This window comes from Treponema sp. JC4, from assembly GCF_000260795.1.
Taxonomy (GTDB): Bacteria; Spirochaetota; Spirochaetia; order Treponematales; family Treponemataceae; genus Treponema_D.
On the sequence record NZ_AJGU01000011.1, the window covers coordinates 1 to 57,671 of the forward strand.

Here is a 57,671-nt window from a genome sequence, read left to right on the forward strand (position 1 = left end):
TTCGGATTTTTGAGGGGAATGGTTACAAAATCTTCGGTTTCTTCGTTGCGGGTTTCGTCGGAAAGAACGCCTGAAAGGAAGGTGAAGCCGTTTAAGTTTTTTAAGAGGTTTAATTCTGTGGCGCGGTCGGCAACGGTAATGGGCTGGTCCAGGTTATAGTTTTTGATTATATCATCTGAGAAAAAGGATTTTACGTCGTCAGTATCAAAGGTAACAAAGTGATAGGGAAGCAGGTCTTCCAGAGAAATCCATTCATTCCTGGAAAGAGGATGATTTTTGTGGATGTAAACAAAGGCGCTGCATTCTGTAAGGTGAGTAAAAGTCAGACTGTTTTGTGCCAAACTCCTTGTAATTTCTTCCCGGTTTTTGTCACTCAGGTAAAGGATTCCTATGTCGCTTTTTCCTGTGGCAACGTCGTCTATTACGCTCAGGGCCCGCATTTCTCTAAAGGAAAAATCGTACTGGCTGCGGGTGAATTTATTTACGACTTCTATAAAGGCAATTCTAGCAAATTCGTAATAGAGGGCAGATACCGAAAAGCTTTTCTTTACGGCGCTCGTGTATTTTTTTACAAGGTTTTCATAGTTCTGAAAAAGAGCTTTGGCATCCGAAAGAAAGTCGCTTCCTTTTTCGGTCAGGCTTGTTCCCCGCGAGGTTCGTCTGAAAATTGCAAAACCAAGTTCTGCTTCCAGGTCATGAACGCTGCTTGTAAGGGAGGGCTGAGAAATAAAAAGTTTTTCGGATGCCTTGTTAAAGGAGCCGCAGTCTGCGACTCCCAAACAATAGCGAATCTGCTGAATTGTCATTATATAATAGAAGAAATTAGTTGAAACGCTGCACAGCAACCGAATAGATATCTTCTATCAGCTTGATGCCGCCGCGGTAGCCAACGTAAGAAGTATCCATTACGACTCGGTCCTGGAATGGCCAGGCAATGTTCAAAAAGTTTCCTTTGAGTTCGCCGGTCAGTTCCTTGTCAAAATAGCTTCCAAGAACCAGAGGATATCCGTGGTAATCGTGCTTTTTGATTTCTTCGTGAATCAGATAGCTGTCGGTGTTGAAATCAACTTGAGCTTCCAAGCCGTAATTGAGTTTTTTGAACTCGGCGCGGATGGCTTCCTGGTGCTCTTTTGGAGTGTCGTCGGTTACAAACTGCTTTGCAGGGAAAAGTCCCAGGTCGTTTACAAGGAACTTTGTTGCTGCCAGGGCATAGTGAGCGTCTGCTACAACAGAGAACTGCTTGTTGATTACGCGGTTTTCAAGGAAGAGATCTGCATAGCGTTCAATGATGTAGTAAAAATACTTTTCGTGCTCAGTGATTATGCTTTCAACTTTTTCTGATGGCACTTTTGTAAACTCTGCAACTGCGCGCAGGAACTTGCTTGTTTCTGTTGCACCGATTGGAAGAACCGGGTAGTGCAGGTAAGGAGTTCCGAATTTGCTTTCAAGCTTTTTAACGTTTTTAAGGCCGACCCAGGGAGAAATCAAAAGATTGAATTCTGCCTTTGGAACCAGATCGATGTTTTTGATTCCGCGGTCGTAGCCGAAGATTGTGTTTGGAGTAAGTCCAAGCTCGCGTACAAGATTTTCCAGCTCGCGAAGGTTTCCAAGCCAGAAGAGATCCTGATAAGGAACATCTGCCCAGATGTTTACAAGGCCTTTGATTTTTGCTGTGTTCTTTCCGTCAACGCCTTCAACTTTTGGAAGATACTGATCGATGATTGCATCTACAACCTGCTCGTGCCCCCTGTAGTTGTTACCTTTGAAGCCCGCAGTATTTGCGTAAACTACTGGTTTTTCAGCATCTTCATATTGACTTACAATTTCGCCCGAGTCATCACCAACGATTTCAGGAATACAACCGGTAAGAACCACGTACAAATCTGCATCAATAACCTTAAGGGCGTTTTCGATTGTGCTCTTAAGCTTTTTGGTACCGCCAAAGACTACGTCCTTTTCGTTGATACTTGTACAAGGGAAGATGTTAGGAGAAAAATATCCCGAACTTCCTGTTCCGTCTGAAAGTTTCTGAGCACAGCCCGGTCCTGAATGAAGAACCGGAATTGCGCGTGTTATCGCCTGAACTGTTTGCATAGAAGCAAGCGCACATTTATATCTTTGTTTGTCTAAGAGTTTTGCCATTTTATTACCTCAATGTGGTAGAGCTAAAAATTGCTGTTCGCAATTTTTTTAACGCTCTGCTATTTATCAAGAACCTGACCAGCAGGTTCTCTCACCCTCGCTCTTTTGGTGTGTTGTTTGAATCAAAGAAAGCATCAACATTCTGCTTGTACCACCAGTCGGTGTATGGAAGCTTTACGCGTTTTGCAAGGTTCTGTTCAAAACTGCGGTTGCGGATTGAATCCAGAATCGACTTTGCAAACTCTAACGTGTGCTTATAGCCGAAAATCATATATTCGTCGGCAACATAAACAGCGCTTGTTCCGTTTTTAATAGCCCATACTGTGGAACCCGGATGGCGCGACAAATACAAATCAGGCTTGTACTTGTGGAGAATATTCATAACCTCGTAGTTCTGCTGGTCAGAAACGCTGGCTTCAAAGTTAATGTTATTCTCCAGAAGATACTTCATGCTAGGAGGAACATCGCCGTTTTCGTATTTTTTGTCGTAGTGCCATGCCAGTGCCCACACAACTTCAATGCCAAGTTCATTCAAAACGCGGCTAACTTCAAAAGTATAGCCGGGACCCATTCCGATTACCGCACGAAGGCCTTTCAATTCCTTTTTGATTTCTTCAATCTGAGGAATATAGATAGCCCGCTGCTCTTCAATGTATTTTTCAACTTTTTCTGAACGTCCGGTTACGCGGCCAATTTCGCGCAGCCAGGTTTCAAAGCCCACAATACCGCACTGGTTGATTGAGCGCACGTAAGGAACGCCGTATTTTTCTTCCAGACCGTTTCCAAGGTAGTTTCCCAAAGTACCACAGATACAGGTTGTAGCAAGTGATTCTGAAATGTGGGAAAGTTCTTCCACAGTCGAGTTACAGTAGAGGAAAACCGGATCCAGGTCGAAGTTCTTAAAGATTTCGATGATTTCCGGGCGGGCACTTTCGTAGAAGTTCTTAAAGTTGATTTTATTTGATTTAACGCCTTCCCGCGGTGGCTGAACAATCGAACTCAAAACTGCGTGGTCTGCAATATCAAAGCCTGTTGCCCAGATTCGCGATTTAAATCCTTCGCAGTGAACCGCAACTACAGGCACATCAATTTCGTCACGAACTTCGTCCACAACGCTGTCGATATCCTCACCGATAATTCCGGTCGCACATGAACTGGAAACAAAAATCGCCTTTGGAGAGTAGCGTTTGTTTACTTCACGGATAATTTTTCCAAGAGCCTGAGTTGAGCCGAAAATTGTGTCCTGCTCGTTCATGTCTGTTCCAACGTAAACTGTGCTGGTTGTAACGCCGCGCTTTTTTGCCATTACCTTGTCCAGGTAGTAGTTTCCCGCGCTGGCAACCGAACAGCCTGCCGGTCCGTGGTGAATTACCGCTACGTCACGGATTGCTGCCAGCTGGCTGAGTCCGCAGGATGAAAGACAGGTGCTGGACTGAGAAAAGCAGCGTGAGCAGCCCTTGAGGCTTCCGCATTCAGATTTTTCTGCCAGATCCTTTAAGTTTCCAACGTAGCCCGTAATAGACCCGATTCGGTTTTCGCGTGTTGCCACGTTGGATGAGTTTGTATTAATTGCCATATTTGCTCCTATATATAAGGGTGGGGGAGGACTCCCCCTCGCTCCAACCTGCTTCGCAGTTTTCCGCTACCCCCTCTGCGGGCTCAAACGCCGCCCGCAACGCCTGCTTTTAGAACGATGCCTTTTTCTCTACGTCCTCACGTACGCGCTGAAGGTCTTCACTCAAATAACGTTCACCGTTGTCCGGCAAGAGAGGTACAATCAGTTTGCCCTTATTCTCATCCTTAAGTGCCTGCTTAATAGCAATTGCAAGTGATGCACCGCTTGAAGCACCGATAAAGATTCCTTCATAGTGAGCCAGCAGGTGAATTGCGCGCAAAGTTTCTGCGTAAGTTACAGTTTCGTATTCGTCTACAACCTTGTCGTTGAAGTTTGTAGGAGCCATTGGGTTCAGGCCGTTTTCATCGTGAACAGCGTGGATTCCGTGGAAACCGCCGTCTTCAACGCCCTGAACTACCGGGTGCTCAACATCAGCTTTATCAGGCTGTGCGATTACTGTTTTAATAGAAGGATTTTTCTCTTTTAAGAACTTGCTTACACCGTGAGTGCTTCCGCCAGTTCCAACACCACCTACAAAAATATCAACCTTACCGTCTGTGTCTTCCCAGATTTCAGGACCAGTGTGGCGGTAATGGGCGCCAGGGTTATCAGGATTAGAAAGCTGACGTGTTGTCCAGCTGTCTGGAGTTGTATCAAGCATCCACTGGTAAACGTCGTTAAAGGCTTCAATTCCTTTTTCAAAAACGCCCTTAATCAAATCTTCCGGCGGATTAACAAGTTCAGAACCGTAAGCTTCCAGAAGCTTTTTGCGCTCAATAGAAACTCCGTTCTGGATTCCAACCTTAAACTTATAGCCTTTTGCCGCTGCAACAGCCGCAATACCAATTCCCATGTTTCCTGAAGTAAATTCAACAAGAGTTGTTTTTTTCGGGCTGATTTCACCGCGTTTTTCTGCTTCTTCAATAATTTCAAGCGCTGCTCTGTCCTTGTGAGAACCAGCCGGGTTGAAGTATTCAAGTTTTCCCGCAATGCGGCCCTTTAATCCAAGCGCTTTTTCAAGACGGTGGAATTCAACTAATGGTGTGTGTCCGATAAGTTCGGTAATTGAATTGTAGATTTTCCCCATATAACAAATCTCCTGCTGCTAGTTTTTTAATTACCTACTAATACAGTAGGTAAGAGTAATTTAATATTATTTACCTACTTAGTCAATAGGTTATGTAAAAATTTGTGTTTTTTACTGCTGTATTGGTAGTGTAGGCTTTGTAAAACCGAAAAATAGAAACCATTCTGAAAGGGTACTTCCTACCATTCGAGGGTAACTTATCCTATACTCAATCCTGAGGTAAAACCCATGAAAAAAAATAACGAGATTGGTCAGGCTACTGCTTTGGCAGAAAAGACAGTCTGGCAAAGATTAAAAGACGAAAAGTGGCTGCAGATTATGGCATGGCTTGGCCTTATCTGGATGCTGATATTCAATTACGCACCTATGTATGGTCTGCTGATTGCATTTAAGAAAAACTATCGTATAACAACTCCTCTTTTCAGCATGGAGTTTTTGAAATCACCTTGGGCTGATCATTTCGGTTTCCAGCATTTCATCAACTTCTTTAAGGATGAGGAATTTGCAAACGTTATGGTAAACACTTTGGGAATCAGTCTTCTTAAACTTCTTATCTGTTTCCCTCTTCCAATCGTGTTTGCAATCTTTTTGAACGAGGTTCGCAGCGACCGTTTTAAGAAAAGTATTCAGACAATTTCTTATTTGCCACACTTCCTTTCCTGGGTTGTTCTTGGCGGTATTCTTACTTCATGGCTTGATGAAAACGGATTTATCAATCAGCTGCTTGTAAATAGCGGTTTGATGAGAAAACCTCTTTCTTATCTTGCTTATCCGAAATTCTTCTGGGCTATTGTAGTAATTTCTGATTTGTGGAAGGAACTTGGCTGGTCTGCAATCATTTATCTTGCTGCTATCAGCGGAATTGACCAGCAGATGTATGAGGCTGCCGAAATTGACGGTGCAAGCCGCCTTCGACAGATTTTTTCAATCACCCTGCCTTCAATTAAGGGAACAATTATCATCATGTTCATTCTTGCGGTAGGTGGACTTCTTAATTCTAACTTTGATCAGATTTTTGTTTTGTGGAATCCATTGAATTCAGAAAGATCAAATGTAATTGATATCTACACTTATACGACCGCTATGAGAAGTATGAGATATTCATATGCCTCGGCAATTGGTTTGTTCAAGTCTGTGGTTGCATTTATCCTCTTGTTCATTGCAAACCAGGTAACAAAGAAAGTGAATAAAACATCACTGTTCTAGTCAGGAGTAGTAAAATGAGAAAATTAAACAGTAATACCCCCTTTAATGTAATTATAAATACTGTAATGGTTCTGGTGTGTTTTATCGCCCTTTATCCGGTATGGTATACAATTATCGTTTCTTTTAATAATTCAGAAGATACTTTAAGAGGCGGCGTTTATTTCTGGCCAAGAATGTTTACTCTTGAAAGCTACCGTACAGTTTTCCAGGATAAGTCAATCATCAAGGCTTTTGGAATCACAATTTTGAGAACCCTGCTTGGAACTGTTTCCAGCGTTGTCTTTACTTCTATGGTTGCTTACGCTTTTTCAAAAAAGCACATTCTGGGAAACAAGGTTTACATGATTATCGGAACAATCACAATGTTCTTTGGAGGCGGTCTTATCCCGACTTTTATCCTCTTTAAGAATATCGGCTTGTACGACAACTTCCTGGTTTACATCATTCCGTGCATGTTCAACTTTTACAACATGATTATCTTTATGGCATTCTTCCGAGAGCTTCCTGTTGGTCTTGAAGAATCAGCAAAGCTTGACGGGGCAAACGATCTGATAATCTTCTTTAGAATTATCCTTCCTTTGTCTATGCCGGTTGTTGCAACAATTGCTCTTTTCAACGGTGTATGGCAGTGGAACGATTATTTTACAGGAGTTATGTACATCAACAATGCAGACTTGCAGCCAATTCAGACTTTCCTTTACCGCATTGTTGCCAGCGCATCTGCATCTAAGGCAGTTGTAAGTTTACCGGCAGGTATTTCTGCTCAGCAGGTAAGTTCACAGTCGGTTCGTCTTGCAACCATGGTTGTAACAACTTTCCCGATTGTATGTGTATATCCATTCCTGCAGAAGTACTTTGTTAAGGGAATGCTTATTGGTTCAATTAAGGGCTAAAAATACTATATATATAGAAGAAAACGGCAAAAAAATCACTGACTAAAAATTGGAGGTCAATATGAAAAAAATCAGTAAGATTTTGAAAAGTTCAATACTTGGGCTTCTTGCGCTTTCATCACTAGGAATGATGTCTTGCGGCAAGGGAGCAGATGGAAAGACAGGTACTCTTGCGGGTACAAAGGATGCAGCGGGCTGGAAGCTTAATGCAGACAAGCCTATAACTTTTGACTGGTATATCAACTTTTCATGGTTTGCACGACACTGGGGCGACTCAAAGGTCAGCAAATATATCACAGAAAAAACAGGCGTAAACGTAAACTTTATTGTTCCTGCTGGTAATGAGGCTGAAAAGCTCAACACTATGATTGCGGGTGATGCACTTCCTGATTTGATTACTTTGGGCTGGTACGAAGGTCAGGTTCCTATGATGATTGATTCAGGTCTTGTTTACTCACTTGATGAACTTGCAGAAAAATATGATCCATATTTCTTTAAGGTTGCAAACCCTGATAAATTAGGCTGGTACCGCCAGGCAGACGGTCATGTTTACGGTTATCCAAATGCAAGCTTTACACCGGCTGACTATGAAACATACAAAGGAAAACTTACTTCAAATGAAACTTTCCTTGTAAGAAAAGATTTGTACGAAGCCCTTGGAAAGCCTGATATGACAACTCCAGAGGGATTCCTCAATGCACTTCGCGCAGCAAAGAAAAAGTTCCCTACAATCAACGGACTTCCTATCATTCCTTTTGGAACTGCAGAATTCTCTGATGTAGGAAACAGCCAGCTTCAGGGCGTTCTTTCTCACTTCCTTGCAATCAATCCAGAAAATGACGGAAAGTACACAGATGCTTCTCTTGGTCTTACAGAAAATCCAGAATATGTTCGCTGGCTCAAAATGTTCCGCCAGGCACATGAAGAAGGTCTTATTCCAACAGATATTTTTGTAGACAAACGCAGCCAGATTGAAGAAAAAGCCGCTCAGGGACGTTATTTCTGTATGCTCTACCAGAACTGGGATATGCAGGCTCCACAGAATGCTCTTTATGCTCGTGACCCTAACACAATTTATGTTGCAGTTGACGGTCCTAAGAATAGCCGTGGAGATGATCCTCAGCTTGCAGGTGGAAGTATCGCAGGTTGGACAGTTACCCTTATCAGCAAAAAATGTAAAGACAAGGCTCGTGCAATTCAGTTCCTTACTTATCTTATCAGTGAAGAAGGTCAGATGGATACAAACTTTGGTATTCCAAACGAAACTTACACTATTAAAGATGGAATTCCAACACTTCTTCCAGAAGTAGAATCTCTTGATTCAAACGACAAGAACAAGCAGGAAACAGAGATTGGTGTTCTTTACACCTACTGGATGCTTATGGATACAGCATGGCAGGCACAGTGGGGTGTTGAATATGCTCCATCTCTTGCTCAGCCACAGCTCTGGACTCGTCCATATGTTCGCTCTTATGCAGTATATGACGGACTTACACTTCCTGTTGGTTCAGATGAAGATTTGATTTATCAGGAAATTCAGCGCCGCTGGGGTAAAGAACTTTCTAACCTTATCCGCGCAGAAAGCGAAGCAGAATTCGACAAGATTCTTAATAACTTCAATCAGTTCAAATACGACAAGGGATACGCAAAGATTCAGGCTGCACAGACTGAACTTATGAAGAAAAACAAGGCAAAACTTGCAAGATAAATAAAAAGGGGAGGGCTTTTACCGGGCCTTCCCACACAGGAGAAAAAAGAAAATGAAAATTAATCGACATAAAAAATACGGAACTGCAATTTACATGTCTATATTTTGTGCTTTGATGGCATTTTCAGCAGGCTCCTGCGGTTTTTTACCAGAAAATGAAGAAGAAACAGAAACAGTGTCAGTAGGTAAGGGTTCAGAAATTGTTCAGGAAATAAATTTTGGTAGCGGCGGAAGTATGAAACTGGTATGGAGCGATGAATTTGATTATTCAGGAGTTCCAGACACTTCTAAGTGGAAGTATCAGACTGGTAAAAGTGGCTGGGGTAATAACGAATTACAGAATTACATTGACAACACTACCGAAGCTAAAACCGCAGTGGTTGAAGATGGCGTACTTAAAATCAAGGCATATAAAGAAAACGGCGAGTGGAAAAGTGCCCGCATGAATTCAAAACAGAGCTGGACATACGGCTTTATTGAAGCCCGCATGAAGATTACAGATAAAAAAGGCGCATGGCCTGCCTTCTGGATGATGCCACAGGATAGCGTTTATGGTAGCTGGCCTAAGAGTGGCGAGATTGACATCATGGAAAACGCTCCTTCAACACAGGGACAGGGTAGAGTATTCTCTTCACTTCATGCAGAGGGTCATTACGGTGCAACTCCTAAGAGTATCGGTAAAAAAGTAATTGATAACCTGGCTAATGACTGGCATTCAATTGCCGTAAAGTGGGATTCTGAAAAGATTACTGCTTATTACGATGGAGTTGAACAGAAGTCTTATTACAACAATGGAAAGGGATATGTTGACTGGCCTTATGACCAGGACTTTTACATAATTTTGAATCTTGCAATTGGCGGAAACCTTGGCGGTACTTCGGATGCAGCTTCTCTGGCTTCAAGCGGGGCAGAATTCTTAATCGATTATGTAAGGGTTTATCAGTAATTAAAAAAGGCAAACAAAAGAGGAAAAAACTATGAAAAAAAAGCTGATTGCGTTAGCTGCTTTTGCATCTCTGGGTCTTACTTCTCTTTTTGCAAAAGTTGAAGTTAAAAAAGATGCCAAAGGCTGGCGAATGTTCGACGACGGTAAAGAAGTCGAAGTAAAGGGTATTACCTGGAGTAATACCCCAATTGGAAAAGATTACAACTACAGTTTGTGGAGAATGGAAGATGAATTCATTTATGCCACACTGGAAACAGATATGCCAATGCTCAAGGCAATGGGTGTAAACGTTATCCGAAGTTTTGACGATGTTCCTCCAAAATGGGTTGAATACATCTACGACAAATACGGAATTTATACTCTTATCAACAACCTTATGGGCCGCTACGGAGTAACTGTAAAAGGAAAGTGGACTTTCCCTACAGATTACCAGAACGAAGACACACGCGAAACTTTGATTGAAATGGCTCGTTCTACTGCAGAAAAGTACAAAAATGTTCGCGGTCTTCTTTTCTACATGCTTGGAAACGAATCAAACTACGGTCTTGAATGGTCGAGCACAGAAATTGAAAACCTTCCTGTTGGTGAACAGCACCGTGCTAAAGCAAAATACCTTTACACTATGTTTGAAGAAGCTATGAAGGTAATGCACGAGGTTGACCCAAATCACCCGGTTGGAATTGTAAACGGTGATGTTCAGTACATCGATTTGATTGCAGAACTTTGTCCTTCTCTTGATATCTTTGGTTCAAACGTTTACCGCGGATGGAAATTCTACGATGCCTTCTATGAAGACGTTCAGACAAAACTTGATAAACCTGCCGTTTTCACAGAATGTGGTGCAGATGCATTTAATGCCCGCACTCAGAAGGAAGATCAGTGGGCTCAGCTTCAGTATTACAAGAGCCAGTGGGAAGAAGTTTACCAGGAATCATACGGAAAGGGACGTCATCAGAATGTTCTGGGTGCCTTCCTTTTTGAATGGATTGATGAATGGTGGAAAGTATATCAGTGGAAAGAAATTGATATTCACAACACAAACGCAAGCTGGTCAAATTCAGGTTATTCCCTTGACTGGAAAGATGGTTTGAACAACATGAATGAGGAGTGGTTTGGTCTTTGCGCAATCAGTACAGAAACTGTAAACGGCGTAAATAAGCGCGTGCCTCGTGCAGTTTACTATTTCTTCTGCGATTTGTGGAAACATTCTTTCTATAATTCAACAAATGCAGAAATTGAAGATTTCTTTAAAAATCTTGATGAATCACTCTATCTTGCCCGTGGTAATGCTGACTCAATTCGTGAAGACATTACTCAGAACAAGGCCTTCAGAGTTAAATCACTTGAGGTTTCTACTCAGTATACAATTCCAGTATTCCTCAACTATCTGGAAAGCGATATTAAAGACGGTAAGAACTGGCATGATTCACTCCGCTATCCAAACGGATTTTATGGAGACAGCAAATATGCAGATTACAGTGACCCGACTATAAAAAACGGAGACAAACATGCAGAAGCTGTAGAAAACAAACCTACCTTCCAGGCAGAGGCTACACTTGCTGTAGAAATGAATCCTGTTGAAAATGTAAAGGGTTCTGCTACATTTAAGGCCTTTACTGGTGAACCTTATGGCCGTCTTCACGACCACTGGCTCCGCTATTATGATAAAGTTCCTTATGGCGACAGTGTTTACGACCACAAAAAATACTTTGATTTTTATGCCGCTGACGCTTCATATCAGGGAAAATACTTTGACCTTAACGGTTATTACCACACAGGTCATGCAAGCTATGCAGATTCTGGTGATATCTTCAATATTACTCAGGATGCTTTTGATATCATAGGTTATGACACAAACGGCGACAAAGCTCCGATTGCAGCAGAATTCGTAGGAAAACAGTTCTTGAGCGGACTTAAAGTAATCGGTGGACCTGAGATTTATGGTTATGCACGTCCTCAGCTACTTGCAAACTACTACAAAGGCTTCTATACAGGAATGAACTGGCTCACCTGGATTAACTTTGGCGGAATTTACACAGAAGAATTCGGACAGAGCGAACGTCAGGAAAAAGAACCTAAAAACGCTTACGGTAGCGGAAGAAAGGCTTCTCTTTACGGAGAATTCTACTTCAACAAATATGCTGCCCTTAAGCTTGGTATTCTTCACGCTGGTAATGAAAAGCTTGGTGCAGATTATACATCTAAAAACGGAAAACCAAAGAAGATTGAAGCCCTTGATACTTTGGGTGGCTATGTATCGCTTTCTACAGGTTTGATTCCCTACACAAATATTTATGTAAACGGAATTTATCGTGGTCTTGTTGCAGATACAAACCCTGCCGGAGTTTACAGCGGACTCTTTACAGGGGACTCTGGTGCTGGAAACAGAATTGAAATTCAGACTGGCTTTGACTTTGCTTACGGTCCATTCTCTTTCAAACCTATTTTCAGAATGCGTGCCCCAATTGAAGGACCAACTGGAGACAGAAGCATTGTTGCAGGAGATCCTTTCTATGTAGGACAAGGTAACCGCAAATCTATGGAAATTGAAGCTGTATTCACCTTCGATCCAGAGGGAGGTACATACTTCCACAACTGGGATAACAACGAAACAGAAAATTCTTTGATTGCTTGTTCCCTCACAGGACTTTACAAGTTCTTTGCAGATGAAACAGACCTTCTTCCTTACAAGGATAACCAGGGTAATGTTACTCAGCGTAATGACGGAACCTGGGCAAGAGGTGATAACTGGGTTGCTTACAATAACATGCCTCTTCAGAGAAATCTCTGGAGACTTGGAGCACGCCTTGTTACAAACCCTACAAATAACTTAAGAATTATTACTACTTTGAATGTAGGTCACCTTGCACCATCAGTTACTTACTACGGAGATCCAGACAACATCACTTTCTATGGTGGTTCTCTTGCCCTCCGTTACAAGCATCTGATTACAAGTGCAAGTGCAACAATCAACGGCTGGGGCCCAGAAGGCTGGATGAGCGAACAGAACTGGACATATCCTCTCCAGTACAGCTTTGACATTGCTTACGGCTTTAAGAAACCTTCCTTCCTTGATACTAAGAACCGCATTGGTTTGAAGATTCTTGGAACTAACTTTGGTAAGTACAGTCAGGATTCTTACGGTGCACTTCCATATGCTTATCACAAAACAGCAACTGCTTCTCTTGATGGAGCAAAATATATGGAAGTTACAGCATATCTGAATGTTGGACTTTAAGTAAAAATCGGCGGGCTCTTAAGAGCCTGCTTACACAGGAGTAAAAAAACTATGAAAATCGTTAAAAAATTGATGACAGGGGCACTTATTGCTCTTAGCGCATTAGCTTTCGTTGCCTGCTCAATGGAAGCTGAAAGTAACGACGGTTCTAAAGCAGCTACTCGCCTTGAACAGGGATATAAAGAACCTCCGAAACAGGGGACTGGTGGCAATATTGATAATCCTGACGGAGGAGCAACTTCTCAGAAATTCTGGGCTGGTTATGCGCCATTTGTTGGAATTCAGGTTTGGGGACCATCTGAAGGCTGGGGACAGGCTCCTGTAATTGACTTAGATGCAGGAACAATTACTGCAGAAGCTGCAAGTCCTGCTGTTATGTTCCCTGTATTTGGTGGTTATGATGAAACTGGTGCAGCTGTTATCGGTTCTTATGACTGTTCAAAAATAAAAAAGATTGAGTTTGATGTTAAGGCTAGCAAGGCTGGTGGAACTATGACATTTGCATCTTACATTTCTGGTGGTGAAGTAAAGCATGCAGATGGTGTAGCTCTTTCTACAGAGTTTGAAAGAAAATCTTATACAATCTCTTCAGGTTCTGATGATGTTGAAATTCTTTTCTATTTCAATCTTTCTATACCTTCAAAAGGCTATACAGTAACTGTAAATAATATTGCCTTCTATGACGCAGATGGAAAGCAGGTTACAGATATTCCGTTTAATGTATATTAATTAAAAATACAATAAATTAAGAATCCCTTTTTTTACCGCACCGTCTGAGATTCCTCCTTTACTCAGACGGTGCTTTTTCTTTCCCGAAAATCCCACACCTTTCTAAACTTTGGCTCACTATCCTTTTTCTCAACCTGTTTTATACTCAAGTTATGAAAAAGAAACTATATATTAAAAAAATAATTGTTGTATCGGCCTTCCTTTCCTGCTTTATGGCAGTGCAGGGGCAGACGCTAAAGACAAAACGAGGACTTTGTTATAACGACCTTAATTCAGCAGAACTTTCTCAGTTAAAAAAGAGTCAGGTTAGCTGGGGTTATAACTGGGCAGCTTCAGAAGAAAACCCGGATATTGGCGGAGAAGACTTTTCTTTTATGCCCATGATCTGGGGTGCCGGTAAAGACTTTGAAGATATGTATTCCCGGGCAGAAGCCTATCTTGCCAGCCATCCAGAAGCAGAATTTCTTCTTGGCTTTAATGAGCCAATGATGAAAAACAATTATGGTGGCTGCGACCTTACTCCGGGGGAAGCTGCAGTTTTATGGCTTCGCCTTGAAAATCTTGCAGAAAAATACAAGGTTGCCTTGGTTTCTCCGGCCCTTACCTGGGGCTTTGAACCACTTACAGGAGACGGAAAAATCTATGGTGCTCCAGAAGAATGGATGAATGCCTGGATTTCTGAATTCAAAACTCTTTACGGCCGCGAACCTCGCTTTGATTATTTAGCTCTTCACAGCTATATGGACTATCCGAGTGCGGTAACCTGGTTCTGTAATTTTTATTCAGACTATTTTAAAAAGCCAGTATTACTGACAGAATTTTGTGCCTGGGATTCAGACCAGAATCAGACTCCCCACAAAAGCCTGGAAGGACAGATTTCTTCTATGACACAGAAAGTAGAAGCTCTGGAAGCAAATCCAAATGTTGCAGGTTATGCCTGGTTTATGAGTCACGCAGAGGTTTCAAAAGTTCCTTTTAATTCTATTTTCCTTGCAAAAGGGGTAGACGGTTCTCTTACAGAGCTTGGAAAAATCTATCTTCAGCAGAGCCGTCTTGATAAAAGCCGCTGGTTTACTGCGGGGGAAAGAATTCCTGCCTACTGCTATGTTTCTTCCAGCAATTACAACACGACCGTAGGGGAAAAAGGTGAAGATGGCGTGCGTTTTAATACGCCGCTTGGCATTGCCGTAAACACAGACAAAAAAACGGAAAAGACAATTCCTCTTGAAATCGGCGATTTTACTTCCCGACGTTTTGCAGACTATCAGCTTCGTATAGAGGAGTCTAAAACATATAAACTTACTCTTCGCTATCAGACAGATAAGGAACAGCAGTTTTTTGTAAATGCAGATGGAAAAGAAATACTTCATTCGGTTTTAGTCCCTGCAAAAAAATGGACTGAGGCTAGTTTTAATATTCAGCTTGAAGAAGGGGAGCATATTCTCCAGCTTAAAAGTCTTGGAAACGCAAAATCAGTAAAAATAGTCAGCTTTTTGCTGAAATAAAGATTCTTCAGGAGGATAAATATGAAACTTTCACTAATTAAAAAAATCACAACTTTATTTTTTACCGCTCTTCTGGCAGCCGGAACTCTTTCTGCAAAGGTAAACAAAATTACTTATAAGCCGTCAGAAAAAGGTGTAGAAAATGCAAAACTTTTTAAAAGTTTTGGCGGCTGCGGAGTTCAAATCTGGCAGGATGAATGGAACGACCACGACATGACTTTTTCACTTGATTACGCAAGCGGAACAATTACAGTTGGAAGTGTCGGCTGGTGGGGCGGGGCATTCGGCTCTTATGATAATGGCAAAGATAACGGCGGTACCTTTGATCTTTCAAAAGTAGCGGAAGTACGTTTTGATGCAAAGGCTTCAACTTACGGAACAGTTTATTTTAATATTGATAATAACAATAAGAATGAACTTGATATCCCTATGGAATTCATGTCTTATTCAGTACCTGTAAAAAAGGCCTCTGCTCGTGCAACAAATCTTTTTGTTATTGGCGGCGTGCGCGATTTAAGCGACCCAGGAACAACAATCACTCTGAAAAACGTATCTTTTTATGATGCAAAAGGAAATGAAATCATTCCACAGTATAACTAGGAAAAACATATGAATATTAAACGCATTTTTGTAATAGTATTTTCAGTATTTTTTTCGCTTTTTCTATTTTCCTGCAATTTCTTTTCGCCGGAAAGTGAAGAGAAATCAGGTTCTCCTGCTTCTTCTGACCCAAACGGGAAACGTGGACTCAGCTACAACAGTCTGAACGAAGCAGAAATCAAAGTGCTTTCAAATTCAGATGTCAGCTGGGTTTATAACTGGGCAACTCATCCCTCTGCCGCAGAAGATGCCCTTTTCCAGAAATACGGAATTGAATTTATTCCTATGCAGTGGGGACTCTCGAGTACCCAGAGTCTTAGCGAGCTTCGCGAATATTATACAAAGCACCCGGATTGTAAATATCTTTTGGGTTATAACGAACCAAACCTGGGAGCTGGTGTAGGAGGGTCTGGAATTACTCCTGCTGATGCCGCGGCTGACTGGAGAAATCTTGAAGACCTTGCCGACGAGTTTAACCTTGAACTTGTGGGACCAGCCCTTCAGTATTCCGGCGAAACTCTTTCTGATGGACAAGTTTATGCCACTCCAAAAGCCTGGATGGATGCTTTTATCAGCGAATTCAAAAAACTTTACGGCCGTGAGCCTCGCTATGATTATTTCTGCCTTCACTGCTATATGAACTGGCCGGGAGCCCAGGAAGGTTACCTTAAAGAGTACTATAACGGTGCTTCTGCCTATAACAAAAAAATCTGGCTTACAGAATTCTGTGCCTGGGAATACAACAACGGTGGCCAGAATGAAAGCATGTCAGCCCAGACCAGCTCAATGGCTACGAAAGTCGCCTTCATGGACGGCTATGAGGGAGTTGCACGCTATGCATGGTTTATGAGCCATGGCTCAGTTTCGGCAATTCCTTATAATTCAATTTTTACTGCAAAAGGTTCAAATGGAACTCTTACAAGTATTGGAAAGGCTTATCTTAATTATTCAGACTAAACCGTAAAAAACACACAAAAAATCCCCACCTTTCTGAAAAATGACGGCCTACAAAAAAGGGCCGTCACGTGTGAAAATGATAGTGTGGAGGATACTATGAAAAAAGTTAGAAACTTAATGTTAGCATGTACAATGCTTGTGTTTGGTTTGGCTGGATGTAATTTTGATTCAGATTCACCTGATTCTCCCGCATCAACTACTCCTGTCCATGCTGAAAATCCGGAAGATTCTGGAGACAATTCAATTCCTATTATTCCTGTAAATCCAAATCAGCCGATTCTTGGAAGTCCTGATATAACTGATACGGAACTGGTTGCTGCTTATGATGACCTGTCTGCTCTTGTTGATTGTGCCCAGCTTATTGCAGAAAGAGCTGTTGAAGGTGATGATGTGGGCGATTATTCTGCAGGGGCTGTTGCCGAATTGAAAGAAGAAATTGCTCTTGCTCAAGGTTTGCTTGATGCTGATGAAGTAGAAAAGGAAGTTCTTAAAACGGAACGCATTACTTTAGCTTCACTCCTTTTAGAGTTAATCACTAAAAAGAATCTGCCATCCTGGTCATTATCTTTTGAACGTGCAGATGATGTGGATCAGTCACGGGTAAAAATCATTTGGGAAAATGATCAGGATGCCATTAGTCTTTCTTCCATTGAAAATTATGATTCCTTTATTATTGATGATGTTGCAGCTCATATTTACTGGCCTCAAGATGCAAATAAGGTAATTGAAGATGAAAAAACAGTAATCTGGGCACCTGCCTTCAGTGAAGAAGTGTTTGCTAAAGGATTCCACGTATTGACCTTCCGTCTTCTTCACGATAACAAGGGTACAATAGAAAAATGGGATTTCACCTTTGCCTACGACCTTTCTGCTGCTGCTCCAAATAATGAAGCAATTACTCCTTTGTTTATTGATATTCATCTTAATAAGCCTACAGTAGAAGAGGTATTACCAGATTTTATGGACCTTATTTCTAAAGCAGAGGACATTGCCACAGAACTAGATGCAATAAAAGACACAGATAATGTTTATTATGAAGCTGCTGCTATTGCAGAATTTACAAATGTTCTTACAGAAGCAAAGAGTAAGGCTTCAAGTCCTAGTGTCACTGTAAAAGAAATTACAGAAGAAACTTCCAGTCTTTCTGAAGCAATTAAGACAATCAAGGCTGCAAAGAAAATCAGAATGTGGAATGTAGAAGTGACCCGCCGAACAGATGATCAGTCTACTGTAAAAATTATCTGGATGGATGAAGCCTATAAGTTGGAAAATGCAGCTGATGCTGTTATTGATGAAGATGGAAATCATTCATTTAAGGCTTTTAAAATAGATGATGTAGAATCTCATACTTACTGGCCTGGTAACTTTGAAAGTACTTCTGAATACATCTCTCTTGAACCGGCATTCCATGAACCTTCTCTTCATAATGGAAGTCATACTCTCTATTTTACTCTTGTAAAAGGGGAAGATGAATACGAGTTTGAAGTTCCTTTCACTTTAAACGGACAGACTAATGCTGATGAGTTTGAGGCAGAAATTGAAAATGTAAAGGTTTCAAAAGTTGATCCTGTAATTAAGGCACGAGCAAAGCTTCAGAAACAAATTGATGAAATTACAGTCCTTGCAGATAAGGCTGATGCAGAAAAATATCAGGAAGGGGCTCTTGATGCTCTTAAGCTGGCAATTGCAACTTCCAGAGAGGCCTTGACTTCTTCTGAATCTGTTGATGATGTAAATGCAGCTATGGAAGCTCTTAATGAAGCCGAAAAAGCTTTCTTTGCAGCAAAAATAATTGATACTTGGGAAGTTGAAGTACTTCACCGCGTAAATGATCAGTATTCTGTAATTGTTACCTGGGCAAAAGATGAATATGCACTTAATCTTGATTCTGCTATTGGTGGAAATGCTGATTTTGTTACAGATGGAGTTCCTTCGCATACATACTGGCCTGGTGACATGAATGTAGTTGGAGCAAATAGCGTAACTTGGGTTCCAGCTAATGGAAACTTTGCTAATGAGAATGCTCTTGGTCAGCACACTTTAGTTTTCAAATTACAGCCTCTTGGAAGCGATAAGAGATATGAGCTTACTGTAGTTTATACACTTAATGCCACTGCTTCTAAGGCAAATATCGAAAGCCTTAACATTCAGGAAATTGAATAAGGTGTCAAATTTTTGCTTCTGACCCGAAAAATCACAACCTTAGAGAAAACTGACTGACTATCAATTTTCTCTAAGTAGAGTGAGAATAAGATTATTCTAAAAAAAATCTTAGGAGCAAAAATTATGAAAAAACTCACAAAAAATTTTGTAGTTCTTGCCAGCAGCTTCTTCCTGCTGACAAGTTCACTTTTCGTTTCATGCGCAAACGATGTAGGGGATGATGACACACCTGCACAGACTGTTCCATCGGGAGATGAGAACAAAAACCAGCAGCCAACTAACCCTGGTACAAACAACCCTGGTACCAACGAACCTGGCATAACAGATCCAGATCCAGATAAAGACAAAGATGATTCTGGAGAGGATAATACAAAGCCGGTTGATGAAAATAAACCAGACCCATTTCCAGTAGATGATTCAACTGATTTTGAAGCACCAGATTTGAGCGCTTATTACAAAAAATACTTTGTAACTACAGATGCTGATGCAGAAAAATTTGGCATTAATGCAGCTGAATGGGGGTGTGGATCTACAATAACACCAAATCAGGATGGTACACTTACACTTATATCCGCTGCTAACATGTGGGGTGGAAGTGATAATGGTTCGGTTGCAGCATTTACAGGTTTTGCAGACGGACTTATTTCTAAGTATAAATGGATTGTATTCACACTTGATCTTTCTGACTACAATCTTGAAGGTTCAGGAGTTAACGTAAAAGTTTGTCATCCATCAGATACAAGTATTGGACAGCTTTCTGTAAAAGACAACTGGGTTGATAATACAGACGGAACAAGAACATATTACGCTCCTGTAGATTCAGAAACTTATGCTAATACAAAAGAAGTTGCTCATGAAATTGGTCTTGTTATTTACGGAACTGGTACTACAGTTGTAAAAGAACTTTATGTAGCAGCAGAATCAGATCCTGCAAATATCCCTGTAACAGGAATCACAATTTCACCTGATAGTGCAAATATTCTCCAGAGTGGAAAACAGCAGTTCACAGTAAAAGATTCAAATCTTGTTACTCTTACAAGCGGAGTAATATATTCTCTTTCTGGTGATGCAGCAGAAGGTTCAAGCATTTCAGAGGAAGGTCTTCTTACTGTTGGAACAAAAGCAGGAGATCTTACAGTTACTGCAAAATACACTGTTGATGGTAAAGATTTTACAGCTACAGCTTCTCTTACAGTAATTGGTGAATTGGTAAATCTTGTATCATCTGTAAATCTTAATAGATATGCAGATGTTTCTCATGATGGAGAAAATAATGTAAAACAGACTGGTGATATAGTAACAATTGCTGATAACACTGTAACTTTAAATAAACCAGCCGATACCACCTGGGGCGAATGGTCATGTCAACTTTTCCTTGATGTAAAATCAAGTTCTGGAGATATTTTTGAAGCAGGAAGAACATATTTCATTAGTGTTACTGTAAATTCAACAGCTACTCTTAATAATTGTATCTTTAAAGATGAAGCAGGAGGAAAAGAGTTAGCAAAACAATTTACTTATGAAGCAGGTGTTGATAAGGTTCTTACAGCTGAAATCACACCAACTGCAAATCAGAATGCATTCAATTGTGTATTCTCTTTCCCTGGGGATGCTTCAACAATTACTATTTCAGACTTTAAAATTTCTGACATCACAGAATAGTTAACCATATAAAACTCTCCTAAAAAAAATCGGGCGGCACTTTTAAGTGCCGCCCTTCTTTTACCTTCTAACTAATCTTTTTCTAAACCGAAATAACTCCCAGCGAAACAGGGGTAATTACTTGGCTTGAAATATTCAGTTTTTTTACCGTAATTCCAGGCTTTGTGTGCTCAAGGGTAATTTTATAGAAGCCTTTTTCAAGCTTAACCTGAGCAGCGTTTACAGTCGTTTCTATACCTGCAGTGCTTCTGCATTCAAGAGAGGCAGCCGGGCTTCCGTCAATCAGAATGTTCGTTACCGACTGAGAAAGATCATCGCCTTCCTTGCTGTAAGTGCCGCTTATATTGTACATAGCATCATGCTGGGCATTCAGATAGAAGCTTTCGCCTTCCGGTAGAAAGTCCTTGCCCTCATCAACTAAAAGAGCATCAGAAGGCTGCTCTTTTAATACCGACTGGAAAGACTTAAAGATTTTCAGCGGACGAAGAGGCCGTTTTGCGACCGGAGAAATCATAATAAAGTTCAGGATATTTTTTGCTGCCGCATGAAGTTCAGCACGGGTAAGACTTCCATTTTTCAAAGCCTCAAGCGTATTGTCCTCATACATATTTTTTTCAGCGCCGTCGTTGTCTACAACCATGTAAACATCATTACCAGAACGAATCATGCTGGCTGTGTTTTTAATGCTTTCACTTCCGCCTTTTACACAGTCATTCATGGTTGCCCACCAGTCAGTCATAACAAGCCCCTGGTACTTCCATTCCCTTCGTAAAATCGTGGTTACCAGATCATAATTGCTTGCAGTCCAGTGCCCGTTAATAGCATTGTAGCTGGTCATCAGCGATTTTACTTCGCCGCTCTTTACTGCAATTTCAAAAGGCTTAAGATAGATTTCGCGAAGGGCTCGTTCAGAAACTATAGAATTGCTTGTACGCCGCCAGGTTTCCTGATTATTTGCCGCAAAATGCTTGATTGTTCCGCTTGCTCCGCCTATATTCAAGCCGCGCAGAGCTGCTTTTGCAATCATTCCTGAAAGAAGAGGATCTTCCGAATAATATTCAAAGTTTCGTCCATTTAATGGGGAACGGTGAATATTTGCGCCAGGTCCCAGCAGGCTGTCAATTTCATACTGAACCAGTTCCTTTCCTTCAAAAGTGTATAAATCTTCTATTATATTAGGGTTCCATGTACAGGCGAGCAGGGTACCAATCGGCATGAGGTTTGCTTCTTTTCCAGTATCCAGACGGATTCCGCTTGGACCATCAGAACAGCCGGCAGCAGGAATTCCAAAATTCCTAAGGCTTTGGGTAATTCCACCGTAAGCAGCTGCAATGCCAACCGTTACCTTCTGACTCATCATACCTTCGCCGCGAACCATTGCCGCAAGTTCCTTGTCATCAAGCTGTGCAATAAAAGCATCAAGCTTAGAATTATCAGAAAGGACATCAGAAAAGCGTATTCCCCAGTCTCCTGTAAAAGGATATTCTTCAGGAAGACCTGCCTTAATTCTTTCTGCCAGGTCAACCTTCATTTTAGGAACCTTTTCTTCTTTTGCAACAAAAGTTCCGTCAGCACAAGCTATAGGATGAAGTCTCATAAAATCACTTTCGGGCGCAAGTGCCTGCCTGCACTGTTCAACGACCTCAGTCTTAGAAAGGTTGATACCGCTTTTCCCGTCAAAGAAAACTTCCGTTGCACTTAGGCTGTCGCTTCCCACAAAGACCCTGTAAAGGCCTTCTTCCAATACCCAGGCAAATTGATATCCGGTTAGTCCTGAATCATCATAGCTTGCAAAGTCAGAGAGGGAAAAAGAAAGCTCTAAGGTCTGGCTTTCACCAGCTTTTAATTCTGAACTTTTCTTAAAATCAGCAAGAACTCTGGCAGGCTTTCCCAGCTTTCTCTGAGGAGCCGAAATATAAGCCTGTAGGACTTCTTTTCCTGCAAAGTTTCCGCTGTTTTTTACTTCCACCTGAACGGTAATTTTTCCATTTTTAAATTCAGATTTTTTTATTGATGTATTAAAACTTGTGTAGCTCAGACCAAATCCGAACGGAAAGAGGATCCGCTCAGGTGCGAAGGTCGAGAAATATCGGTAACCCACATAGATATCTTCCTTGTAGAAAATATCTCCTTTACTTCCAAAATGATTTGTAGAAGGGTAGTCATCAATGGACATAGCGATTGTATCACTGAGTTTTCCGCTTGGATTGGCAAGACCGCACAAGACTCTTGCAGCCGCCCTTCCGCCTTCCTGTCCCCCCTGCCAGGCTATAAGCACAGCCTTTATGTGGCCCTTAAACTCCGGCGAGTTAATCCAGCTCATATCAATGATGTTGGAAACATTCAAAACCACGCAGACATCTTCAAAAGTTCCGCAGATAGCTTTGAGGGCAGCTTTTTCATCATCATTCAAGTACCAGCTGCCTTTTTCAGCCATGTTGTCCTTGTCTTCGCCAGCCGTACGTCCGATTACATAGACTGCCTTTGAATTGTTTGCGCCGGTTTCTTCAAGAAGTTCTTTTGAAAGTGGCATTTCCTTCTGGCACCAGGGCTCAGCACCCCAGGCTCCGCCACCGTTATCATAAGGATTCTCCTGAATCCAGTTGCTGTAGGTTTTTGCAAGCATTACATCTATGTGAGGCATTGAACCGTCAGAAAGCGAAAGTTCCAGAAGTGAGTCGATCAGGGTTGTAGTATAACTTACATGTACGGAACCGCCTGAGCCAGTTCCCGAACGATACCAGTCCTTCTGACAGCGGCCAAAAACTGCCACATTGTCCTGACTTGTGAAAGGAAGAAGGCATTCTTCGTTTTTAAGAAGCACCGCACCTTCTTCCGCAGCGCGGCAAATTGTTTCTGAGAATGTCATAAAATCATATCTCCTGTGTAAGACGGCAATTACAGCCGCCAGTTTTTCTTTTGAGTCTATCATAGAAGTTTCTAAAAGAGCATTCTTATATGGGTGTCAAATTTTCGGTTCACGGGGAGTCTTTTATGTAATGCAGATTTATTTTGTTTACACCCTTCTATTGGCAGAGTAAAATTAGAACATAAGATGAAAGGTAATAAACTGCGTTTTTCGCGCAAGGTTGTTCTGGCATTTTCCGGTATCGTACTTGCTCCTCTTCTGCTTTTGTTTGGCGTAACCATTGCCTGGATTTACCGACATATGATTAACGGTCTCGAAGCCTTGTGCAGTCTTGAAGTTCGCATGAATGAAGAGAAAATCAACGAAAATATTCAGTCTCTTGAACTTATAGACAAAATGATTCGCGCAAACGGAGAACTTCTGCTTTTTATTACTACTCCAGAAAACCGTGATGAAAGTGAAATCATCCGCACAATTAAAGACGAAACTCTTACTCTTGAACGCATCCTTTCTGTTGAACCTATGATTTATTCAATCCGGGTTTTTGCAAACAGTAATCTTGTTCCAGAACGCTTTCCTGTATTCCTTCATTCTGATCGCGAAGATCTTGCCTCTCTTTCTGAATGGGAATTCAATTACAGGGCCTCTTATCTTTCTTATCTTGAAGCTCAGTACAATCCATCTGTCTGCCTTACCCGTGAAGTTACATATGGAAGGCGTCCTGTCGGCTGGATTCAGCTTGCAATGCGCATGGAAAACTTTTTCCCATTTTTACAGCGCAAACAGGAATCTCACCAGCACGATTTTGTAATTCAGGTTTCTGAAACAGAAGAGGGAAGACACTATTCTCAGATTTATTGCGACTGTCAGGGTTATTCAGATAATTCCCTGCTTCAGTCCGAAATTGATACAATCGGAAATTTTGCTTTTGCAAATCCCCGCGACACTTTTACCATGTCGATTAATGGCAAAAAAAGTGTTGTTGCCTGGCGTTATGTTCCAAAGCTCGGTATCGTAATTGCTCATTCCTGCGAACTTGCTATGGCCGACGATTCCCAGCTTCTTATGTTTTTTGTCATTCTGATTATGCTTCTCATTACAGTGGGATTCTTCATTGTTGTCCGCTACACAGCCTATCGTCTTTTTAGCGGCGTTTATTCTGTGATGGAAGGAATGCAGAAGGTTAATAAAGGCGACCTTTCAGTTCAGATTCCTGTTGACGGCAGCAACGAAGTCCGCGAAGCTCAGCAGGCCTTTAATGCTATGACCCGCCAGCTTACAAATCAGATTTCGCAAATTAAGACAGAGCAGCAGCTTATTGCCGATACCGAAATGAAGGCTATGCAGAATCAGATTAATGCCCACTTCCTTTACAATGTTCTGGAAACAATTCACATGCAGGCAGTTCTGGCAGATAACGATGATATTTCAAAAAGCATCCTCATGCTCGGAAAAATGATGCGTTACTGCCTCCGCTGGCGAATTCATACCGTTACGCTGGAACAGGAAATGGAATACATTCAGTCTTATGTTTACATCCTTAATCTGCGCAACGATTACGAAATTACGCTCGAATTCAATATCCCGGATTATCTGAAGGAAATGAAAATTCCAAAGATGATTGTTCAGCCTTTTGTTGAAAATTCTTTTATTCACGGAATTGAACCTCTGGCTCAGGATTCAAAAATCTGTGTGTATACTCAGCTTGAAGAAGAAAATCACAAGGTCTGGCTCTGTGTCCGGGATTACGGAGCGGGAATGACTCAGGAAAAACTTGAAGAAATCCGTTTGTATCTTGCAGATGAAAAATATGAAAGGGATTCAACGGGAAGTATTGGTATAAAAAACATACAGCAGCGGCTTTCGCTCTTTTACGGGCCTGAATTCAAACTGGATATTCAGTCTGAGCTGGGCAAGGGAACAATAGTTCGTGTTCCGCTGTTACTTGAGGGGGAAATAAAATGACAAAATTTCTTATAGTTGATGATGAAAAACTTATCCGCGCTGGAATCCTGAAGTTTCTTTCCGATGCCTACGAAAACGATGTTGAATTTTTTGAGGCAAAAAACGGCCTTGAGGCCCTGGAAATTTGTAACACTCACTTTCCGGACGTAATGCTCACAGATATCCGCATGCCGGTAATGGACGGAGTTGAGCTTATGTCAAAGGTTTCTAAGCTTGAAAGAAAGCCAGCCATTATAGTTCTTTCTGGTTTTGATGATTTTTCTTATGCCAAAGCGGCAATTGAAAACGGAGCCAGTTCTTATATCCTCAAGCCTGTAGACTCTCAGGAGCTTTTAAGAGTAGTGGATAAGGCTCTTTCTGGAATCCGCCGCGATATTAAACAGAAAAACGAACAGAAATTCCGCTCTTTCATAAAGGAAGGTCATCTTTCTGAAGATATTGCCCAGGATATTGCAGAATTTGCTAAAAAGGGAATGTACTGCGTTTCAATCTGTTCTGCGGGCTGTAACTGCATGAAACCGGATTTTCTGGACGGAATTACACATTACGTAATTGAGCAGAAAAAAGGTTTTATCAGCTTTATTGTTTCAAAAGATTTGCTTGAAAAAGTAATTTCGCATCCCTCTCTTGCAAACTGTGCCCTTGGAGTAAGCCTGCTTTCTACAAGCGTTTCAGATTTGCGTCCTCTCCATCACCAGTCTTTCTGCGCTCTGCTTACAAAATTCTTTGTTCCAGAGCAGAAGGGTGTTTTCAGATATTCCGAAGACCGTGGCCATCCGGATTTTACAGATTACGATGTTATTTATGATAAAATTATTGCAAACCTTGATCTTTTGAATGAAGATGAAGTTCGTAAGGCCGTGCAGAAATTTTTGAAGTTTGATTCAATTGAAACAGACTACCCTGATGAGTTTTTGTATTATGCCTATTACAAAATTACAACAGGACTTTTTTCCCGCTACCCGAAATTCACAACCGGAGAAACTTATCTTTATTCGAAGAGCCTGATGATAGAAAATATTTCGGCAGTTTCTTCCCTTGAAGAATGGAAAAAATATGTTCTGGAATACATTCTCTATCTTCTTCAGCTTTTGAAAAACCAGCAGGGAAAATATTCCTATATTACAACCGCCCTCAAGTATATTAAAGATCATTTCAGCCAGGATATCACAATGGCAACAGTTGCAAACTTTGTCAGCATGAATTACACCTGGTTCAGCGAAAAGTTCAAGGAACAGATGGGCGTTAATTTTAATGATTACCTCAAGCGCTTCCGAATGGAGCAGGCCAAGCATTTACTGGAAAAAGGCACCTATAAGGTTTATGAAGTTGCAGAAAAGTGCGGCTTTAAGGACGTAAAACACTTCATGAAGTCCTTCCGCGAAATGAACGGTATGAGTGCCGGCGAATACGGCCGTCTCTACAGCCGCTAAAAGTAAAATTCGCCGGACGAGTAGGGTTATTCTGTATATTTAAGGGCAAGAGCCTCAAGAGTAACGTGCCACATAGGGGAAGCTCCTGTTTGCATTGTCTTGTAACCAATTGCATCAAAGGTTACATTATTTGCTTTCATTGCTTCTTCAAGAAGATATACCATTTCTTCAATAGAAACTTTTTTGATACGAGCTCCATGTGTGTTCAAAGTGTATTTTACAAACCCGAGAATTTCAAAATTCTTTTCAGTTGGTAACTCATCATAAATGTCGAGAGAAGGTTTGTATCCTTCTGGACGTTTTACTTCTTTCATATGGTACATAGAAGAATTTACGAGGTAATCTTCCTTGCTTGAAGGCTCTGGAACAAGAGTGTATTTTACTTCGTTAGAAATTACGTTGATGCTGTACCTGATACCGTATTTTCTTTTAGGAAGAATTGTTACTTTCTGTGTTGTTGGCTGATTAACAAAAGTAGCACTTATATTCATCAAAGTAACAATTGAATTTGTTCCGCCAACGTTGTGATAAGAAAAAGTAACTTCATGTTCTCCAGGTGCTACTGTTACAGAATGAGTGTTTACTGGTAATTCTGTTCCATCAACTGCATCAATACAAATTGAATAATCTGATGCCGTTAAAACAGACAATTCATCTGATGAAACGTTACCTGGATTAATAACTTGAGTAGAACTACAAGAAGCGAAAATAAGCATTAATGCCATTCCAAATGCTTTTAAAATTTTCATAGTTTTCTCCATGAGTTTGTTTAGAATGTCGTCATATTATAGAGAATATAGTTATTTGTCTAGGGGGGGGCTGGTTGTTATGTATAGTGTTAATAAAAGGAGGGCGCCTGCTGTCTGGGGCGTCCTCCTTGTGGTGGGAATAAATAGATTAGAATGCCAGTCAGTCTATCACCCTGCCTTACGGTAAGCGTAACGGTTGTGTCTGCGATGGCTGTTGCAGCACTTGCGGTCAGGTGTGTAAAATTATAAAGCTAGTTTTTAGAATTGGCAATTTTTATTTGTGAAAAGATAATACTATGTTATAATTTTTCTTGTAATCTCAATCACATTATTCCTGAAAATAACATGGAGGAAAAGAATGGACGCAAGGATGTTTCAGGTTTCTACATTGCAATCACTGGCTCTTGGATATACGCGCGCAGTGATGACGGTTGGCGGGCTAATTCAGCATGGCGAAACAGGGCTCGGCACGTTTGAAGATGTGAATGGCGAGATGATAGTAATTGATGGAAAATGCTATCGTGCGATGGATGATGGAAGGGTTACAGAAGCGGGCGACGAGCGGGGAGTGCCCTTTGCCTCCGTAGCATACATGGACAATTGCCGGGAATTCGAGCTTTCCGGCGATTATACTATGGAAAGCCTTAAAGCTGAACTGAACAATCGCATAGAAGAAGATTTTGGGCTGAACAGTATGCATGTCATACAGGTACACGGCACTTTTGAAAAAATCTATGCCCGCTCGGAATTACCATACCGTGCGCATCATGTAACGCTCAAAGATATGCTTGATATTACGCAGACTTCTTTTGAATTCTCGAACATTACAGGAAGCCTTGTGGGAGTTTATTACCCTGACTATATGGACGGTATAAATGCGGCTGGCTGGCACCTGCATTTTGTGAACGACGAGCGTAATAAGGGTGGACATGTGTATGAAATCAAGATGACTAGCGGAAAAGTACGGCTTGCAAAGAAGACCCGCATAGATATTCAGCTTCCCAAAGACCCCGCATTTGACACATATTCTCTAAAAAGCGCGTCAAAAGACGAAATCAAAAAGGTAGAGCAGGGATAAAATAGAACATTTTTTTGCGGGGTTTTAGGGGCTGCTAAGCCCCTAGGAGAGAGGGTAGCGCGAGACAGCGGAGCTGGCTGGCGCGAAGGGAGAGACTTCTCCCTCCTGCTTTTTATAATTAGATTTTGTAATCGTCTTCCAGAGCGTCCATCAAACCGTACTCAAGAAGAATCTGCTCAAGGCGTTCCTGAGTCATAGGAGTTGGAATTGTGAAAGTCTGGTTATTGATTACTGCCTCTGCAAGGTTTCTGTATTCCTGAGCCTGTGCTGAATCCGGCTTATATTCAATTACAGTCTTTCTGTTGATTTCTGCGCGCTGAACGATGTTGTCGCGTGGAACAAAATACAAAAGCTGAGTTCCAAGTTCCTTTGCAAATGCGCGGAGCAGGTCAAGCTCACGGTCAACGTTACGGCTGTTACAGATAATACCACCAAGACGAACACCGCCTGCCTTAGCGTAGCGGCTGATACCCTTTGCAATGTTGTTTGCCGCATACAAAGCCATCATTTCGCCAGAAGCTACAATATAGATTTCCTTAGCTTTACCTTCGCGGATTGGCATAGCAAAACCACCACAAACTACGTCACCAAGAACGTCGTAGAAAACAAAGTCCAGGTCGTCAGTGTAGGCGCCAAGGTTTTCAAGCATGCTGATAGAAGTGATGATACCGCGGCCTGCACAACCAACTCCTGGTTCTGGTCCGCCCGATTCAACACAGCGGGTTCCGCCAAAGCCTGTTCTCATGATGCGGTCAAGTTCAACGTTTTCACCTTCGTCGCGGATTGTATCAAGTACAGTTTTCTGTGCAAGGCCGCCAAGAAGCAGACGGGTAGAGTCAGCTTTAGGGTCACATCCTACAACCATGACTTTTTTTCCGTGCTCAACAAGTCCTGCTGTCAAATTCTGCGTAGTCGTAGATTTTCCGATTCCGCCCTTTCCATAAATTGCAATCTGTCTGATTTCTGCCATCGTAGCCTTCCTCTAAGAAACTTATGCTCTTATAATTTAGTTTGCTTTAATTAAACCTACTCGATTAGTAGGTAATAGTAATATAAAGATATAAACCTACTATGTCAATAGGTTATTAAAAATATTTTAAATTTTTATTCTGACTGCAGATTAGAGAAGAGCCCCTGAACCCGGTTATACTTCCATACTTTAAGAATTGCATCGTCGATGCTGCCGGGTAATTCCATGCTGATAATACCAGAAGAGGTGAGGGCTTGTAGAGCGCCGGCTCCAATACGGCTGGCAACCACATATTTACAGTCTTTGAATTGTTTTACGCTTTCTTCCATATCAGATTTTACATGGCTTCCGTCCTGGCAGACAGGAGTCACGCTGCGTTTTTCAACAAGATCATAGCCTGTTTCGTCATCAACGTAATATATATAGAAGAGATTTGATTTTCCGTAGTGAATATTTACGCTTTCGCCGTCAGTGCTGGCGACGGCGACGCGGTATTTTGACGGAGAACTTTCGACTGTCTTTTCTTTATCAGCCATGAGAGAAGTGCTCCTCAACGTTTACGCTGCGGAAATTTGCATAAACCTTGTTTGCAAATTCACTTTTTCCCGGCACACCGATTGCGTCGGCGCGGCAGTGATTACAGTGCAAAAAGAGCTCGATATACTGACTTGCCGCTCTTCTGGCTGCTTCAATTTCAGCACAGTTTGGTGCCGGCTCGTCCTTAAGCTTTGCGCTCGGAATAAGAGGGATGATGTTGTATTTATCTGCCCCAAGCTCCGCAACTGTTCTGGCAATTTCTTCTATATGATTGCCGTTAATTCGCGGAACAAGCACTGTGTTCACCTTTACGGTAATTCCAGCTTCGCAGATTTTTTTAATTCCTGCCAGCTGGTTTTCAATCAGGATTTTTGCTCCTTCTTCGCCTTCAATTTTCTTTCCATGCCAGATGATATAGTCATTCAGCTGGGCTTCAATTTTAGGATCTACGGCATTTACAGTAACTGTAAGGCTGTCTATTCCCGCCGCAATCACTTCGTCCGCACGTTCGTTCAGCAAAAGACCGTTTGTACTCATACATTTTATAAGCTTCGGGAATTTTTCGCCTACAAGGCTGAAGGTTTTAAAGGCATTGTTGCTGGCAAGTGTGTCTCCAGGACCTGCAATTCCACAGACTCTTATTTCCGGACTGATATCCAGAGCTTTTCCTACAATTTCAACTGCTTCTTCCGGCTTTAAAACGCGTCCAGTAACACCCGGGCGGTTTTCCGTTGTATTTATAGAGCGTTCGCAAAATCTGCAGGCAATATTACAGCCCGGGCAGACAGGAAGGTGAATACGTCCGGTTGTAGCACCGTGACTTCCAAAGCAAGGATGTGATTTTTCAAGTTCTGCGAAAGATTTTGCCATATGCGTACACTCCTGTGTGAGATAAAACCTATTAATTTACTAGGTAATAATACGCATATTTTTACTTTTAATAACCTACTTTGTCAATAGGTTTTAGGTTATTTTTTCATCATCAGAAGCTGAACTTTGTCGCCTTTTTTGATATGGCTTTGGGCGGGTAGGTCAAGGTAGCAGTTGCACTCTGTCATATTACCTATTACAGATGATACGTGATTATTTGCCGGGAGGCTGACTTTTCCATCCTCATATTTTGCACGCACAAGCCTTCGCATTTTATTGACTTTTTCATAGTCGGAGGCCAGAATTGCAGTCTTTTTTTCAGGTTCACTTTCAGGGTTTGCAGTCAGGACTGAAATTGCCTGGTAAAAGTAAATATCAAAATTTGCCAGGGCAGCGTAGGGGTTACCCGAAAGACTTAAAATTAATTTTCCATCAAAAAGGCTTGCAAGGGTAGGAGTTCCCGGAAGGCGCAATTATTTCGATGCCCCTTCATTCAAAGGGACTGAGTAAGGGAAGAGCCTGCTGGTATGGAGTGCTTTCAGGTATAGTTGAGCCTCTTGCGGGCTTTATAACGGTTCTTCTTTCTTCGCTGATAAGCCCGGTTCTTCCATATTTTTTGAGTTTCGCCGCCGGTGCAATGATTTTCGTGGTGATTGAAGAACTCGTTCCTGAAATGGCGGAAGGAGAACATTCAAACTGGGGAACAATCATGTTTATGCTGGGCTTTACCCTGATGATGATTCTGGATGTGGCTTTAGGCTAAGGTGCCGGAGTAAAATCTCGTATTACAAATGCTTTGCAGCTGTCAGTTTTTAGTTTAGAATCTATTAATCCATCACCAGTAATAAAGTAAGCTTTGTTGCTGTCTGATTCATCTGCAGTTGAAGACCAGTAATATTCTTTTTCTAGTTTTGAATGATTACAAAGCTCTCGTGATGTATCTATGATGTCTTTTGCTTTCAAGACAGCTGAAAGTTCTTTTTTATTTGGTATTTTCCAGTCTGTATTAAATGGAGAAGTAAGATTTGTACCATAATTGGTGGCAAAAGCTTCTGTTTCCGTCCACTTTAATAATTTGCTATCATTTAATCCAATACCTAGTATGTCTGTTCCATTGTAACAAATGATGGCAACAGCATCGGCTTTTTGCTGTTCAGTAAGTTTAAGATTTTCTTCATACGGAATTATGGTTTCATCTGAAAGTACGATGCTTCCCGGAATATAGCTGCCGTCAAAAGTTGCTGTTATTGTAACAATTGATTTTGGCATTGTACAAGTTCCACTCTTTTTATCATCTGCTAATGTTACTGTTACTTCTGTTCCTTCTTTTGTTGTTGCCGTAATAGTTTTTAAAGTTGCACCTGTTTTAGGTTCTATATTAATGGTAATGATATCGCCTTCTTCTGGATCTGTTTTATTTACCGTGATGGTACCATACTTTATTCCATATGCAATTTTTACATAACAATCAGTAAAGCTTGCACTTACTGTTACATCACTTGCAGGCATCGTAAAATAAACAAGACCAAACAGTTTATTAATCTGAAGCGTATTACCATTTGCATCTTTGATAATATATTCTCTAAGCTCATAGCCGTCGTCTGGTTTATTGTTCAAAGAAATAAACTGTCCGGCTGTTGCGGAATCTTTTGCTGCTGTAACAGTTCCATTTTCACAAGTTGAAACAGTTATTGTATAGCTTGCAGACGACTTTGCTGCGAATTCTACACTTATGTTTACATTGCTTGCAGGCATCTGGAATTTAAGGTTTGTGACTGTAATATCATTTGAAGCTGAATCTTTCACGCTTAGTGTTTTCAGGACATAACCTTCGCGAGGGGTAGCCGTAATTGTTACCTCTTCACCTTGTTTTGCTGTTTTCTTATCAACGGAAAGTTCTCCATCAACAACAGGAGCTACAATATTTATGCTATAGAATTCTTCGTCATCAGAATTTGATTTACATGAAATAAAAAATCCGGCAATTGCCAGACTCAAAATGATTGTAATAAGCTTTGAAAGACTCTTCATGCGTTAATTATACCATGCTAGATTACATCTGCAAGAAAAACTTTATTCTGGAATCATTATAATCCGGACTTTGTCATTCAAGGAAAGCCTTCTTGTGGCAGGGGCATCAAGATAGCAGTTACATTCTGTCAGGTTACTGATAACTGATGACGCGTGATTTTGTGACGGAAGACTTACATATCCATCCTGGTATCGGGCGCGGACAAGGCGACGCATTTTATTGATTTTTTCATAAGGGCTTTTGAGGACTGCATCTTTTGTTTGAGGGGCGAGTTCCGGGCAGCCTGTAAGGACAGCAATTGCGTGATAAAAATAAATGTCGAAGTTAGCAAGAGCTGCGTAAGGGTTGCCTGAAAGGCTTAGAATCAGTCTCTTATTCAGAAGGCTTACGAGGGTAGGGGTGCCCGGCTGAATTTTTACATGAGAGAAAAGCTTTTTAGCAGTTAGGGAATCTAAAACTGCGGGAAGTAAATCTTTTTTTCCTACGGAAACGCCGCCTGTTGTGATTATGATGTCTGCTGTGTTGGCGGCATTCTTGATTGCAGAAGAAATTGCTTTTTCATCATCACTTACAATATGATTTTCAATTACAGTCTGTCCTGCAAGGAGAACGGCAGAAGAAAGCATTGGTGCAATACTGGAATATATCTTTCCGGGTGCGAGGGCTTTTCCAGCTTCAAGGAGTTCACATCCTGTTGTGATTATTGCAACTTTTACTTTACGCCGGACTTCGATTTCGGCAATTCCAAGGCTTGCAAGAAGTCCGATGTGAGCCCGCCCGATTTTAGTCCCGGCTTTAAGAACAAGGGAGTCTTTTTTTATATCTTCACCTAGGGCGCAGTAATTCTGTCCGGCACGAACTGGCGAATATATCAGAACTTTTTTTTCTCCATAGTCGGTATCTTCCTGCATTACGACGGCGTCAAAGCCTTCGGGAATGGGTGAGCCTGTCATCACGCGGACTGCACCTTCCACCGGCGCATTTTCCTGCCAATCCCCTGCAAAAAGCTGACCTGTAACTTTCAACTCCACAGGGGTCTCCCCGCTTGCTCCTGCTACGTCAGCAGCCCTTACGGCATATCCGTCCATGGCAGACTTGGCAAAAGGCGGCACGTTTATCGGCGCATACAGGTCACTTGCGGCAATGCGTCCGTGCGCTTGAGTTAGCGGGCAAAGTTCCGTTTCTGTAAGCGGTGCAAGTGCATTTTTAAGTATAGAAACGGCTTCTTCCAGTTCCACTAGATTTTCTCCAGACGTATGGCGCAGACTTTGAATTCAGGAATGCGGGCAAATTCGTCGAGGGCAGCATTTGTAAGCATATTTGCAGGAGAATCCGGGAAGTGGAAAGGCATCCAGGTTTCGCCTTCAGAGCATTTTCTTCCAACGCGGGCTGTCGCAGTAATTGAACCGCGGCGGCTTGTAACACGGATTTTTTCTCCGTTTTTAAAGCCCAGCTTTTCCGCATCCTTGTAGTTCACTTCAATAAAGCCTTCGCCTGCAATTTCCATAAGTCCCGGTGCGCGGGCTGTCATGGCTGCCGCATTGTACTGGTACAAAATACGTCCAGTAGTTAAGAAGTAAGGATATTCCTGGTCTGGAAGCTCCTGAGCCGGTTTGTAGGCAGCCGGGTACAAGAGGGCTCGACCGCGGACAGGTTTTCCAACGTGCATGATAGGAGTTCCCGGCTTGTCTTTTTCCTTACAAGGCCACTGCAGGCTTTCCCCGTTATCAAGGCGTTCAAAAGAAATTCCAGCCATGCTAGGTGTAAGCGAAGCCATCTCATCAAAAATCTGAGAAGGCGTAAGATAAGGCTGCTTGTAGCCCATCGCATTCATCAAATCAATCAGGATGTCGGTGTCCGGTCTCATATTGCCAGGTACAGTAACTGCCTTTCTGATTCTCTGAACGCGGCGTTCTGTATTTGTAAAGGTTCCTTCCTTTTCTGTGTAGCTGATTGCAGGAAGAATTACGTCCGCATATTCAGCAGTTTTTGTCATAAAGAGGTCCTGAACTACAAAGAATTCAAGGCTTTCAAGCGCTTTGATGATGTGGTGAGTATCAGGATCAGAAACAACAGGGTCTTCACCGCAGATATAAAGGCCTTTAATATCGCCCTTGATTGCGGCAGGGAAAACTTCTGTAGCCTTTAAGCCAGGTTTTGCGCTTAAAGTTACTCCCCAGGCTTTTTCAAACTTGGCACGAACCTCGTCGTTATCAACCTTCTGGTAGCCCGGATAATCTGTAGGCTGGGCTCCCATATCGCAGGCACCCTGAACATTATTCTGACCGCGAAGAGGATTTACGCCGCAGCCGCTCTTTCCAAGCTTTCCGCAGAGCAAGGCCATATTAGACATGCTCATAACACCTTCAGTTCCGCTTGAATGTTCCGTAACTCCAAGACAGTAAATGATTGGTGCTTTTTTTGCTGTCGCGTACATACGGGCAGCTTCACGGAGCATATCCGGGTCAATGTGACAGATTTCTCCGACTTTTTCCGGAGTATAATCTGCTACAAGCTTTTTTATTTCCTCATAGCCTTCTGTAAACTCATCGATATATGCCTTATCAACAAGATTTTCTTCAATCATTATGTGCATCATGCCGTTTGCAAAGGCAACGTTTGTTCCCGGTCGAAGCTTCAGGTGAATGTCAGCCTTAGAGGCAAGCCCGATACTTCTAGGGTCAACTACAATCAGCCGGGTTCCCTTTTCTACAGCCTGACGAATCTGCATTCCTACAACCGGATGGGCTTCTTCCGGGTTCGAGCCGACAAGAAGAATACAGTCTACGTCGTGAGTGATGTCGTAAATCGGATTTGTCATTGCGCCGCTTCCAAGTGTTTTTGCAAGACCTGCAACAGTAGCGGAATGGCAAACACGGGCGCAGTTATCGGTGTTGTTGGTTCCAAAACAGGTACGGACCATTTTCTGAACCATGTAAATATCTTCGTTTGCAGAACGCGAGCAGGCAAAACCCGCAAGCGAGTCCCCGCCGTACTTCTTTTTAAGTTCCATAAAACGTTCTGCGGTATAAGAAATCGCTTTTTCCCAGCTGACTTCTTCAAATTTGCCGGTCTTCTTATTTTTAATAAGGGGCTGAGTCAATCTGTCTGGTGAATGAACAAAATCAAAACTTCCTGACTTTCCCTTTACGCACAAAAGTCCGTGGTTGGAAGGACCGTCAGCCGCTTCAACGTTGACGATTTTATTATCCTTTACAACAAGATAATACTGGCAGCCTGTAGCGCAGTGAGGACAGGTCGTAAGAACCTTTTTTACTTCCCATTCGCGGTAGTGCTGCTGGCGCTTCATTGTAAGGGCACCGGTCGGGCAGGCATAAGCACAGTTTCCGCAGGATTCACAGCCAGTTTCCTTCCAGTTTGCACCAAATGGAGCTTCTACCAGATGGAAAACGCCGGTTCTTCCGCTCTTCATAGTATGATTTACAGCAGCCTTGTTACATACGCTGATACAGGCCTGACAGTGAACGCACTTAAGCGGGTCATAGGCAATATAAGGATTTGAATCCAGAAGTGGAAATTTATTTTTAAGCTTTGTTCTTGAACCGTAATATTCAGATTCCCGAACTTCGTATTTATTACAGAGATACTGAAGGCGGCAGGCACCGTTTTCAGGGCAGTTCATACAGTCAACTTCATGATTAGAAAGAATGAGCTTGAGCATTTCTTTTCTATATAATGTAAGTTTTTCGCTTTCAGTATGAATTACAGCACCGTCTGTAACCGGAGTTTTGCAGGCCGCAATCATATAATCCAGCCCTTCAACTTCAACCATGCAAAGACGGCAGGAACCAATCTCATTAATTCCTTTTACATAGCAGAGAGTAGGGATATCAATTCCGTTTTGTCTTGCAGCTTCAAGAATGCTTGTATTTTCTTCAACCTTTATAGTCTTACCGTTAATTGTACAGGAAATCATACGCCTCTACCTCCTACCATTGAACCACAGCCAAAATGATCACAGCGTAAACATCTTCCAGCTTCGCGCTGGCCTTCTTCCTGGGTCATAGGAATTTCAACGTGCTTAAAATCGCATACACGTTCAAAAGGATCTCTTTCTTCAATTTCTGCACGTCCTGTTGCGATGTAACTCTTTGGGGTGGCAGCAGGAACACTTACATTACATTCAACTTTATGATGATAACCAAGATATTCATCGATATTGTAGGCTGCAACCTGACCGGCCGCAATTGCATTAATAGCGGTAGAAGGTCCTGTTACGCAGTCTCCGCCAGAGAAAACGCCTTCCATATTCTTAACCTGGCAGGTCTCATCTGCAATGATTCGTCCCCGGTTTACAGGAACTCCTGCCTTTTCAAAAGGTTCTGCATCACTTCGCTGTCCGACACCCAAAATCAAAAGGTCGCACTTAAAGCGGTAAGGGTAGGCACTTGAATGTTCTGTAGTTACCAGTCCGTAATCATCATAAGGACCTACAATTTCCGGCTGAAGCCAGAGAGCCTGAACAAGTCCTGTTTTCTTGTCTGCTTCAAGGTTCAGGAAGCTTAAGAGGGTTCTGAAGCGGACTCCTTCCTGCATTGCCGCCCTGATTTCACTTGAAAGGGCAGTCATATCATCGCGCTTACGGGTAAATACGTGAATTGTTGCGGCATTAAGACGGGCTGCAGTTCTGGCAGCATCCATTGCAACGTTTCCTCCGCCTATCAGTACCACCTTTTTACCTGTAAGATTCATGCTTTCGCCTTTTGCAACCATCTGCAAAAAGTCTGCGGCAGGAATTACGTTTGGCGCATTTGCGTTTTCAACCGGCATACGGTTACCAATCTGAGCACCAATTCCCAGGAAAACAGCGTCATAATTTTTTCTGAGTTCATCAAACTGAATGTCGCGGCCAACCTTTGTCTGATATTTAATTTCAATATCACCGGTTTTAATAAGAACTTCTATATCGTCATCAAGTTTTGCCTTTGGAAGACGGTATTCAGGAATTCCGTAGCGGAGCATTCCACCAAGCTTCTGATGTTCTTCAAAAACTACGGCTTTATGACCCATAAGGGCAAGATAATAGGCACAGGTAAGTCCAGAAGGACCACCACCAACAATTGCAACTTTCTTTCCGGTTTTTACGTTTGCTTTTGGCGGCTGAACATTTCTTGCATTCATCTGATCAACGGCAAACTTTTTAAGACCGCGGATATTTATTGCCTCATCAATTATCTGACGGCGGCATTTATTTTCACATGGATGTTCACAAACCATTGCGCAGGCAGTCGGGAAGGGGTTTTTATCGCGGATAAGGTTGATAGCCTGATCGTATTTTCCTTCCTTTATAAGTGAAATATAGCCCGGAACGTTTACGTGAGCCGGACAAAGGGTAACGCAAGGAATTGTCTGAATTGTATTTTCAACGCATTTATGGGATTTAATATGACTTTCATATTCATCTGCAAATTCTTCCATACTGTGCAAAACCATATTTGCAGCAACAGCACCAACTGCACAGTCAGAAGTCTGAACAATCATAGTGCAAAGGTCTTTCATCTTGGTTAATGTTTCTTCAGAACCTTCGCCTTTTAAAATTGAACTAAGAAGTCTTTCTACTTCTACAAGTCCGTCGCGGCAGGGAACGCATTTTCCGCAGCTCTGGTTCATCGACATTTGTAAAAGAGAGCGGTAAAGGACAAGCGGGCACATTCCCGGTGGATATGAAGTAATTCTTGCTTTAAATTTATTCAGAATGACATTCATGCGGTCATTCATATTTCCTTTTTTTGCCAGACGATGCATGATAACTATAATCTCCTGTGAGAGCGGGCAGGTTAGACCCCGCGGTATTCTTATAATTATAAGACCAAAATTTCCCCTTGTAAAATGAATAAATTCTGTGCAAATTTCAGTAAATCCAGAATCATCTATTGAATTTATTTTCAAAACTTAATATTATATTTCTATTGTTTTCGGTATTCCGGCAGAAGGAGGTGACATTAGAATGGCAACAATCAACGTAGATGATTCAGAGAACCTTGAAAAAGCAATCAAACGTTTTAAGCGTATGGTTGAAAAAGAAGGCATTATCCGCGAATTCAAAAAGCGCGAATACTTTGTAAAACCTTCTGCAACTCTTCACCAGAAGAAAACAACTCTCGAAAGAAAACTTTTGAACAAAAGACGTAAGACAGAGAGAAAAGACTACTAGTTAGTCCTAAGCCCCCGGAAATATCCCGGGGGTTAATTTTTTTACAAGCCTGATTTATAATATACAAAATGCTGACAATACTTCGCCTTTCTTTAATTTTTATAACTTGCGCAATCCTTTCCTTTCAGGACATCAGATACAAAAAGATTTCTGTCCCTGTTCTTGCTGCCGCTTATATCCTTCAGCTGATAATTCTTTGCTTTGCTTCTATTGAACTTCTTATTCCTCATCTTATTAATTCCGCCGCCTTTTTCCTTTTTTATCTTTTTCAGAGCCGCTTTCTTAAGGGTAAGCTAGGCTTTGGTGATATCCTCTTAGCCGCCTTTTCTGGCCTATCAATTACTAACTGGGAATTTTTATGGGTCGCCCTGATTATTCCTCCGATTTCCGCCCTGATTTTTGCACTTTTCTTCTATATATATAATCATAAAATCGCCGGAGTCCGCATTCCTTTTATTCCCTTTATGAGTCTTGGGTTGATTCTTACTCTGCTTTTGGAATCATTTTTTTAATTTGCGCTGTAAGAATTTTAGATATAAAATATTTAACACAGGAGTTTTTTGTCTATGAGTAAAAAACGATACCGAATTTCAGTCATCCTTTGTGTGATTCTTGTTGGCTTGATTTTGATTATTAATGCAGTGCAGGGAGTCTTTATGTCTTCTTACACCAAGAAATCAACTGGCGAAAGTTATGCTATGGATTGTACGCAGATTACAAATGCCTATTCACTTGCTATCGCAAATAAAATCAGTGAATACATGAATCAGATGACCTTCTATTCTGATGCGGATGTTGTTTCAAGTGGTGATGATGCAAAAATTGTTACCTGGCTTAAAGAGCATAACGGAACAAGAAAAACCTACTTTTCTTCCATTATGTATGCAGGAAAAGATGGACGTGGTTATACCGATGTCGGCGGCGTTGAAAATGTTTCCAATGAGCGTTTCTATAAAGAAATCATGAGGAATGGAAAATCAAGTTATGTTGATAATCCAACCCGTGATTCAAACGGAAATACAGTTTTCCATATTGCCCGCGCTGCTAAGGTACACGGTGAAATTTTTGGTGTATTCTCGGCTGTTGTTGCTCTTGAAAACGTAAAGAACATGGTAGATTACATCCTTCTTGGAGAAAGTGGTCAGACCTGGATTATTGCTGATGACGGAACTGTTGTTGCAAACGTAAATCCTGATGTTGTAATGAAGACAAACCTTTTGAGCGCTTCAAATGATGAGTCTGTAATTGAAATTGTAAAAAAAGCAGTTAACGGCGGTATTGGTACCGGCTGGACTAAAAACTGGGGCGGTCTTAAAGGAAATATCTTTGTTACTTACACACCGATTGCCTATACCCCATGGGTTTTTGCCTTTACAATTGCCGAATCTCAGATGAATAAAACCGGAAATATGCTTCGAAATACAAACGTAATTATTTCGCTGCTTACAATTCTGATTTTGACCTTGTGTACTCTCCTTGTTTCCGGCTTTATGCTTAAACCGCTTGGAGTTGTAGAAAAGTCTATCAATGGAATTGCTTCGGGTCATGCTGATTTAACCCAGCGAATAAAAATTGACTCTAAAACTGAAATCGGTTCGGTTGTAGACGGCTTTAATAAATTTGCAGAAAAGCTTCAGAGTATTATTACTGAACTTAAACATTCTAAAGATGCTCTTGCTGCTGCCGGTGAAGAAATGCATTCCTGCACCCAGGAAACTGCTGATTCAAATGCACAGATTCTTTCTAATATCGAAACCGTTTCTTCCCGCATCACACACCAGTCGGAAAGTGTTCATCAGACTGCGGGCGCGGTAAATGAGATTGCCTCTAACATCGAATCACTTGAGCGCATGATTGAACAGATGGTTCAGAGTGTTAGCCAGGCTTCTGCTGCTGTTGAACAGATGATTGGAAATATTGATTCTGTAAACGGCTCTGTAAAGAAGATGGCAGACCAGTTTGTTGAACTGGAAGAAACTTCTGCAATTGGAACAGAACGTCAGAACGACGTAAACGAAAAGATTAATCAGATTGAACAGGAATCTGTAATGCTTCAGGAGGCAAATACTGCCATTGCAAATATTGCCCGCGAAACAAACCTTCTTGCCATGAACGCTGCAATTGAAGCTGCACATGCCGGTGAAGCAGGTAAGGGCTTTGCGGTAGTTGCAGACGAAATCCGAAAGCTTTCGGAAACTTCTTCTGCCCAGTCAAAGACAATCGGAAATCAGCTTAAGAAAATCCGTGATTCTATTGAAAGTGTTGTTTCTGCATCTCAGGCTTCAAGTGAGGCCTTCAACTCTGTTACAGATAAAATCCAGAGCACAGACCATCTTGTTAATCAGATTAAGAGCGCAATGGAAGAACAGGCAGAAGGTTCACGCCAGATTGGTAGTGCCCTTAGCGTAATGAACGATTCTACTCTTGAAGTTCGAACTGCTTCTAAGGAAATGTCAGAAGGAAACAAGGCAATCCTTACAGAAATTCAGCAGCTTCAGGATGCTACCGGCGCTATTAGGGATAGTATGCAGATTATTTCCAACACAACAGGAAAAATCACCGAAACAGGCGAGTCTCTGGATAACATCACAAAGATTATGTACAGCTCTATCATGGAAATTGGAAGCCAGATAGATCAGTTTACTGTTTAGTTTGGGGGCAAATATGAAAAAACTTTGTAAATATATAGGCGGATCACTTCTTCTGGCAGCCCTTTTTATGACTTCCGGCTGTAAAAAAGCTTCTGAGAAGAAGGAAGTTATCGGTGTTCTTTTGCGAAATGACACCGAACCTTTTCTTGCGGCTTATAAAGCAGGTTTGATAAAGGCTGCTAAGGAAAACGGAATTACCCTTCAGTCATATTCTGCAAATAACGATGCGGCAATTCAGATTGACCAGCTTAAGACAATGCTTTTGAACGGCGTGAAGAACTTTGTTATTATCGCCTACAACACTGATCTTACCGAGCAGATGGCAAAAATCATTAATTCTCAGGGCGGTTCTGCGGCTTTTTCTAACATCATTCCTTCTGTTGATGCCCTTAAGGTTGGAAAGAATTTCTACTATGCATCTTCTCCGGAAACTGATGCAGGAAACTTCCAGGCTCAGATTATCGACTCTTATTTTAAGAAAAACCCTTCAAAACTGAACGGAAAAAATCTGCGGGTAGTTTACTTTAATGGTGAATATGGTCATCCGGCTCAGATTTACCGCAAAGTTGGTGTAATGGAAGGGCTTGCAAAACTTGGCTATAACGTAAATGTTGTGGCTGAGTTTGGTGCGAACTGGAATCTGGACAGTGCCCGCCAGTATCTTTCTCTCTGGCTTGAAGGCAAGCACTCTGATTTTGATGTTGTCATTGCTCAGAATGATGAAATGGCTTTAGGTGCAGTAGAAGCCCTTGTAAGTCACGGTTATGTTGATAATCCTTCTAATCCTACTCAGGATGTTGACCGCGATGGAACTGCACTTGCTGTGCCTGTTCTTGGTGTAGATGCAACTGAAGGCGGAAAGGCTTCAATGCAGAAAAATCAGATGTATGGAACTGTTTTGCAGGATGCTAATGCCCAGGCTGCAACGGCTCTTGAACTTGTATGGCAGTGTCTGGAAAATGGATCTGCACAGGGGTATACAACAAAAGGCGGGCTTTCGGCTGCAAAAGAAACCACAAAAGAGGCTCCTCTTACAGACCGTAACGTAATTGATCAGTGCTTTATCGTTCCTTTTGTACCTGTTACCAAGTAACAAGCACAAAAGAAAAGAAATTAGAATTTTTTGGTCAGCGTAAGGATGTTTTTATCGTCCTTGCGCTGATATTCAACCTTATCCATGAATTTTTTGGTAAGGAAGATTCCTAGTCCTCCAATTCCGCGTTCATCAGCACTCAAAGTTACATCAGGATCTTCTGCCGCAAGAGGGTCAAAGGCTTTTCCGCTGTCTATAAAGCTTACAGTAAGAACAGAGCCATCAGAAACCTGGGCTTCTATAATTGCATCTCCCGTATTTGGGGCATAGGCATAATTTGCAATATTAACAAATACTTCTTCCACCGCAACATCTAACTGGGTCAGAGCCTTTATATCAGCATCAATTCCGGCTTTTTCAAGACTTTCGTGGATAAAGTCCTGGACTGTATCCAGCATTTGTGTTTCAGCTTTTACGTTAAGCACTTCCTAATCCTCCGCGCCTTTGGCGTCATCATTTTTCATAATAAACTGCAGCATTGTGATGTCATCAAACTGGTCAGTTTCCCCTACAAACTCATCAATTTTATTTTTTATATGTGTCAGCGTGTCTGGTGCATTCATGTTCTGAGTGCCCTGAACTGCTGAAAGAAGCCTATTGTCGCCGAAGAGCTTGTTTCCGCTGTCTGTAGCTTCAGTAACGCCGTCGGTGTAAACAAAAATGCGGTCTCCAGCGCTTAGAGTTACCGAATGTTCCTGATATGGAAGTCCTTCCATTCCGCCAAGAACAAAGTTAGGCTTTTCCGAAAGGAAAGAGAAACTTTCTTTCTGATAAAGGACTGGGAAAGGATGCCCCGCATTTACATATTTAAGTTCGCCTGTACTGAAAGTAAGGATTCCAAGCCAGCAGGTTACAAAGAGGTTTTCTTCGTTGCCCTTACAAAGCTGATTATTTGTCCGCTCAAAAATCTCTTTTGGAGGAAGCCCCTGTTCTGCGTATGAAGAAATCAGGGTTTTTGCAGTCATCATAAAGAGGGCAGCAGGGACTCCTTTTCCGGAAACATCGCCTACCACAAGCATAATGTGGTCGTCATCCAGAAGCATATAATCGTAAAGGTCACCGCCTACCTCCTTGGCAGGGGTCATTGTGGCAAAAAGGTCAAAATCTTTGCGGTCAGGGAATGGCGGATAGCCGCTTGGAAGGGCATCCAGCTGGATTTTTGCTGCCAGGTTTAATTCCGTGCTGATTCGCTCTTTTTCGGCGGTAACTTTTGTGAGTTCCTTGATATTTCGGCAAACGTCATTTTCCATCTGGTGAACCGAATGGGCAAGAATACCAAGTTCATCCCGGTTCTTGATGTGCAGAAGATTATCTGATGGTTCGCCGCCCCATGATGCAAAATGGTCAGTTTCGCGGGTAATCATCATTACCGGGCTGATAAAGTTTGTATTAAAATAAGAACCAAACACAAAGATAAATGCAACGGCAAAAATTATTTCTGCTATAAGAATTAATTTAAGATATGAATGGCGGGCATTTACAAATTCCTGAACAGGTTTTTGAGTTCCGACAACCGCAATTACAGTTCCGCTCTTGTCGTAAACCGGAACATTTGCAGTGATGTGGGATCCGCTTCGTGTATTAAATGTGTGGCGAACAAGCGTTTCTCCGTTTTCGTAAACACGTTTAATGGAAGCGCTATACTGCTCGTTTTTGTAATCTTCTTCATACCCAATCGGAAATTCCTTCCATTTACCGCCTTTTTTCACTGGGTTAAAAACATAAGTGATATGAGAATACTCTGGCGGTTCAACAATGGAAACATAAAGAAGATTTAAATCAAATTTATCAACAAAGTCCTGAAGAACTTCTCTTGTTGCTTCGTATTCAGCATCAGGGGTTTTCTGCCTTCCGTAATAGGTCAGTTTTTCTGCATTCAGGTTTTCGCGAACTGTTGTGCAGATAGAGAGAACAGACGTGTCATACTGATTTTTGAATTGAGTCGTAAAACTCCAGTAGCCGGCAATTGAAATAACGGTACAAAGTAAAAAGCCGGTTATAATAACGCTTGAAACAATTTTTTTTGTAATAATCGGAATTTTCCGTCGTCTCATACCCTAAATTATAACACGGATTTTCTATAATGCACGAAAAACTCGTTTTCCGCCCGGACTAATTGCTTTTTGAGGGCAGACAAGAATACAAAGGTGACAGCCGACACATTTTTTCGGATCCATCTTGATTTTCCTTTCTGAAGTAAGTTCAAGTGCCTGATGTCCGCCGTCCGAGCAGGAAATAGTACAGCGTCCGCAGCCGACGCATTTTTGGCTGTTGAATTTTGGATATACTATCGAATCTCTTTCCAAACTGTCTGTATTTAAATAGAAGGAATCAAGCGAAAGTCCCTTCATTTCTGAAATAGACTTAAAACCTTTTTGATTCATGTATAGGGCAAGTCCGGATTTTAAATCTTCAATAATTCTGTAGCCGTATTTCATAACGGCAGTTGTAATCTGGAGGGAGCCTGCACCGAGCAGAATAAACTCTGCTGCATCCGTCCAGTTTTCAATTCCACCCATGCCTGTAATGTGAAGATTGTTAAGATTCTTATTAAGTCCAAGCTCTGCAATAAAGCGGAGGGCGATTGGTTTTACTGCTGTGCCACTGTAACCGCCCAGCGCCGATTTTCCGTGAACGGAAGGGGCGCTTACGTAGGTGTGCAGATTTACGCCTGTTACGCTTTTTATTGTATTGATTGCAGAAATTCCGTCTGCGCCGCCTTTTTTTGCCGCCTCGGCAGCCGGACTCATATTTGCAACATTGGGAGTAAGTTTTGCAATGACTGGTATTTTACATGCCGATTTTGCCGCCCGTGTAAAAGATTCTACAAGTTCAGGAACCTGTCCTATATCAGAGCCCAGTCCTTCGTCAGCCATATTTGGGCAGGAAAAATTAAGTTCAATGGCATCGGCGCCAGCTTCCTCACATTTTTTAGAGAGCGTTCCCCATTCTTCTTCGTTTTGTCCCATAATTGAAGCCAGAATGAATTTTGAAGGGTATTTTTCTTTTAACTGGCGGAAGATTTCCATATTTTCTTCTACGCTGTGATCAGAAAGCTGCTCAATATTTTTGAATCCGATAAAAGAATTGTTGTCGCCTTCAAGAGAAGAAAAACGCGGAGAACATTCATGAATAGGGAAGCTGCATATTGTCTTGAAACAGGCTCCAGCCCAGCCAGCCTCAAAAGCGCGGGCGCACATATCATAAGTACTTGCAACAACAGAAGAAGATAGAAGAAAAGGGTTTTCAATTGGAATTCCGCAGATATCAGATTTAAGGCAGGTAAAATCTACTGCGTCTGCGCTTTCAACATCGTGAGGAAGAGCGCGCACGCTGTAAAGCTGCTTTATCAGCTGTGTAATTTTTACCTGGCCGTTTTTTATGCAGGAAATTTCACATGGAGCGGTGAAGCCGGAACATGGATTTTTTTCCGGCAGGCTTAAAGAAGCGTATTCTTCATTTTCAAACCAGATGCTTCGTAAAAGTTTCCCCGGGTCAATTCCTTGTTTGCAGGCTTCAGAACAGGGAGGATTACTGCATAAAAGGCAGTTCAGCATATCAGAGCGGTTAATCGTTTTTTGAAAACTCATAAAATACTCCTGAGGGTGGGGCGGGGCATTAAAATTCTGTTAAATTCTTTACACCGTGCTTCTGCAGATTCTGAATCCCAGAGTTCCAGCTTTTCCTGTTGGCGGAGTAGAAGATCTTGCTGCTGTGGTGCATAAGACAGCATCATCAAGCCAGCAGCCGCCGCGTTTTACTTTTGAACTTCCTTTTGCAGGACCTGTAGGTGCAAGGTTATTTCCTCCAGGTAGAGGGCCAAACCAGTCCCAGCACCATTCTTCAACATTGCCTGACATATCAAATAAACCCAATGCATTAGGTTTTTTCTTTCCAACATCATGAGTTGAAATTTCGCTGTTTTCGCCGTACCAGGCAACTTCGTCAATATTATCGCTGCCGGAATATAAAAATGCACTTCCAGCCTGTGCAGCGTATTCCCATTCTGCTTCGGTAGGAAGCCTGAAGCCAGGCCCCTTGAAGTTACATACTAAATCATTCCATAAAGGGCTTTTATCTTCTATAGTAGCAAGCTTAGTGTTTCCTTTGACAGAATAGCATGGTTCCAGTTTGTATGCATCGCTGAGTGCATTGCAGAAAATAATTGCATCATACCAGGAAACAGATTCAACCGGATGGTCATCGCCCTTAATTTTTGAAGGATTAAAATTCATTATTTTTTTATATAAGGCCTGGGTTACAGGAACTTCTGCCATATAAAAGTCAAAAATGCCGACTTTACAAAGAGAAGTTTTTTGAGATCCCATATTAAATTGACCGCCTTTTACATGAATCATTATTGCCCCGCTTAAACTGTGATTTTTAAGAATGCCGTTGCGCCGATTGTTTCAAAAACCTGCATACAGAATTCACTTGGATTACGGATTTCAAAAGAAAGGCCGGATGCTGCTTTTGCTGCTACGGCTTTGAAGACTTGAATTATTACGCGAAGCCCCGCACTGGAAATATAAGGAACTTCAGAGAGGTCAAGAATAAGTTTGTGACATAAAATAATTCTTGCGTTTATGAAATTTTCATTTAGAAATTTCTCAAGATCCGGAGAGGTGTTGGTGTCGAGTTTTCCGATAACTTTTACATAAAGAGTATCGTCTATGCGCTGTTGTTCTATAGTCATATGAAAATTATAACATCATAATTTTCATATGACAAAGAAAACTTAGTACAGCTTATGTTCTGCAAAGAATTCTATGCTGTCTGCAGTTTTTCCTTCTGTTTCAAAAATGATGATTTCATTTTCGCCTTCCTTAAGGAGAGGGGCTGGAACATAAAGTCTTTTCTGAGGACCGATTTCCCAGAAGCGGCCAAGATTAAAGCCGTTGAGGAAGATACAGCCTTTTCCCCAGCCGGTAAAGTCCAGATAGGTGTCGCAGGCCTTGTCTACCATAAGGGTCATGTGAGTGAAACTTGGTGAAGTAATTTTTCCTGTGCCTGCGATACCTTCTTCAGCTTTATTCCAGTCAATTTTTGAAAGCTGTGCTTTATCAAGATTGAGGTTGTAGTAAGTCCAGTCTGTGAGAGGCTTTTCGTCTGCAAGAACTCTTCCTAAGATACCCTTGCGCTGGAAAGGAATTTTGGTTGCAAAATTAACGCGGCCAAGATTCTCTACAAGAAGGGTAAGTTCGTCGCCGGAAGCAAGAGTAAGTTCAACAGGCTTTGCAGTTTCCTTGTCAAAGAGAACAGCCTTAAGCTCTCCGTTTTTAAACTCGTGGATGCGGTCAAGTCCGTCTTCAATTTTAAGTGTATTTGAGGCAGCTGGAACCTTAGTTTTGTAGAGAATATAGCCGTAATCCTGACCAGAAGCTTCCATTCCAGTCAATTTTTCGACAGAAGAAGTCTTTGCAACTGCTAAAGTGTCTAAAATATCAAACAATTTAATAGATTTTCCAGCTTTTACTTTACCGTAAGCCTTCTGTTCAATCTTTGTAGAAAGAGGCATTTCTTCAAAATCGCGGTATTTTTTAATAATGCTCTGGAAGGTGCGGTATTTTTCTGTGATTTTTCCATCTTCAGAAAGTGGAGCATCGTAGTCGTAACTTGTTGTATCCGGTGTAAGCTTTGTGAAATAGTTTGAACCATTCATAAAGCCAAAGTTTGTACCGCCGTGGAACATGTAAAAGTTTACGTTACCTTTTTTCAGCATGTAGTTCAAATCTTTGATATTGCGCTTGAGTTTTGAAGTTTTGTGTTCCTTGTTTCCCCAGGCATCAAACCAGCCGATCCAGAATTCCATGCACATAAGAGGACCGCGGTTTCCTGTCTTTTTCATCATGCGCTTCATATTTGCAAAAAGCGGGCGGGCGTGAGAACCGAAGTTTCCGGTTGGAAGAGCGCCGTCACACTGTCCGTGAATAAACATTTTTCCCCATGGACCGTCACTGGTTACAAAAGGAACTGTAATTCCACCTTCGCGCATAAGGCCTTCAAGAAAGTGCATGTAGCTCATGTCTTTTCCGTAGTAGCCGTATTCGTTTTCAATCTGCATTAAAATGATGTTTCCACCCTTATCAATCTGATGATTTACAAGGCGGGGAAGCAGAACTTTGTAATAGTCGCGTACATTCTGATAGTAAGGCTCATTTTTACAGCGAGGTTCAAGTCCCGGTACGGTAAAGATCCATGAAGGAAGTCCTCCGAGTTCCCATTCTGCGCAGATATATGGAGAAGGGCGCACAATTGCGTAGAGTCCCAGTTTCTGGGCAAGGTCAAGGAATTTTTCAAAATCACAAAGACCGTCAAAGCAGAATTCGCCCTTGCGTGGTTCTGTAATATTCCATGGGATATAAGTTTCAACTGTGTTACAGCCCATGTTCTTAAGTTTTTCAAGTCTGTCCTGCCAGTATTCAGGAACTACTCGGAAGTAGTGAATTGAACCCGAAATAATCTGGAAAGGTTTGCCGTCTAATAAAAATGTGTCTTTAATTTCAAATGTACTCATATCTATATACTACAATAGTTTGTGAATTAGTGATAGTATTACTATCAGCAAAATGTTATAATTTTGAAGGAAAAAAATTGATTTTATGAAAATCTGTGTTATTCTTTAAATGATAAAACGGAGTAATAGTTTAATATGCCTTTTATTCAAAAAATTCGTGAAATTCTCCTTGATTTTAAATATGCAAAAATCTTCCAGATAATAGCGGTATATTTTGCCCTGATTTATCATACCTCATTTCTGGTTGTATTCGGGGTAATGAAAATTTACCCTATGTTCTTCTATAATATATACAGTGTTACTCTCTTTACAGTTCTTGCAATTCTGGTACTGTCTAAAAAATCCTTTGTAGTTCAGTTTGTATTTTTCTATGTGGAAGTTGTAGTTCATCAGCTTCTGGCAGACTATTTCCTTGGCGGAATGGCTTCCTTCCACTTTTTCATTTTCCTTGTAGGTATTGTTCCGCTTTTGACCTTCCGTGGACATTTCAGACAGTCAATTTTCTACGGACTTTTTTCATCGGGGCTTTTTACTTACCTTGAAGTAATTGCGCCTAAGATTGAACCTCACTATGAGCTTTCTCATACAGCCCTTACTGTAATTAAAACCGTAAATATTGCTTCTGATACAGTTGTAAACATCATCGGTCTTTTGATGTATGCCTACCTTGTTTACCTTGTAGAAAAGAAGCTGCAGACTCAGGTTGATGTAAAAACCGCAGAAGCTCAGGCTAAGACCGAAAAGCTTTTGAAAATCCAGAGTTATGTAATCAGCAGTCTTGCAAACCTTGTTGATAACCGCGATTTTGATACAGGCGAGCATATTCAGAGAACCTCTGCTTATGTTGATTTGATTTCCCGAAGCGCTTTGGAAAAGGGTCTCTTCAAAGAAGAAATAAACGAAACTTTTGTTGATTATATTAAACGTGCGGCACCTCTTCATGATGTTGGAAAGATTGTTGTTTCTGATGTGATTTTGAAAAAGCCAGGAAAGCTTACCGCAGATGAATTTAATTTGATGAAACTTCACGCAAAAGAGGGTGGACGCGTTATTAAAGAAGTTTTTGCCATGAGTGATGATAAAGCCTTTATTAAGGTTGCTGCCGACGTTGCAACTTATCACCACGAAAAATGGAACGGAACCGGATATCCTTATGGATTGAAGGGAACGGCAATTCCTTTGAGTGCCCGCATTATGGCTGTAGCTGATGTTTTTGATGCTCTGGTTTCTCGCCGCTGCTATAAAGAACCTTTTGATGTAGAAACTGCCTATAGAATCCTTGAAGAAGGTTCCGGCGAACACTTTGATCCTGCAATTGTTGCAATCTTCTTGAATCTTAAACCTGAAATTGCTAAGGTAATGGAAAAATTCACGCGCTAGAAAGAAGTAAGGCGTTTTTTTTGGATAAGCAAAAAAGCTTTCTTGACAAAACATATAACGTGGTATAACGTTATACTAAACTATGAATAACAAATACTTTGGTACATGGAAGTTTTATAAAAGGGCTCTGGCAATTGCCATTCCCATTATGCTTCAGCTTTTTATACAGAATTTAGTTTCCCTCATTGATAATTTTATGGTTGCCGGACTTGGCGACGTAAAAATGAGCGGCGTTAATGTCTGCGGACAGATAAACTTTGTCTTCATTGTGCTTATTAACACCCTTTGTATGTCAGGCGGCATTTTTATGTCCCAGTTCAAAGGGGCAAAGGATAAGCGGGGAATGGAGCAGAGTTTCCGCTTTAAGCTGCTGGTAACCGGCTTTTTCGGCCTTGTTTATGCGCTTTTGTGCTGGTGGGCACCCCGCGGACTTTATGGCCTGCTGCTTCATAACAATACTGATGCTGCTGCAATTATTGATCAGACTGTCAGCTATGCGAAGTCGGTTGCTCTTTCCTGGATCTTCATGTGCATTTCTCAGTCTATTGCCTCATCTTTGCGTGAAGTTGAGATTGTGCGTCCTCCGCTTGTAATAAGCATTATTGCAACCCTGGTAAATACTGTATTCAACTATATTTTGATTTACGGACATTTTGGAGCACCTCGTCTGGAAGTTGCAGGAGCCGGTTATGCTACGGTAATTGCCCGCGGAGTAGAACTTATTCTCTTTTTGATTTATGCCGCCTACAGAAAGCCGGAGTTCCTGTTCAAATTAATCACAATTTTGAATATTGACTTCCTGCTTGGCGTAAAGATTTTAAAGAAATCGGTTTTGATTCTGGTTTCGGAGCTTTTGTGGGCCTTTTCAGAAACTGTTGCCACAGCTCTCTACAATACTCTTGGTGGTGCAGAAGTTGTTTCCGGCATGGCTGGCGGTTTTGCAATCTGTAATCTTTTCTTTATCTGTTTCAGCGGAATTGTAACCGCAACAACCGTAATTGTGGGGCAGGAGCTTGGGGCAGGGCACCTGGAAGAAGCAAGAATTCAGAAAAACTGGATTTTAACGGGTTCAACTCTTTTTGGCTGCCTTTTCCTTGTAATAGGCTTTGCGACAACCCTGCTGGTTCCCTATGTTTTTGCAAATCTTACGCCTGAGGCCCGCAGAATTGCCTGCGGAGTTATCATTGTCGGTGCTTCTTATCTTCCGCTCTGGGCTTTTTTAAACGCTCAGTATGCAATCAGCCGTGCAGGCGGAGACGTAAAAATGGGCGCTATCTGCGACCTTGCGGCAAACATTGCCTATATTGCTTCAATGTTCTTTTTTGTGCTTTGTACGAGCCTTGGACCTATTGCAATTTATGCCCTTACAAAAATTTCAGACTTCATAAAAAGCGGAATTGCCCACTGGTGGCTTAAAAAGGAAAAGTGGCTTGTAAATCTTGCTGCCGAAAGTAAGTCCGGTTCATAAAAATCTGTTTTTTTTATTATGAGAAAAGAGCCTTGTATGTTATAATTATATAGAAAACATTTGCTTAAATGAAAAGAATTATAGCAGCCGGAATTCTTTTTTTCTCAGTTTTTTTATGCATTGCTCAGGAAGAAACTCACTTTACTCTGAACAGTGCAATAGTTCTTGCTGTCCAGAATAATTACGAAATTAAAAAACAGCGATATGCAATTGCGTCTGCCCGTGCCCAGTATCATCAGGCAGTAGGCGCTCTGGATTTAGAAGTAGGAACTCAGGCTCAGTATGCTTTAAACCATAATCCAATTGATGAAAGAGATCCCCGCTATTCCTATTCATATTCCTTTATGACGCCTTCTACCAGCTATGGTATTTATTCAAACAATACAATGCAGCAGCAGGTTTCCGGCTCGGTTTTTATGAAGAAGCTTTTTTCTTTCGGACTTGAAGCTAAGCTTTCCTATACTCTGCAGCGTCAGCACGATTTTCCCCAGTACAGCTACGGAAAGAATTTTGATACGGAAAATTATTCTAAATATGAACATGAAAAAGGCCGCAATGTGGGGCAGATTAGTCTTGAATTAAGTCTGCCGCTTTTTAAAGCCTTTAAAGATTCCATGACTTCTATGCAGATTAAAACTGCCAAAGAAAATCTTGATGCCATGGATTATGCCCTTTCTGATACCCTTTCTCAGACAATGATGAATGCGGCATCAAAATTCTGGAATTATTATCTTGCCTATAAGAATCTTGAGGTTCTGCAGGTTTTGCAGGAAAAAATAAAGGCTCGTAACGGCGCTATAGATTCCCTTATCCGAAGCGGCGTTCGTTCCCGTAATGATATTCTTGCAATGCAGGTAAATGAAAAGGAAAATATCCGCCAGATTCAGGAAGCCGATGTCCGCTTCAAACAGGCAAAAATGGAGCTGATGCAGGTTATCGGCGTTTCTGATGCGAATATAATCGGTATTCCTGATAATCCTTTTGAGGTTGTAAATCTTAATGAAATTGAACCTCCAACTCTGGATGATGTAAATGATGAGCTTTTTTCCTATATTGAACAAAATCGCCCGGATTTAGTTGCAATAAGAAAGCGGATGAACACCTATCAGTACAAGATGAAGCTTGCAAAAATTGACCAAAGACCAGATGCCAGCATTAATCTTGGAGTTGGAACAACAGGTGCTGCTTATTCAGATAATTTCCTGGAAGCTGGATCGGCCGGAGTCCGTAATAACAGGGGAGTCAACCTTAGCGGTGCAGTTTCTGTAAGTGCAAAGCTTGGAAATCATTCAAAAAAGGGCGCTTACGAACAGGCAGAGTCCGAATATAACAGCTATAACGAAGACTATAAAAAGATAAAAAATACCCTGCTTTTACAGCTTCAGAATTGTGTTCAGAAACTGGCTACTTATAAAGCGGGTGTTTCTGATGCAAGCGAAGTAATGGAACTTCACAGAAACCTCTACGAAAACGAGCAGAAGCGCTTTATGGCAGGCCTTATCACAACCGAAAATCTTTTTCAGCAGGATCAGAAATATATTAATGCCGTGGCTTCTTACTATCAGGTTTTAATTAATTACATGCAGGCTATTCTTGAATATAAGTATTATTCCGGAAACCTTGTAAAAATTGATTCTGATACCGCTTTCCGTATGGATAATCTTGATTCAAGTACAAAACCTGCCGTTACAGCAGAACCGTCGCTTGAAGTTGAGGATGAGGATAATCCTGAAATTCCGGAGGATACGACTCCAAAGCAGGGAACTCCTCTGAAATCCGCTGATGAATGGAATGAAATTTTTAAACAAAAAAATTAGCCTTTTTTAAAAGGCCTTCGTATAGTTATATGTATTCAGGAGGTGCGATATGACAAACGTAGAAGTAAAGAAAATTATGGAAGAAAGCGGAATTTCGGCGGAAGACATCAAGAAATTTCAAAATAAATTTGATGCAGAAAAAATTACTGAAACTGTAAATAACGCTTCATCTGCTTCGGAAGCATTTAATGCTCTTAATAAACTATATCCGGAACTTAAGGTTGAAAACCTTAAGAAACAGTGTGATTATATGATGGATCAGACCCTTGCGGCTCTTGAAGAAGCAAAGACAAAAGGCCCGACAGAGCTTTCTCAGGAAGAACTTGAAAATGTTGCAGGCGGCGGATTCTTCAGCGATGTTGGAAACTGGTTCAAAAATAACTGGAAGACAATTCTTGTAGGTGCTGCAGTTCTCGTGGCTTGTGCTGCGGTAGTCGCCCTCACAATGGGAGCCGGTGGTGCTTTAATTGGCGGTGTTGGTGCGGTTATCTATGGAACTGATACCTTCCTTGCTGGTGCTGCCTTTGGAGCATCTATAGGGGCATCTGTGGGGGCTTGTCTAGGAACTATGTCTGGAGTCATTGCCGACATAGCAGGAGCACCTAAAGGTCTTGTTGAAAAGTACTGGTCATAAGCTGAATAAGTTATCTAAATGAATATATATCAGGAGGTATGATATGACAAACACAGAATTAAAGAATCGTCTGGCAGAAAATGGAGCATCAGCAGACACCATAGAAAAAATTACATCAAAGTATGATTTTGAAGAAGTTCAGAGAATTATTGATGCAGCTTCTTCATCTACTGAAGCATTCAGAAATATTCAGAAATTGTATCCGGATTTTGATGCAGATGCTGCAATTAAGCAGATGGATGCAATTGAAGAACAGATTGAACTTGCAGGAAAAGCTGAAAGTTCGGAAGGTCCTGTCCAGTTATCTGCAGATGAACTTGATATGGTTGTCGGTGGTGGCTGGTGGAGTGACCACTGGAAGAATGTAACTCTTGCTCTGGTTCTTGGAGCAGCAGGAGCTATGGTTGGAATGGCATTTGGAGCTGCATTCGGTTCTATGTTTGGTCCTGTAGGTATAGTTGTCGGACTTGTTGCTGGTACTCTAATTGGTGGTGCCGCAGGTGGTTACCTGGGCTGGGTCGAGGCAGACAAAGCAAAATAAGGATTATAAAAAGAAAAGCTCTGGAGTCTAAAGTCCGGAGCTTTGTCAGGAGGTGTGATATGACAAATACGGAATTAAAGAATCTTTTGGCCGAAAATGGAGCTTCACCAGACAGCATTGAACAAATTACTTCCAAGTATGACATTGAAGAAGTTCAGAGAATTATCGATGCAGCATCTACTTCTAAAGAAGCATTTGAGAATATTAAGAAACTTTACCCAGATTTTGATGCAGATACAGCTATTAAACAGATGGATGCAATTCAGGAGCAGATTGAACTTGCAGGAAAATCCGATAATCATGAGGGACCTGTTCAGCTATCTGCAGATGAATTGGATATTGTTGTCGGCGGCGGCTGGTGGGGTGACCACTGGAAGAACGTTACCTTTGCCGTAGTTCTTGGTGCGATTGGAGCTGTTGCAGGCGGCGCAATGGGAGGCGTTATTGGAGCCATGTTTGGCGGCCCTGCAGGGTTGGTTGCAGGAATTGTTATAGGAGCAACAATTGGCGGAGCAGTAGGAGGTTTCCTAGGCTGGAATTCAGTAAAATAAACTTAACTGTTAATATAGAAAGGCTCTGGAATAAAGTCCAGAGCCTTTTTTATGCCTAGTTGATTTTGCGGAAAGGAAGAACCCAGTTATCGGATGGTGAATCAGAATATCTTGCTTTAGATTCTGTATAATAGACTGTAAGATTATCATTAAATTTTACAGTCCATGAATTCTGAATGCCATATTCGTAAGAAGGGGATGGGGTTGAATTTGAAGACCAGATTTCCATGCTTTTCAGACTGTCTGGTTCATAAAAATAAGTTTTAATGTCTGAATACTTAGGGTCATTAATCAAAGTAATTAATGCATATATTTCTCCCAAAGAAGGAAGATACCAATCTTCAGAATAAATCGTGTTCGGACAGAAATCATGGCCGTAAGTTGAGCATGCTGAAAAAGCGTTTAAGGTTTTTGTGTAATCTGAATCATCTGTTTTGAGGGATTTTATAAGTTCTGTGCATATAGAACCGTCCAAATAATTTGTCAGGTTCATCTGATAGTTTATGAATATTGCATTATTGCTTATCCAGTTCAAGTTTTTGTATCTATAGTCATCTTTATATACTGCAGCAATCAGTTTCTGCTGTCCTCCAAAAAGATCATCTTTTTCAGAGTTAAGTGTTATAAAGAAAGAATAATCTTCAACATCTACTGTCATTTTTGGAACTGCGGAAGAAATATATTCTGAATTATAAGTCGTACAGATAAGAACTCCGTATGCGTGTTCAATTATTCCACTTTTATCAGCTTTTGCACTGAATTCCTCATAGGAAATTACACTTCCATCATCAAGAAGAATATCGCCCTTTGTATCTGCAATTCCTTTTGATCCGAGTTTATTTTCTTTTGAAATAAGATGTGGGTAAAATTTCTTATCTGCTGTACCGAAAGTTGACGGAAGCTCTTCGCCGTTTTCATCTTCCCAGCCTGCTAAAAAATAGTCATCAGATTGTAGAGAAGTTGGGGCAAAGAATTTTGTTCCGTATAAGCCTGAAATTTTATACACATAGGAGCCGTTCGTTTTTGAATCCAAAAAACTGTATGTTACAAAATTTCGGTTATAATAAAGGTTGAGAGTTTCTCCAATCTGGACTGCTCTATAATATGTAAAACCTGTATAGGATTTTAAGGAAAGCTGAGCAAGTGATGTTCCTTTAGTAATTCTCATTCCAGTTGTATCTGACGCTGTATCGTGTTCGTAAGTAGTAAAATCAGAATCACCTTTTTTGTTTTGCAGATATATGCAGATTGTCGAGGCATCATTTTCTGTAATGTAATAATTATTTGTGTCGGTAGATTTGTCTTTTTCCTTTTCTGTAATATCGTAATCTACCTGATTCTGACAGGCTATAAAGAGAGGAAATAAAAATAATAAGAAAAGTTTTTTCATATTTGTCTCTCCTTAATATACCCTGATAGGAATTACAGCATGTTCATTAAGCTTTTCATCATAACTGATGTAACCCTGATAATCCAGTTTGTAAGCCTTTGTATAAAATGCTGTCTTGTAGGCATATCCGTATGTCTCTTTATCATCTATATAAGTTGTATTACAATCTTCTTGCCGAAAAAGAGCTTCACCTTTTGCAAAATCTGCGTTTTTACCATAATAACCATAGGCTGGATTAATAGAAACAATAGGTCTTCCTTCAAATCCTGTATAAGGATCCCATAACCATATTTCATGTGTTGAAGGAGGATTTTCATCATATGTGCCCCAGTATACTTTTTCTTCGTTAAAGTTCGAGCCCTTTATGTTCGAACCATGAGCTATATATTCCTTTGAATTTACTTCCTGACTTCCTGTTGAACTGGACCAGAAAACTGTATCAGTTTTAATATCTGAAAGCATTTCGCTTTTTAATGTATCATCTAAGACAGAATATTTTT

The 57,671-nt window shown here is 41.4% G+C and carries 47 protein-coding genes (1 of these 47 running past the window's edge); 25 read left to right on the forward strand and 22 right to left on the reverse strand.

Annotated elements, in window-relative coordinates:
* The 4 genes from MSI_RS06320 to MSI_RS06335 form a co-directional block, all read right to left on the reverse strand.
* Window positions 1–806, reverse strand: an 806-nt coding sequence (locus MSI_RS06320; RefSeq protein ID WP_039924451.1) for a LysR family transcriptional regulator, incomplete at its 3' end; no start/stop codon positions are given.
* A 16-nt stretch (window positions 807–822) separates the two neighbouring features.
* The gene (locus MSI_RS06325; RefSeq protein ID WP_009104907.1) at window positions 823–2,142 is read right to left on the reverse strand and encodes a nitrogenase component 1; all 1,320 of its coding nucleotides are present in this window, start codon (window positions 2,140–2,142) and stop codon (window positions 823–825) included.
* A 91-nt stretch (window positions 2,143–2,233) separates the two neighbouring features.
* Complete coding sequence (locus MSI_RS06330) at window positions 2,234–3,718, reverse strand: nitrogenase component 1 (protein WP_009104909.1); 1,485 nt, start codon at window positions 3,716–3,718, stop codon at window positions 2,234–2,236.
* 109 nt (window positions 3,719–3,827) lie between these two features.
* Window positions 3,828–4,844 (reverse strand): PLP-dependent cysteine synthase family protein, encoded by a 1,017-nt coding sequence (locus MSI_RS06335; RefSeq protein WP_009104911.1) that lies wholly within the window; start codon window positions 4,842–4,844, stop codon window positions 3,828–3,830.
* Window positions 4,845–5,072: 228 nt separating this feature from the next.
* On the opposite strand from MSI_RS06335, the gene MSI_RS06340 reads away from it, so the two are divergent.
* The 11 genes from MSI_RS06340 (at window position 5,073) to MSI_RS06390 (ending at window position 20,451) form a co-directional block, all read left to right on the forward strand.
* Window positions 5,073–6,050, forward strand: coding sequence for a sugar ABC transporter permease (locus tag MSI_RS06340; RefSeq protein ID WP_009104913.1), 978 nt, complete (start codon window positions 5,073–5,075; stop codon window positions 6,048–6,050).
* 14 nt (window positions 6,051–6,064) lie between these two features.
* The gene (locus MSI_RS06345) at window positions 6,065–6,943 is read left to right on the forward strand and encodes a carbohydrate ABC transporter permease (RefSeq protein WP_009104914.1); all 879 of its coding nucleotides are present in this window, start codon (window positions 6,065–6,067) and stop codon (window positions 6,941–6,943) included.
* 61 nt (window positions 6,944–7,004) lie between these two features.
* Window positions 7,005–8,651 (forward strand): extracellular solute-binding protein, encoded by a 1,647-nt coding sequence (locus MSI_RS06350; RefSeq protein ID WP_009104916.1) that lies wholly within the window; start codon window positions 7,005–7,007, stop codon window positions 8,649–8,651.
* Between the two features lie 52 nt (window positions 8,652–8,703).
* Window positions 8,704–9,597, forward strand: a complete 894-nt coding sequence (locus tag MSI_RS06355) for a family 16 glycosylhydrolase (RefSeq protein WP_009104917.1) — start codon at window positions 8,704–8,706, stop codon at window positions 9,595–9,597.
* 31 nt (window positions 9,598–9,628) lie between these two features.
* Window positions 9,629–12,835, forward strand: a complete 3,207-nt coding sequence (locus tag MSI_RS06360) for a glycoside hydrolase family 2 TIM barrel-domain containing protein (RefSeq protein WP_009104919.1) — start codon at window positions 9,629–9,631, stop codon at window positions 12,833–12,835.
* Window positions 12,836–12,886: 51 nt separating this feature from the next.
* Window positions 12,887–13,564, forward strand: coding sequence for a hypothetical protein (locus MSI_RS06365; RefSeq protein WP_009104921.1), 678 nt, complete (start codon window positions 12,887–12,889; stop codon window positions 13,562–13,564).
* A 152-nt stretch (window positions 13,565–13,716) separates the two neighbouring features.
* Window positions 13,717–15,069 carry a glycosyl hydrolase gene (locus MSI_RS06370; protein ID WP_009104923.1) on the forward strand — a complete coding sequence of 451 codons (1,353 nt, stop codon included), beginning with the start codon at window positions 13,717–13,719 and terminating at the stop codon, window positions 15,067–15,069.
* Between the two features lie 21 nt (window positions 15,070–15,090).
* Entirely contained in the window at window positions 15,091–15,669 is a 579-nt protein-coding gene (locus tag MSI_RS06375; protein WP_009104925.1) for a hypothetical protein, read from the forward strand.
* 9 nt (window positions 15,670–15,678) lie between these two features.
* The gene (locus tag MSI_RS06380; RefSeq protein WP_009104927.1) at window positions 15,679–16,626 is read left to right on the forward strand and encodes a glycosyl hydrolase; all 948 of its coding nucleotides are present in this window, start codon (window positions 15,679–15,681) and stop codon (window positions 16,624–16,626) included.
* Between the two features lie 96 nt (window positions 16,627–16,722).
* Window positions 16,723–18,789 carry a hypothetical protein gene (locus MSI_RS06385; protein WP_009104929.1) on the forward strand — a complete coding sequence of 689 codons (2,067 nt, stop codon included), beginning with the start codon at window positions 16,723–16,725 and terminating at the stop codon, window positions 18,787–18,789.
* 123 nt (window positions 18,790–18,912) lie between these two features.
* On the forward strand, window positions 18,913–20,451 hold the full coding sequence (locus MSI_RS06390) for a hypothetical protein (RefSeq protein ID WP_009104931.1): 1,539 nt from the start codon (window positions 18,913–18,915) through the stop codon (window positions 20,449–20,451).
* Window positions 20,452–20,533: 82 nt separating this feature from the next.
* On the opposite strand, the gene MSI_RS06395 is transcribed toward MSI_RS06390, so the two are convergent.
* Complete coding sequence (locus MSI_RS06395; protein WP_009104933.1) at window positions 20,534–23,320, reverse strand: glycoside hydrolase family 3 C-terminal domain-containing protein; 2,787 nt, start codon at window positions 23,318–23,320, stop codon at window positions 20,534–20,536.
* A 186-nt stretch (window positions 23,321–23,506) separates the two neighbouring features.
* Between MSI_RS06395 and MSI_RS06400 the strand changes: the two genes are divergently transcribed.
* Window positions 23,507–25,285, forward strand: a complete 1,779-nt coding sequence (locus MSI_RS06400) for a sensor histidine kinase (protein ID WP_009104936.1) — start codon at window positions 23,507–23,509, stop codon at window positions 25,283–25,285.
* Window positions 25,282–26,718: a response regulator gene (locus tag MSI_RS06405; RefSeq protein ID WP_009104938.1), complete on the forward strand. Its 1,437-nt coding sequence runs from the start codon at window positions 25,282–25,284 to the stop codon at window positions 26,716–26,718. The genes MSI_RS06400 and MSI_RS06405 overlap by 4 nt, the downstream gene beginning before the upstream one ends.
* A 26-nt stretch (window positions 26,719–26,744) precedes the next feature.
* On the opposite strand, the gene MSI_RS06410 is transcribed toward MSI_RS06405, so the two are convergent.
* On the reverse strand, window positions 26,745–27,467 hold the full coding sequence (locus MSI_RS06410) for a hypothetical protein (protein ID WP_009104940.1): 723 nt from the start codon (window positions 27,465–27,467) through the stop codon (window positions 26,745–26,747).
* A 370-nt stretch (window positions 27,468–27,837) separates the two neighbouring features.
* On the opposite strand from MSI_RS06410, the gene MSI_RS06415 reads away from it, so the two are divergent.
* Window positions 27,838–28,545, forward strand: coding sequence for an acetolactate decarboxylase (locus tag MSI_RS06415; protein ID WP_155815516.1), 708 nt, complete (start codon window positions 27,838–27,840; stop codon window positions 28,543–28,545).
* Between the two features lie 118 nt (window positions 28,546–28,663).
* Here the strand turns inward: MSI_RS06415 and nifH are convergent, their stop codons facing one another.
* From nifH to MSI_RS06435, 4 genes are all read right to left on the reverse strand, one after another.
* Window positions 28,664–29,515, reverse strand: coding sequence for a nitrogenase iron protein (nifH, locus tag MSI_RS06420; protein WP_009104945.1), 852 nt, complete (start codon window positions 29,513–29,515; stop codon window positions 28,664–28,666).
* A 134-nt stretch (window positions 29,516–29,649) separates the two neighbouring features.
* Window positions 29,650–30,051 (reverse strand): NifB/NifX family molybdenum-iron cluster-binding protein, encoded by a 402-nt coding sequence (locus MSI_RS06425; protein ID WP_009104947.1) that lies wholly within the window; start codon window positions 30,049–30,051, stop codon window positions 29,650–29,652.
* On the reverse strand, window positions 30,044–30,922 hold the full coding sequence (locus MSI_RS06430) for a radical SAM protein (RefSeq protein WP_009104949.1): 879 nt from the start codon (window positions 30,920–30,922) through the stop codon (window positions 30,044–30,046). The genes MSI_RS06425 and MSI_RS06430 overlap by 8 nt, the downstream gene beginning before the upstream one ends.
* A 98-nt stretch (window positions 30,923–31,020) precedes the next feature.
* The gene (locus MSI_RS06435) at window positions 31,021–31,395 is read right to left on the reverse strand and encodes a hypothetical protein (protein ID WP_009104951.1); all 375 of its coding nucleotides are present in this window, start codon (window positions 31,393–31,395) and stop codon (window positions 31,021–31,023) included.
* Window positions 31,396–31,403: 8 nt separating this feature from the next.
* Between MSI_RS06435 and MSI_RS06440 the strand changes: the two genes are divergently transcribed.
* Window positions 31,404–31,685 (forward strand): ZIP family metal transporter, encoded by a 282-nt coding sequence (locus MSI_RS06440; protein ID WP_009104953.1) that lies wholly within the window; start codon window positions 31,404–31,406, stop codon window positions 31,683–31,685.
* Here MSI_RS06440 and MSI_RS06445 read toward each other — a convergent pair.
* Genes MSI_RS06445 through MSI_RS06460 form a run of 4 tightly spaced genes read right to left on the reverse strand, consistent with a single transcriptional unit; the run spans window position 31,682 to window position 38,720 of the window.
* Window positions 31,682–32,953 (reverse strand): hypothetical protein, encoded by a 1,272-nt coding sequence (locus MSI_RS06445; protein WP_009104955.1) that lies wholly within the window; start codon window positions 32,951–32,953, stop codon window positions 31,682–31,684. The genes MSI_RS06440 and MSI_RS06445 overlap by 4 nt on opposite strands.
* A gap of 42 nt (window positions 32,954–32,995) precedes the next feature.
* The gene (glp, locus tag MSI_RS06450) at window positions 32,996–34,192 is read right to left on the reverse strand and encodes a gephyrin-like molybdotransferase Glp (RefSeq protein WP_009104957.1); all 1,197 of its coding nucleotides are present in this window, start codon (window positions 34,190–34,192) and stop codon (window positions 32,996–32,998) included.
* Window positions 34,192–36,891: a formate dehydrogenase subunit alpha gene (gene fdhF / locus MSI_RS06455; protein WP_009104959.1), complete on the reverse strand. Its 2,700-nt coding sequence runs from the start codon at window positions 36,889–36,891 to the stop codon at window positions 34,192–34,194. The genes glp and fdhF overlap by 1 nt, the downstream gene beginning before the upstream one ends.
* Window positions 36,888–38,720: an NAD(P)-binding protein gene (locus MSI_RS06460; protein WP_009104961.1), complete on the reverse strand. Its 1,833-nt coding sequence runs from the start codon at window positions 38,718–38,720 to the stop codon at window positions 36,888–36,890. Before MSI_RS06460 ends, fdhF begins: the two co-directional genes overlap by 4 nt.
* Before the next feature lie 202 nt (window positions 38,721–38,922).
* Here MSI_RS06460 and rpsU point away from each other — a divergent pair, with 202 nt between their 5' ends.
* From rpsU to MSI_RS06480, 4 genes are all read left to right on the forward strand, one after another.
* Window positions 38,923–39,129 carry a 30S ribosomal protein S21 gene (gene rpsU / locus MSI_RS06465; protein WP_009104963.1) on the forward strand — a complete coding sequence of 69 codons (207 nt, stop codon included), beginning with the start codon at window positions 38,923–38,925 and terminating at the stop codon, window positions 39,127–39,129.
* Between the two features lie 68 nt (window positions 39,130–39,197).
* Window positions 39,198–39,641: a prepilin peptidase gene (locus MSI_RS06470; RefSeq protein ID WP_009104966.1), complete on the forward strand. Its 444-nt coding sequence runs from the start codon at window positions 39,198–39,200 to the stop codon at window positions 39,639–39,641.
* A 54-nt stretch (window positions 39,642–39,695) separates the two neighbouring features.
* A complete protein-coding gene (locus MSI_RS06475; protein ID WP_009104967.1) occupies window positions 39,696–41,780 on the forward strand; it encodes a methyl-accepting chemotaxis protein in 2,085 nt (694 codons plus the stop codon).
* Window positions 41,781–41,793: 13 nt separating this feature from the next.
* The gene (locus MSI_RS06480; RefSeq protein WP_009104969.1) at window positions 41,794–42,873 is read left to right on the forward strand and encodes a galactose ABC transporter substrate-binding protein; all 1,080 of its coding nucleotides are present in this window, start codon (window positions 41,794–41,796) and stop codon (window positions 42,871–42,873) included.
* Between the two features lie 20 nt (window positions 42,874–42,893).
* Here MSI_RS06480 and MSI_RS06485 read toward each other — a convergent pair whose 3' ends face one another.
* From MSI_RS06485 to MSI_RS06510, 6 genes are read right to left on the reverse strand one after another with little or no spacing between them, the layout of a single operon-like run.
* A complete protein-coding gene (locus MSI_RS06485; RefSeq protein WP_009104970.1) occupies window positions 42,894–43,298 on the reverse strand; it encodes an ATP-binding protein in 405 nt (134 codons plus the stop codon).
* Between the two features lie 3 nt (window positions 43,299–43,301).
* Window positions 43,302–44,927, reverse strand: coding sequence for a SpoIIE family protein phosphatase (locus MSI_RS13930; protein WP_009104972.1), 1,626 nt, complete (start codon window positions 44,925–44,927; stop codon window positions 43,302–43,304).
* Between the two features lie 24 nt (window positions 44,928–44,951).
* Complete coding sequence (preA, locus tag MSI_RS06495; protein ID WP_009104974.1) at window positions 44,952–46,463, reverse strand: NAD-dependent dihydropyrimidine dehydrogenase subunit PreA; 1,512 nt, start codon at window positions 46,461–46,463, stop codon at window positions 44,952–44,954.
* A 48-nt stretch (window positions 46,464–46,511) separates the two neighbouring features.
* A complete protein-coding gene (locus MSI_RS06500; protein WP_050983905.1) occupies window positions 46,512–47,231 on the reverse strand; it encodes a formylglycine-generating enzyme family protein in 720 nt (239 codons plus the stop codon).
* Between the two features lie 11 nt (window positions 47,232–47,242).
* Window positions 47,243–47,569 (reverse strand): STAS domain-containing protein, encoded by a 327-nt coding sequence (locus MSI_RS06505; RefSeq protein ID WP_009104977.1) that lies wholly within the window; start codon window positions 47,567–47,569, stop codon window positions 47,243–47,245.
* Between the two features lie 42 nt (window positions 47,570–47,611).
* Window positions 47,612–49,390: a beta-galactosidase family protein gene (locus tag MSI_RS06510; RefSeq protein ID WP_009104979.1), complete on the reverse strand. Its 1,779-nt coding sequence runs from the start codon at window positions 49,388–49,390 to the stop codon at window positions 47,612–47,614.
* Between the two features lie 135 nt (window positions 49,391–49,525).
* Between MSI_RS06510 and MSI_RS13935 the strand changes: the two genes are divergently transcribed.
* From MSI_RS13935 to MSI_RS13940, 6 genes are all read left to right on the forward strand, one after another.
* Window positions 49,526–50,770 carry an HD-GYP domain-containing protein gene (locus MSI_RS13935; RefSeq protein ID WP_009104982.1) on the forward strand — a complete coding sequence of 415 codons (1,245 nt, stop codon included), beginning with the start codon at window positions 49,526–49,528 and terminating at the stop codon, window positions 50,768–50,770.
* Window positions 50,771–50,852: 82 nt separating this feature from the next.
* The gene (locus tag MSI_RS06520; protein ID WP_009104984.1) at window positions 50,853–52,238 is read left to right on the forward strand and encodes an MATE family efflux transporter; all 1,386 of its coding nucleotides are present in this window, start codon (window positions 50,853–50,855) and stop codon (window positions 52,236–52,238) included.
* A 68-nt stretch (window positions 52,239–52,306) separates the two neighbouring features.
* A complete protein-coding gene (locus MSI_RS06525; RefSeq protein ID WP_009104986.1) occupies window positions 52,307–54,055 on the forward strand; it encodes a TolC family protein in 1,749 nt (582 codons plus the stop codon).
* 49 nt (window positions 54,056–54,104) lie between these two features.
* Window positions 54,105–54,689: a glycine zipper family protein gene (locus tag MSI_RS06530; protein ID WP_009104987.1), complete on the forward strand. Its 585-nt coding sequence runs from the start codon at window positions 54,105–54,107 to the stop codon at window positions 54,687–54,689.
* A 43-nt stretch (window positions 54,690–54,732) separates the two neighbouring features.
* The gene (locus tag MSI_RS06535; protein WP_009104989.1) at window positions 54,733–55,230 is read left to right on the forward strand and encodes a hypothetical protein; all 498 of its coding nucleotides are present in this window, start codon (window positions 54,733–54,735) and stop codon (window positions 55,228–55,230) included.
* A gap of 59 nt (window positions 55,231–55,289) precedes the next feature.
* Entirely contained in the window at window positions 55,290–55,781 is a 492-nt protein-coding gene (locus MSI_RS13940; protein ID WP_009104991.1) for a hypothetical protein, read from the forward strand.
* A gap of 55 nt (window positions 55,782–55,836) precedes the next feature.
* Here the strand turns inward: MSI_RS13940 and MSI_RS06540 are convergent, their stop codons facing one another.
* Window positions 55,837–57,171 carry a hypothetical protein gene (locus MSI_RS06540; RefSeq protein WP_009104993.1) on the reverse strand — a complete coding sequence of 445 codons (1,335 nt, stop codon included), beginning with the start codon at window positions 57,169–57,171 and terminating at the stop codon, window positions 55,837–55,839.
* A 12-nt stretch (window positions 57,172–57,183) separates the two neighbouring features.
* Window positions 57,184–57,671, reverse strand: the end of a protein-coding gene (locus MSI_RS06545) for a hypothetical protein (RefSeq protein ID WP_009104995.1). The gene runs 955 nt beyond the window's last position; 488 of the gene's 1,443 nt are visible here — the last part of the coding sequence; its start codon lies off the right edge, out of view; the stop codon is at window positions 57,184–57,186.

Excerpts from the sequence above, each read along its gene's own strand:
- MSI_RS06340 (WP_009104913.1), top strand. The coding sequence starts at position 5,073 with ATGAAAAAAAATAACGAGATTGGTCAGGCTACTGCTTTGGCAGAAAAG.
- MSI_RS06375 (WP_009104925.1), top strand. The coding sequence starts at position 15,091 with ATGAAACTTTCACTAATTAAAAAAATCACAACTTTATTTTTTACCGCT.
- MSI_RS06480 (WP_009104969.1), top strand. The coding sequence starts at position 41,794 with ATGAAAAAACTTTGTAAATATATAGGCGGATCACTTCTTCTGGCAGCC.
- rpsU (WP_009104963.1), top strand. The coding sequence starts at position 38,923 with ATGGCAACAATCAACGTAGATGATTCAGAGAACCTTGAAAAAGCAATC.
- MSI_RS06475 (WP_009104967.1), top strand. The coding sequence starts at position 39,696 with ATGAGTAAAAAACGATACCGAATTTCAGTCATCCTTTGTGTGATTCTT.
- MSI_RS06400 (WP_009104936.1), top strand. The coding sequence starts at position 23,507 with ATGAAAGGTAATAAACTGCGTTTTTCGCGCAAGGTTGTTCTGGCATTT.
- MSI_RS13940 (WP_009104991.1), top strand. The coding sequence starts at position 55,290 with ATGACAAATACGGAATTAAAGAATCTTTTGGCCGAAAATGGAGCTTCA.
- preA (WP_009104974.1), bottom strand. The coding sequence starts at position 46,463 with ATGAGTTTTCAAAAAACGATTAACCGCTCTGATATGCTGAACTGCCTT.
- MSI_RS06510 (WP_009104979.1), bottom strand. The coding sequence starts at position 49,390 with ATGAGTACATTTGAAATTAAAGACACATTTTTATTAGACGGCAAACCT.
- MSI_RS06425 (WP_009104947.1), bottom strand. The coding sequence starts at position 30,051 with ATGGCTGATAAAGAAAAGACAGTCGAAAGTTCTCCGTCAAAATACCGC.
- MSI_RS06500 (WP_050983905.1), bottom strand. The coding sequence starts at position 47,231 with ATGATTCATGTAAAAGGCGGTCAATTTAATATGGGATCTCAAAAAACT.
- MSI_RS06405 (WP_009104938.1), top strand. The coding sequence starts at position 25,282 with ATGACAAAATTTCTTATAGTTGATGATGAAAAACTTATCCGCGCTGGA.
- MSI_RS06535 (WP_009104989.1), top strand. The coding sequence starts at position 54,733 with ATGACAAACACAGAATTAAAGAATCGTCTGGCAGAAAATGGAGCATCA.
- nifH (WP_009104945.1), bottom strand. The coding sequence starts at position 29,515 with ATGGCAGAAATCAGACAGATTGCAATTTATGGAAAGGGCGGAATCGGA.
- MSI_RS06395 (WP_009104933.1), bottom strand. The coding sequence starts at position 23,320 with ATGACATTCTCAGAAACAATTTGCCGCGCTGCGGAAGAAGGTGCGGTG.
- MSI_RS06470 (WP_009104966.1), top strand. The coding sequence starts at position 39,198 with ATGCTGACAATACTTCGCCTTTCTTTAATTTTTATAACTTGCGCAATC.
- MSI_RS06415 (WP_155815516.1), top strand. The coding sequence starts at position 27,838 with ATGTTTCAGGTTTCTACATTGCAATCACTGGCTCTTGGATATACGCGC.
- MSI_RS06520 (WP_009104984.1), top strand. The coding sequence starts at position 50,853 with ATGAATAACAAATACTTTGGTACATGGAAGTTTTATAAAAGGGCTCTG.
- MSI_RS06365 (WP_009104921.1), top strand. The coding sequence starts at position 12,887 with ATGAAAATCGTTAAAAAATTGATGACAGGGGCACTTATTGCTCTTAGC.
- MSI_RS06505 (WP_009104977.1), bottom strand. The coding sequence starts at position 47,569 with ATGACTATAGAACAACAGCGCATAGACGATACTCTTTATGTAAAAGTT.
- MSI_RS06410 (WP_009104940.1), bottom strand. The coding sequence starts at position 27,467 with ATGAAAATTTTAAAAGCATTTGGAATGGCATTAATGCTTATTTTCGCT.
- MSI_RS06430 (WP_009104949.1), bottom strand. The coding sequence starts at position 30,922 with ATGGCAAAATCTTTCGCAGAACTTGAAAAATCACATCCTTGCTTTGGA.
- MSI_RS06330 (WP_009104909.1), bottom strand. The coding sequence starts at position 3,718 with ATGGCAATTAATACAAACTCATCCAACGTGGCAACACGCGAAAACCGA.
- MSI_RS06390 (WP_009104931.1), top strand. The coding sequence starts at position 18,913 with ATGAAAAAACTCACAAAAAATTTTGTAGTTCTTGCCAGCAGCTTCTTC.
- MSI_RS06370 (WP_009104923.1), top strand. The coding sequence starts at position 13,717 with ATGAAAAAGAAACTATATATTAAAAAAATAATTGTTGTATCGGCCTTC.
- MSI_RS06355 (WP_009104917.1), top strand. The coding sequence starts at position 8,704 with ATGAAAATTAATCGACATAAAAAATACGGAACTGCAATTTACATGTCT.
- MSI_RS06380 (WP_009104927.1), top strand. The coding sequence starts at position 15,679 with ATGAATATTAAACGCATTTTTGTAATAGTATTTTCAGTATTTTTTTCG.
- MSI_RS06460 (WP_009104961.1), bottom strand. The coding sequence starts at position 38,720 with ATGCATCGTCTGGCAAAAAAAGGAAATATGAATGACCGCATGAATGTC.
- MSI_RS06385 (WP_009104929.1), top strand. The coding sequence starts at position 16,723 with ATGAAAAAAGTTAGAAACTTAATGTTAGCATGTACAATGCTTGTGTTT.
- MSI_RS06345 (WP_009104914.1), top strand. The coding sequence starts at position 6,065 with ATGAGAAAATTAAACAGTAATACCCCCTTTAATGTAATTATAAATACT.
- MSI_RS13935 (WP_009104982.1), top strand. The coding sequence starts at position 49,526 with ATGCCTTTTATTCAAAAAATTCGTGAAATTCTCCTTGATTTTAAATAT.
- MSI_RS13930 (WP_009104972.1), bottom strand. The coding sequence starts at position 44,927 with ATGAGACGACGGAAAATTCCGATTATTACAAAAAAAATTGTTTCAAGC.
- MSI_RS06335 (WP_009104911.1), bottom strand. The coding sequence starts at position 4,844 with ATGGGGAAAATCTACAATTCAATTACCGAACTTATCGGACACACACCA.
- MSI_RS06525 (WP_009104986.1), top strand. The coding sequence starts at position 52,307 with ATGAAAAGAATTATAGCAGCCGGAATTCTTTTTTTCTCAGTTTTTTTA.
- MSI_RS06350 (WP_009104916.1), top strand. The coding sequence starts at position 7,005 with ATGAAAAAAATCAGTAAGATTTTGAAAAGTTCAATACTTGGGCTTCTT.
- MSI_RS06440 (WP_009104953.1), top strand. The coding sequence starts at position 31,404 with ATGCCCCTTCATTCAAAGGGACTGAGTAAGGGAAGAGCCTGCTGGTAT.
- MSI_RS06360 (WP_009104919.1), top strand. The coding sequence starts at position 9,629 with ATGAAAAAAAAGCTGATTGCGTTAGCTGCTTTTGCATCTCTGGGTCTT.
- MSI_RS06540 (WP_009104993.1), bottom strand. The coding sequence starts at position 57,171 with ATGAAAAAACTTTTCTTATTATTTTTATTTCCTCTCTTTATAGCCTGT.
- fdhF (WP_009104959.1), bottom strand. The coding sequence starts at position 36,891 with ATGATTTCCTGTACAATTAACGGTAAGACTATAAAGGTTGAAGAAAAT.
- MSI_RS06530 (WP_009104987.1), top strand. The coding sequence starts at position 54,105 with ATGACAAACGTAGAAGTAAAGAAAATTATGGAAGAAAGCGGAATTTCG.
- MSI_RS06325 (WP_009104907.1), bottom strand. The coding sequence starts at position 2,142 with ATGGCAAAACTCTTAGACAAACAAAGATATAAATGTGCGCTTGCTTCT.
- MSI_RS06445 (WP_009104955.1), bottom strand. The coding sequence starts at position 32,953 with ATGAAGAGTCTTTCAAAGCTTATTACAATCATTTTGAGTCTGGCAATT.